Origin of the sequence: Burkholderia sp. BCC0044 (assembly GCF_902832955.1) — a bacterium.
GTDB lineage: Bacteria > Pseudomonadota > Gammaproteobacteria > Burkholderiales > Burkholderiaceae > Burkholderia.
Window position 1 is genome coordinate 626,220 of sequence record NZ_CADFDO010000002.1, and the last position, 56,908, is coordinate 683,127.

At 68.0% G+C, this 56,908-nt stretch carries 48 protein-coding genes and 1 pseudogene (2 of these 49 only partly in view); 15 read left to right on the forward strand and 34 right to left on the reverse strand.

Features of this window, described 5'->3' with window-relative positions:
• From HWX14_RS11410 to HWX14_RS11430, 5 genes are all read right to left on the reverse strand, one after another.
• Positions 1 to 173, reverse strand: the 5' portion of a protein-coding gene (locus tag HWX14_RS11410; protein ID WP_175882810.1) for a DUF4148 domain-containing protein. Its footprint begins 100 nt before the window's first position; only the first 173 of its 273 coding nucleotides appear in the window; it begins with the start codon at positions 171 to 173; its stop codon lies off the left edge, out of view.
• 270 nt (positions 174 to 443) lie between these two features.
• Complete coding sequence (locus tag HWX14_RS11415; RefSeq protein ID WP_175882811.1) at positions 444 to 1,910, reverse strand: efflux transporter outer membrane subunit; 1,467 nt, start codon at positions 1,908 to 1,910, stop codon at positions 444 to 446.
• Complete coding sequence (locus tag HWX14_RS11420; protein WP_175882812.1) at positions 1,903 to 3,108, reverse strand: efflux RND transporter periplasmic adaptor subunit; 1,206 nt, start codon at positions 3,106 to 3,108, stop codon at positions 1,903 to 1,905. The genes HWX14_RS11415 and HWX14_RS11420 overlap by 8 nt, the downstream gene beginning before the upstream one ends.
• Positions 3,098 to 6,352 (reverse strand): efflux RND transporter permease subunit, encoded by a 3,255-nt coding sequence (locus HWX14_RS11425; protein WP_175882813.1) that lies wholly within the window; start codon positions 6,350 to 6,352, stop codon positions 3,098 to 3,100. Before HWX14_RS11425 ends, HWX14_RS11420 begins: the two co-directional genes overlap by 11 nt.
• A 251-nt stretch (positions 6,353 to 6,603) precedes the next feature.
• Entirely contained in the window at positions 6,604 to 7,527 is a 924-nt protein-coding gene (locus HWX14_RS11430; RefSeq protein ID WP_175882814.1) for a LysR family transcriptional regulator, read from the reverse strand.
• Here HWX14_RS11430 and HWX14_RS11435 point away from each other — a divergent pair.
• The gene (locus HWX14_RS11435) at positions 7,526 to 7,753 is read left to right on the forward strand and encodes a hypothetical protein (RefSeq protein ID WP_175882815.1); all 228 of its coding nucleotides are present in this window, start codon (positions 7,526 to 7,528) and stop codon (positions 7,751 to 7,753) included. The two genes, HWX14_RS11430 and HWX14_RS11435, sit on opposite strands and share 2 nt — an antisense overlap.
• A 93-nt stretch (positions 7,754 to 7,846) precedes the next feature.
• The gene (locus HWX14_RS11440) at positions 7,847 to 8,221 is read left to right on the forward strand and encodes a hypothetical protein (protein ID WP_175882816.1); all 375 of its coding nucleotides are present in this window, start codon (positions 7,847 to 7,849) and stop codon (positions 8,219 to 8,221) included.
• An 80-nt stretch (positions 8,222 to 8,301) separates the two neighbouring features.
• On the opposite strand, the gene HWX14_RS11445 is transcribed toward HWX14_RS11440, so the two are convergent.
• The 3 genes from HWX14_RS11445 to HWX14_RS11455 all read right to left on the reverse strand — a co-directional run bounded on the left by HWX14_RS11445 (position 8,302) and on the right by HWX14_RS11455 (position 10,563).
• Positions 8,302 to 9,060 carry an SDR family oxidoreductase gene (locus HWX14_RS11445; RefSeq protein WP_175883560.1) on the reverse strand — a complete coding sequence of 253 codons (759 nt, stop codon included), beginning with the start codon at positions 9,058 to 9,060 and terminating at the stop codon, positions 8,302 to 8,304.
• A 152-nt stretch (positions 9,061 to 9,212) separates the two neighbouring features.
• Positions 9,213 to 9,659, reverse strand: a complete 447-nt coding sequence (locus HWX14_RS11450) for a hypothetical protein (protein ID WP_175882817.1) — start codon at positions 9,657 to 9,659, stop codon at positions 9,213 to 9,215.
• Positions 9,619 to 10,563, reverse strand: coding sequence for a LysR family transcriptional regulator (locus HWX14_RS11455; RefSeq protein ID WP_175882818.1), 945 nt, complete (start codon positions 10,561 to 10,563; stop codon positions 9,619 to 9,621). Before HWX14_RS11455 ends, HWX14_RS11450 begins: the two co-directional genes overlap by 41 nt.
• Before the next feature lie 166 nt (positions 10,564 to 10,729).
• Between HWX14_RS11455 and HWX14_RS11460 the strand changes: the two genes are divergently transcribed.
• The gene (locus HWX14_RS11460; RefSeq protein ID WP_175882819.1) at positions 10,730 to 11,944 is read left to right on the forward strand and encodes an FAD-dependent monooxygenase; all 1,215 of its coding nucleotides are present in this window, start codon (positions 10,730 to 10,732) and stop codon (positions 11,942 to 11,944) included.
• Positions 11,945 to 12,055: 111 nt separating this feature from the next.
• Here the strand turns inward: HWX14_RS11460 and HWX14_RS11465 are convergent, their stop codons facing one another.
• Positions 12,056 to 13,003 carry an alpha/beta hydrolase-fold protein gene (locus tag HWX14_RS11465; protein ID WP_175882820.1) on the reverse strand — a complete coding sequence of 316 codons (948 nt, stop codon included), beginning with the start codon at positions 13,001 to 13,003 and terminating at the stop codon, positions 12,056 to 12,058.
• A 61-nt stretch (positions 13,004 to 13,064) separates the two neighbouring features.
• On the reverse strand, positions 13,065 to 14,162 hold the full coding sequence (locus HWX14_RS11470) for an OpgC domain-containing protein (RefSeq protein ID WP_175882821.1): 1,098 nt from the start codon (positions 14,160 to 14,162) through the stop codon (positions 13,065 to 13,067).
• A gap of 382 nt (positions 14,163 to 14,544) precedes the next feature.
• On the opposite strand from HWX14_RS11470, the gene HWX14_RS11475 reads away from it, so the two are divergent.
• Positions 14,545 to 15,699 carry a porin gene (locus tag HWX14_RS11475; RefSeq protein WP_175882822.1) on the forward strand — a complete coding sequence of 385 codons (1,155 nt, stop codon included), beginning with the start codon at positions 14,545 to 14,547 and terminating at the stop codon, positions 15,697 to 15,699.
• A 64-nt stretch (positions 15,700 to 15,763) separates the two neighbouring features.
• Here HWX14_RS11475 and HWX14_RS11480 read toward each other — a convergent pair whose 3' ends face one another.
• A complete protein-coding gene (locus HWX14_RS11480) occupies positions 15,764 to 16,678 on the reverse strand; it encodes a LysR family transcriptional regulator (RefSeq protein ID WP_175882823.1) in 915 nt (304 codons plus the stop codon).
• 141 nt (positions 16,679 to 16,819) lie between these two features.
• Between HWX14_RS11480 and HWX14_RS11485 the strand changes: the two genes are divergently transcribed.
• Positions 16,820 to 17,821, forward strand: a complete 1,002-nt coding sequence (locus HWX14_RS11485) for an aldo/keto reductase (RefSeq protein WP_175882824.1) — start codon at positions 16,820 to 16,822, stop codon at positions 17,819 to 17,821.
• Between the two features lie 132 nt (positions 17,822 to 17,953).
• Complete coding sequence (locus HWX14_RS11490; protein ID WP_175882825.1) at positions 17,954 to 18,694, forward strand: sulfite exporter TauE/SafE family protein; 741 nt, start codon at positions 17,954 to 17,956, stop codon at positions 18,692 to 18,694.
• 83 nt (positions 18,695 to 18,777) lie between these two features.
• Here the strand turns inward: HWX14_RS11490 and HWX14_RS11495 are convergent, their stop codons facing one another.
• The 3 genes from HWX14_RS11495 to HWX14_RS11505 all read right to left on the reverse strand — a co-directional run bounded on the left by HWX14_RS11495 (position 18,778) and on the right by HWX14_RS11505 (position 22,782).
• Entirely contained in the window at positions 18,778 to 20,949 is a 2,172-nt protein-coding gene (locus HWX14_RS11495) for a hypothetical protein (protein ID WP_175882826.1), read from the reverse strand.
• Between the two features lie 503 nt (positions 20,950 to 21,452).
• Positions 21,453 to 21,839, reverse strand: a complete 387-nt coding sequence (locus HWX14_RS11500) for an ester cyclase (protein WP_011547519.1) — start codon at positions 21,837 to 21,839, stop codon at positions 21,453 to 21,455.
• A 46-nt stretch (positions 21,840 to 21,885) separates the two neighbouring features.
• Positions 21,886 to 22,782 carry a LysR family transcriptional regulator gene (locus tag HWX14_RS11505; protein WP_175882827.1) on the reverse strand — a complete coding sequence of 299 codons (897 nt, stop codon included), beginning with the start codon at positions 22,780 to 22,782 and terminating at the stop codon, positions 21,886 to 21,888.
• A gap of 502 nt (positions 22,783 to 23,284) precedes the next feature.
• Between HWX14_RS11505 and HWX14_RS11510 the strand changes: the two genes are divergently transcribed.
• The 3 genes from HWX14_RS11510 to HWX14_RS11520 all read left to right on the forward strand — a co-directional run bounded on the left by HWX14_RS11510 (position 23,285) and on the right by HWX14_RS11520 (position 26,253).
• Positions 23,285 to 24,157: a peptidoglycan DD-metalloendopeptidase family protein gene (locus tag HWX14_RS11510; protein WP_175882828.1), complete on the forward strand. Its 873-nt coding sequence runs from the start codon at positions 23,285 to 23,287 to the stop codon at positions 24,155 to 24,157.
• A 211-nt stretch (positions 24,158 to 24,368) separates the two neighbouring features.
• A complete protein-coding gene (bla, locus tag HWX14_RS11515; protein ID WP_175882829.1) occupies positions 24,369 to 25,268 on the forward strand; it encodes a class A beta-lactamase in 900 nt (299 codons plus the stop codon).
• Positions 25,269 to 25,380: 112 nt separating this feature from the next.
• Positions 25,381 to 26,253: a LysR substrate-binding domain-containing protein gene (locus tag HWX14_RS11520; protein WP_175882830.1), complete on the forward strand. Its 873-nt coding sequence runs from the start codon at positions 25,381 to 25,383 to the stop codon at positions 26,251 to 26,253.
• Between the two features lie 35 nt (positions 26,254 to 26,288).
• Here the strand turns inward: HWX14_RS11520 and HWX14_RS11525 are convergent, their stop codons facing one another.
• The 9 genes from HWX14_RS11525 to HWX14_RS11565 form a co-directional block, all read right to left on the reverse strand.
• On the reverse strand, positions 26,289 to 26,624 hold the full coding sequence (locus tag HWX14_RS11525; RefSeq protein WP_175882831.1) for a type 1 fimbrial protein: 336 nt from the start codon (positions 26,622 to 26,624) through the stop codon (positions 26,289 to 26,291).
• 364 nt (positions 26,625 to 26,988) lie between these two features.
• Positions 26,989 to 27,243, reverse strand: a complete 255-nt coding sequence (locus tag HWX14_RS11530) for a GlsB/YeaQ/YmgE family stress response membrane protein (RefSeq protein ID WP_175875304.1) — start codon at positions 27,241 to 27,243, stop codon at positions 26,989 to 26,991.
• Positions 27,244 to 27,369: 126 nt separating this feature from the next.
• Positions 27,370 to 28,146: an ABC transporter ATP-binding protein gene (locus HWX14_RS11535; RefSeq protein ID WP_175882832.1), complete on the reverse strand. Its 777-nt coding sequence runs from the start codon at positions 28,144 to 28,146 to the stop codon at positions 27,370 to 27,372.
• Positions 28,143 to 29,060 (reverse strand): ABC transporter ATP-binding protein, encoded by a 918-nt coding sequence (locus HWX14_RS11540; protein ID WP_175882833.1) that lies wholly within the window; start codon positions 29,058 to 29,060, stop codon positions 28,143 to 28,145. Before HWX14_RS11540 ends, HWX14_RS11535 begins: the two co-directional genes overlap by 4 nt.
• Position 29,061: 1 nt before the next feature.
• The gene (nikC, locus tag HWX14_RS11545) at positions 29,062 to 29,976 is read right to left on the reverse strand and encodes a nickel transporter permease (RefSeq protein WP_175882834.1); all 915 of its coding nucleotides are present in this window, start codon (positions 29,974 to 29,976) and stop codon (positions 29,062 to 29,064) included.
• Between the two features lie 66 nt (positions 29,977 to 30,042).
• Positions 30,043 to 31,113, reverse strand: coding sequence for an ABC transporter permease (locus HWX14_RS11550; RefSeq protein ID WP_175882835.1), 1,071 nt, complete (start codon positions 31,111 to 31,113; stop codon positions 30,043 to 30,045).
• Positions 31,114 to 31,123: 10 nt separating this feature from the next.
• The gene (locus HWX14_RS11555) at positions 31,124 to 32,725 is read right to left on the reverse strand and encodes an ABC transporter substrate-binding protein (RefSeq protein ID WP_175882836.1); all 1,602 of its coding nucleotides are present in this window, start codon (positions 32,723 to 32,725) and stop codon (positions 31,124 to 31,126) included.
• 70 nt (positions 32,726 to 32,795) lie between these two features.
• Positions 32,796 to 33,359 (reverse strand): D-alanyl-D-alanine dipeptidase, encoded by a 564-nt coding sequence (gene ddpX / locus HWX14_RS11560; protein WP_175883561.1) that lies wholly within the window; start codon positions 33,357 to 33,359, stop codon positions 32,796 to 32,798.
• A gap of 17 nt (positions 33,360 to 33,376) precedes the next feature.
• Entirely contained in the window at positions 33,377 to 34,252 is an 876-nt protein-coding gene (locus tag HWX14_RS11565) for a MurR/RpiR family transcriptional regulator (RefSeq protein WP_175882837.1), read from the reverse strand.
• A gap of 657 nt (positions 34,253 to 34,909) precedes the next feature.
• Here HWX14_RS11565 and HWX14_RS11570 point away from each other — a divergent pair.
• Both HWX14_RS11570 and HWX14_RS11575 read left to right on the forward strand, forming a co-directional pair.
• Positions 34,910 to 36,166 carry an oxalate decarboxylase family bicupin gene (locus HWX14_RS11570; protein WP_175882838.1) on the forward strand — a complete coding sequence of 419 codons (1,257 nt, stop codon included), beginning with the start codon at positions 34,910 to 34,912 and terminating at the stop codon, positions 36,164 to 36,166.
• 107 nt (positions 36,167 to 36,273) lie between these two features.
• Positions 36,274 to 37,581 carry an Nramp family divalent metal transporter gene (locus HWX14_RS11575; protein ID WP_175882839.1) on the forward strand — a complete coding sequence of 436 codons (1,308 nt, stop codon included), beginning with the start codon at positions 36,274 to 36,276 and terminating at the stop codon, positions 37,579 to 37,581.
• An 18-nt stretch (positions 37,582 to 37,599) separates the two neighbouring features.
• Here the strand turns inward: HWX14_RS11575 and HWX14_RS11580 are convergent, their stop codons facing one another.
• From HWX14_RS11580 to HWX14_RS11600, 5 genes are all read right to left on the reverse strand, one after another.
• Positions 37,600 to 38,853 (reverse strand): hypothetical protein, encoded by a 1,254-nt coding sequence (locus tag HWX14_RS11580; RefSeq protein ID WP_175882840.1) that lies wholly within the window; start codon positions 38,851 to 38,853, stop codon positions 37,600 to 37,602.
• Positions 38,854 to 39,010: 157 nt separating this feature from the next.
• A complete protein-coding gene (locus HWX14_RS11585) occupies positions 39,011 to 40,600 on the reverse strand; it encodes an ABC transporter substrate-binding protein (protein WP_175882841.1) in 1,590 nt (529 codons plus the stop codon).
• A 135-nt stretch (positions 40,601 to 40,735) separates the two neighbouring features.
• On the reverse strand, positions 40,736 to 41,077 hold the full coding sequence (locus HWX14_RS11590; protein ID WP_175882842.1) for a sugar ABC transporter ATPase: 342 nt from the start codon (positions 41,075 to 41,077) through the stop codon (positions 40,736 to 40,738).
• Positions 41,078 to 41,361: 284 nt separating this feature from the next.
• Positions 41,362 to 42,921: a DHA2 family efflux MFS transporter permease subunit gene (locus HWX14_RS11595; RefSeq protein WP_175882843.1), complete on the reverse strand. Its 1,560-nt coding sequence runs from the start codon at positions 42,919 to 42,921 to the stop codon at positions 41,362 to 41,364.
• A 399-nt stretch (positions 42,922 to 43,320) separates the two neighbouring features.
• Entirely contained in the window at positions 43,321 to 44,223 is a 903-nt protein-coding gene (locus HWX14_RS11600) for a LysR family transcriptional regulator (protein WP_175882844.1), read from the reverse strand.
• Positions 44,224 to 44,369: 146 nt separating this feature from the next.
• Here HWX14_RS11600 and HWX14_RS11605 point away from each other — a divergent pair, with 146 nt between their 5' ends.
• The gene (locus HWX14_RS11605) at positions 44,370 to 46,400 is read left to right on the forward strand and encodes an FUSC family protein (RefSeq protein ID WP_175882845.1); all 2,031 of its coding nucleotides are present in this window, start codon (positions 44,370 to 44,372) and stop codon (positions 46,398 to 46,400) included.
• Positions 46,401 to 46,424: 24 nt separating this feature from the next.
• On the opposite strand, the gene HWX14_RS11610 is transcribed toward HWX14_RS11605, so the two are convergent.
• A complete protein-coding gene (locus tag HWX14_RS11610) occupies positions 46,425 to 47,345 on the reverse strand; it encodes a bestrophin family ion channel (protein ID WP_175882846.1) in 921 nt (306 codons plus the stop codon).
• 12 nt (positions 47,346 to 47,357) lie between these two features.
• Positions 47,358 to 49,682 carry an FdhF/YdeP family oxidoreductase gene (locus HWX14_RS11615; RefSeq protein ID WP_175882847.1) on the reverse strand — a complete coding sequence of 775 codons (2,325 nt, stop codon included), beginning with the start codon at positions 49,680 to 49,682 and terminating at the stop codon, positions 47,358 to 47,360.
• 152 nt (positions 49,683 to 49,834) lie between these two features.
• On the opposite strand from HWX14_RS11615, the gene HWX14_RS11620 reads away from it, so the two are divergent.
• Positions 49,835 to 51,256 (forward strand): PLP-dependent aminotransferase family protein, encoded by a 1,422-nt coding sequence (locus tag HWX14_RS11620; RefSeq protein ID WP_175882848.1) that lies wholly within the window; start codon positions 49,835 to 49,837, stop codon positions 51,254 to 51,256.
• Here HWX14_RS11620 and HWX14_RS36875 read toward each other — a convergent pair.
• Positions 51,171 to 51,451, reverse strand: a pseudogene (locus HWX14_RS36875) (hypothetical protein); the annotation flags it as partial. The gene HWX14_RS11620 and the pseudogene HWX14_RS36875 overlap by 86 nt on opposite strands.
• A gap of 359 nt (positions 51,452 to 51,810) precedes the next feature.
• On the opposite strand from HWX14_RS36875, the gene HWX14_RS11625 reads away from it, so the two are divergent.
• The gene (locus tag HWX14_RS11625; protein WP_175882849.1) at positions 51,811 to 53,529 is read left to right on the forward strand and encodes a SulP family inorganic anion transporter; all 1,719 of its coding nucleotides are present in this window, start codon (positions 51,811 to 51,813) and stop codon (positions 53,527 to 53,529) included.
• Between the two features lie 49 nt (positions 53,530 to 53,578).
• On the opposite strand, the gene HWX14_RS11630 is transcribed toward HWX14_RS11625, so the two are convergent.
• Positions 53,579 to 54,454 carry a LysR substrate-binding domain-containing protein gene (locus tag HWX14_RS11630; protein ID WP_175882850.1) on the reverse strand — a complete coding sequence of 292 codons (876 nt, stop codon included), beginning with the start codon at positions 54,452 to 54,454 and terminating at the stop codon, positions 53,579 to 53,581.
• A gap of 101 nt (positions 54,455 to 54,555) precedes the next feature.
• Between HWX14_RS11630 and HWX14_RS11635 the strand changes: the two genes are divergently transcribed.
• A complete protein-coding gene (locus tag HWX14_RS11635) occupies positions 54,556 to 55,155 on the forward strand; it encodes a LysE family transporter (RefSeq protein ID WP_175883562.1) in 600 nt (199 codons plus the stop codon).
• A gap of 35 nt (positions 55,156 to 55,190) precedes the next feature.
• On the opposite strand, the gene HWX14_RS11640 is transcribed toward HWX14_RS11635, so the two are convergent.
• Complete coding sequence (locus HWX14_RS11640; protein ID WP_175882851.1) at positions 55,191 to 56,651, reverse strand: DHA2 family efflux MFS transporter permease subunit; 1,461 nt, start codon at positions 56,649 to 56,651, stop codon at positions 55,191 to 55,193.
• Positions 56,648 to 56,908, reverse strand: the 3' portion of a protein-coding gene (locus HWX14_RS11645) for an isochorismatase family protein (RefSeq protein ID WP_175882852.1). The gene runs 303 nt beyond the window's last position; only the last 261 of its 564 coding nucleotides appear in the window; the start codon falls outside the window, past its right edge; it ends in the stop codon at positions 56,648 to 56,650. The genes HWX14_RS11640 and HWX14_RS11645 overlap by 4 nt, the downstream gene beginning before the upstream one ends.

Consider the following 56,908-nt stretch of genomic DNA (forward strand, 5'->3'; position numbering starts at 1 on the left):
GGCTGGCCGTAAGGCGGCACCCACTGGCCGGCAGCCTGGGTGCCGGGCGCGCCGTCCTTGGTGGCGGCCGGTGAGATCTGCATCGGCCGGCTGCCGGTCAGTGCAAACGCGGGAACGGACAGCGTGCCGATTGCGGCGAGCAGGGCAGTGGCGACGATGTTGGCAGTTTTCATGTCGGGAGTCCTCATGATGATTGAACGGGTTCATCCCCTGGCGCGGCGTGTCGGTGTCGCGCACGGGTTGAGGACAAGCATAGGGGGCGGACATTAGCGGATCGGCGTACGCAGCGTGAAAAGAAATTCATGCGCCGGCGTGCATTTGCGGCGACATGAAACCGGCATGTCGTGAAGCATTCCGAGCGGCCGGGCCGACGTAAAAAACGGCACCCGTCATCGCGACGGGTGCCTTGAAATGCGACACGCCTCGTCCATGTCGCAAGGGATTCAGTCCGTTGAACGGACCGGCGTCGCGGCCGGGGCTTGTGCACCGGATGCGGCTTCATCGGTCGACCATCCGCCGCCCAGCGCGGCGATCAACCCCACCGCCGCCAGTTGCCGGCGCGTGTCCAATTCCAGCATCGCGACTTTCGTATTGAGTTCGGTGGTCTGCGCCGTTACCACGTCGAGATAGCTGACGACGCCATCCCGGTAGCGCGACATCGACAGCTGCAACGTGCGTTCGGCCGCGTCGAGCGCTTCCTGTTCGCGATCGGCTTCGTCGCCGAGGTCGTGCGTGAGCGCGAGGTTGTCTTCTACCTGCTGGCACGCATTGAGCACCACCGCGCGGTATTTCGCGCCGTTCTCGGCGAGCTGCGCGCGTGCCTGGTCGGTGAGCGCCTGGCGCCGGCCGCCGTCGAACAGCGTCAGCGCGAGGCTGGGCCCGATCGACCAGATCTCGTTCGGTGCGCGGAGCCAGTGGCCGAGGCCCGAGCTTTGGTAGCCGCCGACCAGCCCGAGCGTGATGTCGGGGAAGAACGCCGCGCGCACCACGCCGATCTTCGCGTTGGCGGCGGCCATGCGCCGCTCGGCGGCCGCGACGTCGGGGCGCCGCTGCAGTAGCGTCGCGGGAAGGCCGGCCGGGATCGTCGGCAGATACGCGGCGCTCAGGTCCGGCGTCAGCGCGAACGACGATGCCGGTACGCCCGTGAGCGTCGCGATCGAATGCTCGTAGAGCGCGCGCCTCGCCCGTATATCCTCGGCCGACGCGCGGGCCGAATCGAGCTGGGTCTGCGCGCGCGACACGTCGAGATCGGACGCGATGCCGCCCGCGTGCCGGCTCATCGTCAGCCGCAGCGCGCGCTGATACGTGTCGATCGTGTCGGCGAGCAACTGTTGCTGCTGGTCGAGCCCGCGCAGGCTGAAGTACGCGTTGGCGAGGCTGGCCTGCAGGCTCAGCCGCACCGACGCGAGATCGTCGGCGCTGGCCTGTGCGTCGGCGCGCCCGGCCGCGACTTCGTTGCGGACTTTCCCCCACAGGTCGAGGTCGTAGTCGAAGCCGGCGTCGAGCGTGTTGGCGCCATAGACGTTCGGCTGATTCGAGCCGCGCAGCGGCCGCGCGGCCGATTGACGGTTGCTCGAAATCTGCGCGCCGAGGCCGATGGTCGGGAACAGCCCCGAGCGCGCCTGATCGAACAGCGCGGCGGCTTCGTCGTGGCGGGCCACGGCCGCGGCCACGTCGGGGTTGGCCGCGGCCACCCGTGCTTCGAGCCGGTCGAGCACGGGATCGCGGAACGCCTTCCACCAGCCGTCGCGCGCGATGCGGTCGGCCGGCTTCGCGGCCTGCCAGCCGCCCGCTTCCTTGAAGCTGGCCGGCAGCGCCGTCTGCGGCACGTGATAGGCGGGGGCGAACGAGCACGCGCTGAGGAACGCGACGCCGGCGAGCAGCGCGCAGAGCCGAAGCCGGTTAGCCATGCGCATGCTCCGTGGCGCGCGCGGCCGATGCGACGGTGCGGGCCGGCGCCGCGAGCCTGACCGGGTCGCCGTCGGCGAGCGAGTCGGGCGGGTTGTCGATCACGCGATCGTCCGGCGCGAGGCCGGTCGCGATCTGCACGTGCGTACCGAGGTCGGTCGCGATCGTCACGGGCTTGAATACCGCGCGATCGTCCTTGCCGACCACGGCGACCTGCAGGCCGGCTTGCCGGAAAATCAGCGAGCTGGCCGGAATCGTCAGCACGTGGGTGCTGCCGGCCGGCAGCGCGAAATGCACTTCGGTGTATTCGCCGGGAATCAGCTTGCCGTCGCGGTTGTCGACCATCAACTGCACGAGCAGCGTGCCGGTCGAATCGGCGATCGAGTCGTCGGTGTCCGTGAGCGTCGCCCGGAAGGTCTCGCCCGGATGCTCGGGCACGGTCAGCGTGGCCGTCATGCCGGGCCGGATCGCGGCGGCCTCGTTCTGCGGCACGCTCACGTAGACGCGCATCCGGTGGACGTCGGACACCGCAAACAGCTCGGGGCCTGCGCCGCCGCCGGCCGAGATCAACTGGCCGATGTCGGTCTTGCGCGCGGTGACGACGCCGTCGAACGGCGCGACGATGCGCTTGAACGCCTCCAGCGCGTCGAGGCGCCGCACGTTGGCTTCGTTGGCCGCGACGATCGCCTGCTTGGCCGCGAGGTCGCTGGTTTTCTCGTCGGTTTCCTGCTGCGACACCGAATCCTGCGCGAGCATCCGGGTCCAGCGCGCGGCCGTGGACGCGGCCAGCTTCTCGTTGGCGAGCGAGCTCTGCAGGTCGGCGCGCGCCTGCTGCAGTTGCTGGTCGAGCTCGGGCGTATCGATCAGCCCGAGCAGTTGCCCCGACTTCACGTGCGCGCCGATATCGGTGTACCACGCATGCAGGTAGCCCGACACCTGCGCATGGATCGGCGCGCTCTCGAATGCCGACAGATGGCCGGGCAGTACGAGCGTCGCGCCGTCGCCGCCGGTCGACGGCGTATATGCGACCACGGTCGGCACCGCTTGTTCGGCGGACCAGGCCGTCATCTCCTGTTTCGCGTGCGCGCGGCCGACGATGCCGGTCGCCACGATGCCGACCGCGATCAGCGCGGTGAGCGTGGCGACGAGCTTGAGGTTGGGCAGCCGTTTCGGCGACTTGATATCGATCTCAGTGGACATGGGAAGCTCCGGACGCGGAAGGGGAGGAAGCGCGGGACGCGTCGTGTTTGAGCGCGTCGCGCCGATGCACGAGGCTGAACACGACGGGAACGAAGAACAGCGTCGCGATCGTCGCGCACGCGAGGCCGCCGATCACGGCGCGGCCGAGCGGCGCGTTCTGCTCGCCGCCGTCGCCGAGGCCGAGCGCCATCGGCGCCATGCCGATGATCATCGCGAGCGCGGTCATCAGCACCGGGCGGAACCGCGTGAAACCGGCTTCGAGCGCGGAGGCCAGCGCGTTGCCGGTTTCGGCCAGGCGCTCGCGCGCGAAACTGACGACGAGGATCGCGTTCGCGGTGGCCACGCCCATGCACAGGATCGCGCCGGTCAGCGCCGGCACCGACAGCGGCGTATGCGTGGTGAACAGCATCCAGACGATGCCGGCCAGCGCGGCCGGCAGCGCCGAGACGATCACGAAAGCGTCGGCCCACGAGTGGAAGTTCACGACGATCAGCAGGTAGATCAGCACGATCGCGCCGACGAGGCCGAGCAGCAGGCCGGCGAACGCGCCGTTCATGGTCTGCACCTGGCCGCGCAGCGTGACGGTCGAGCCCTTGGGCAGATCCTTCGCGGTGGCCTTGACGATATCGTCGATGTCGGCCGCGACCGCGCCGAGGTCGCGGCCCTGGGTGGTCGCGTAGAGGTCGAACAGCGGTTCGATGTTGTAGTGCGACACCACTGCATTGCCGACGCCTCGCGTGATCGTGGCCAGGCCGCCGAGCAGCTGGGACTGGCCGTTCGCGCCGGTAACCGGCAGGTTCCGCAGCGCCGTCAGCGTGGTCATCCTGTACTGCGGCGTTTGCGCGACGATCGGATAGGACACGCCGTTGCGCGGGTTGAGCCAGTAGGTCGGGTCGACCTGGCTGGTGCCGGCCAGCGTCGCGACCACGGAGTTCGTCACGTCCTGCTCGGTGATGCCGAGCTGGTCGGCGCGCGTGCGGTCGACCGTCACCGTGAACTGCGGATAGGTGCTGGCCTGCTGGATGCGCGGATCGGCAACCCCGGCGATCAGGCGCAGCTTGCGGTACAGCTCGTGCGCATAAGCGAGATTGGCCTGCTGGTTCGGGCCGGCCACCTGCAGGTCGACCGGGGCCGGTGCGCCGAAGTTGAGGATCTGACTGACGATGTCGGCGGGCAGGAACGAGAACGTGGTGCCCGGATAGTCGCGCGGCAGGCGTTCGCGCAGCGTGTGCACGTAGCCGGCGGTCGGCGCGTGATCGCGCGACAGCGAGATCAGGATGTCGCCGTCCTGCGGCCCGAGCGTGCCGCTGTTGTTGTAGGTCAGGTTGATCCCGCTGTTCGGCAAGCCGATGTTGTCGATCACTTCGCGCAACTGCGCGGGCGGAATCACGCCGCGAATCGTGTTCTCGATACGGTCGAGTTCCGCGGCGGTTTCCTCGACGCGGGTGCCGACCGGCGCACGCACGTGCAGCGCGATCTCGCCGGAGTCGATGGTCGGGAAGAAATTGCGGCCGAGCGACGGCGCGAGCAGGAAGGACGCGGCCACGACGCAGAGGAAGGCGACGACGAACGGCTTGCGGCGCGTGAGCGCGAGGCCGAGCAGGATCCGGTACGACGCGCGCGCGGCTTCGAAGCGGCGCTCGAATGCACGCTGGAAGCGCACCAGCGGATTGCGCGAAGGCGGGACGTCGTGCGCGCCGGCATGGCCCGCGTGCGGATCCATGACCGCGGCCAGTTCGCCCGACGCGTGACCGGCCGATGCGTGCGGCTTGAGCAGGTATTGCGCGAGCATCGGCACGAAGGTGCGCGACAGCACGAACGACGACACCATCGAGAAGATCACCGCCTTGGCCATCGGCACGAACAGAAAGCGCGAGATGCCGTCGAGCATCAGCATCGGCACGAACACGATGCAGATGCACAGCAGCGACACGAGCGCGGGCATCACGATCTGTTTCGCGCCGTCGACGATCGCGGTGCGCGTGTCCTTGCCCTGTTCGAGGTGCCAGTTCACGTTCTCGATCGTCACCGTCGCATCGTCGACCAGGATCCCGACCGCGAGCGCGAGGCCGCCGAGCGTCATCACGTTCAGCGTTTCGCCGGTGGCCGCGAGCAGCGCGATCGCCGAGAGCACGGCCAGCGGGATCGATGCGGCGATGATCAGCGTCGAGCGCCACGAGCCGAGGAACAGCAGGATCATCAGCGAGGTCAGCGCGGCGGCGATGATGCCTTCGCGCGCCACGCCGCTGACGGCGCCCTTCACGAAGGTCGACTGGTCGCCCATCGTGACGAGTTTCAGACCCGGCGGCAGCGTCTGTTCGACCAGCGGCAGCTTCGCCTTCACGCCCGCGATGATGTCGAGCGTCGACGCCGAGCCGTTCTTCAGGATACTCATCAGCACCGCGCGGTGGCCGTCCACGCGCACGATGTTGCCCTGCGGCGGGTAGCCGTCGCGCACGTGCGCGACGTCGCGGATGGTGATCGTCGTGCCGTCGACCGATTTGATCGGCAGGTCGTTCAACGCGTCGAGCGACAGCGGGCTGTTGTTGAGCTTGATGTTGTATTCGAAGCGGCCGATCTTCTGCGTGCCGGCCGGGATGATCTGGTTCTGCTGCGCGAGCGCGTGCGCGACATCCTGCGCCGACAGCCCTTTCGACTGCAGCGCCTGCGGGTCGAGGTCGATCTGCACCTCACGCGCCTTGCCGCCGTACGGCGTCGGAATCGCGACGCCGGGCACCGACAGCAACTGCGGTCGAATGAAGTTGACCGCGTAATCCTCCAGTTTCTGCTCGTCGAGCGTGTGGCTGGTCAGCGCGATCTGCAGCACGGGCACGGTCGACGCGTTGTAGTTGAGGATCTGCGGCGGCGTGGTGCCGGGCGGCATCTGCTTGAGCACGGTCTGCGAGATCGACGTGACCTGCGCGGTCGCCGTGCGGATATCGACGGTCGGCTGGAAGAAGATCTTCACGATGCCGTAGCCGCGGAACGATTGCGACTCGATATGCTGAACGTCGTTGACCGTCGTGCCGAGCGTGCGCTCGTAGTACGTGATCACGCGTCCGGACATGTCGTCCGGCTGCAGGCCGGCGTAGTTCCAGACGACGCTGATCACCGGAATGCGGATGTCCGGGAAGATGTCGATGGGCGTTCGGACCGCCGCGAGCGGGCCCGCGATCAGGATCAGCAGCGCCAGTACGACGAACGTATAGGGCCGGGCGAGCGCGAGCCGGACAATTTTCAGCATGAGGTGCTGCTCCGTTCAATATCGTCGTGAAGATGAGCCGGACGTGCGCGTCTTCGGAACCTGCCGACGCGCATCCGGTGACCGCATTCTGCGGAGCGGCCCCTAACAGCCGGTCGTAAAAAAGATGAAACAAGTTTTAAGGAGCGGGCGGACTCAGCCGGGTAGGCAGCCCGAGCGGCGGAGCGGGCGGATCAGCGGTGCCGCGCCTGGCTGGTTGACCTTCTTGCGCACGCGGCCGCGATCCGGCGGAATCAGGCAGCGGCAAGCTGCACGGTGGTGCGATCGAGCGCGCGATAGTGGTCGACCACGTAGTCGATGAAGCTGCGCACTTTCGTGGACAGATAGTTGCGGCTAGGGTAGAGGATCGATATGCGGCGCGGGCCGCCGTTCACTTCGTAGCGTTCGAGAATCGGCACCAACGCGCCGCGCGCGAGATCGTCGGCAACGAGCGGATGCGGCAATTGCGCGATGCCCATGTGATCGAGCGCCGCGATCCGCACCGTCATGTTGCTGGTCGACGCCAGCGCATTGCCGGTATAGATGCGGCAGCAACCGTCGGCAGCCGAAAACTCCCAGTTGCGCGCGCCGCCGTTCGACACGGTCAGCAGGCTGTGCGCATTCAGTTCGACCGGCTCGACGGGCGTGCCGTGGCGCGCGAGGTAGTCGGGCGACGCGACGACCACGTCGCGCACGCTCGTCAAGGTCCGCGACACGAAGGTCGAGTTGACGAGGCGGTGATCGTCACAGAAGCACACGTCGTAGCCGCCTTCCACCATGTCGACCTGGGTATCGAAGGTCGTCACGTCGAATCGCACGCGCGGATGCGCGAGGCGATACGTCGACAGCAGCGCGCACAGCCCGGCCGCGACCGAGGTTGCCGACGCGGCGATGCGCAGCGTGCCGTGCGGATCGCGATTGACCTGCGCGAGGTTCGATTCGATCTCGTCGAGCTTGTCGATGATCGTGCGGCAGCCGTCGAGATATTCGCGGCCCGTCTCGGTGAGCGACAGGCTGCGCGTGGTCCGGTTCAGCAGACGCATGTTCAGATGGGCCTCGAGCATGCCGACGCTGCGCGTGACCGCGGCGGCCGACATGCCGAGCTGACGTGCGGCGAGACTGAAGCTCGACAACTCGACCACACGCGTGAAGACACGCATCGCTTGCAGTTGGTTCATGATCGGCGAGGAATGGATTTGCCGGAAATACGGGGCGGCGACGTCCGCTTTCAGCGGGCTACGTCGGCGCATCGCGCTGCACCTGCCGGGGCGGGCAGTGCATCAATTGTGGAATGCGCGCGGGCGGCGGATGCTGAAAAAACAGCGCTGGCTGGATGAAATTTCGTTTAGAAAGCGACGAAGCCCGACAGACGATGGCGCGACGCGCTTTACAAAGACTTTCTAAAAAAAGATTCATGTGCAGATCACGAATCTTCAGGCGGCCGACGTGTACCGAAGTCGACAATAGGATCACGTAACCGCGGCAAGGACGACGAAGATGGCACAACCGTTGAACATCAAGATGATCGAGGAGCGCGGCAAGCTCGTGGTGCTGATGTCGATCGAACGGGGCTCGGCCGTGCTCGATCCGGAAGACGTGGATGCGGTCATCCAGTACTTGAGCTTGCTGCGCGCGTCGATGCAGCCCGCCGTGCCGGAACGTCCTCCGCACGCGCAGCCCTTCGTGACGGAGATGAATCCCGGCTGGTATGTCGAGCGCCATCGGGTGCAGGGCGGGGTGGTGCTGTTACTGCGTCATAGCGGGCTCGGTTGGGCAAGCTTTGCACTCCCGCCGCACAGCGTTGAACGGTTGCACGGTTCGCTGACGCAACTGCTCGAGGACGAGCGGCAGGCGATCAGCCTGCCTCACTGAAGCTGCGTCGTCGCTACGGAGCGGTTCGGTAGCCGCCGGTGCGTGAACGGCTGCCTGTTTGGCGCAGGCTGCACCGCGTGCTATCCGCGCCCGACGAACGGCATCGCGGTCGCCATGATCGTCATGTTGAGGATGTTGGTGTCGAGCGGCAGGTTCGCCATCTGGACGATCGCGTTCGCGACATGCGCGACGTCCATCCGCGGCTCGGGCGCGAGGCTGCCGTCCGCTTGCGGGACGCCTTGCGTCATCCGTTCCGTGAGCGATGTCGCTGCGTTGCCGATGTCGATCTGCCCGCACGCGATATTGTGCCGGCGGCCGTCCAGCGCCAGCGACTTCGTGATCCCGGTCACCGCGTGCTTGGTGGCCGTGTACGCGATCGTATCGGGGCGCGGCGCGTGCGCCGAGATCGAGCCGTTGTTGATGATTCGGCCGCCCTGCGGCGTCTGCGTTTTCATCAGTCGCCACGCGGCGCGCGCACACAGAAAGACGCCGGTCAGGTTCGTCGCGACGACGCTGTTCCACACGTCGAGTTCGTATTCGTCGAGGGACATGACCGGGGCGTTGCGGCCGGCATTGTTGAACAGGACATCGAGCCGGCCGAACCGTTGCGCGATCTGCGCGAACGCGTGGTCGACCGAGGCTTCGTCGGTGACGTCGACGGGAAACACTTCGGCGTCGCTGCCCGCGGCGCGGATGGCATCCTGAGTTTCGCGTAACGACGCCTCCGTGCGCCCGAGCAGCGCGACGGTGAAGCCGGCCTGGGCGAGCGCGAGGGCCGCGGCGCGACCGATGCCGGAGCCGGCGCCCGTGACGGCGGCGAATTTCTTCGAGACAGACATGGCGTGATTTCCTGCGGGTTGAGTGACGGGGGACGCGGGCGATGGTCGATGTCGTCGCCACTTTGGCAATGTAGTCGAAATGCGCGACGTGCCTGTTGATGCGGAGCCGCGAAGCGCGATTGACCGCGCGACACGCTGTCGCGATCGGTCGACTATACCGCCGTGGCGTTTGGCGCGCCCGGCAGTAAATCGATCCGGCTTCGCGTCAGGCATTGCGGCCAGGTCGCCGCCACGCCGTTGTGCGCGACGATGATGAAGTTCGTGAATGCGCGATCGGAGACAAGCATCTGCCCTTTGCCGATGTGTTCGTCGATAAAAGCGATCGCGGGCTCGATCGGCAGAAAATCGCCGATCTTGCGACGAACGTGGATCACGACGTCCGCGGAACCGATCGTCGACAGCATCTTCCAGAGAAGGTCGCGATCGACGCTGCCAGTCGACAGCAGATGGATCCATTCGCATTTGACCAGATCCACGTCGGGACGATGTTTGAGATAGAGCGCATGCACGCGTCTGGGATTCATCGACTCGGTGCTCCGTGACAGGCGATCGCCATGATCATTTCCGCCGGGCGGCTGCGGCCTTTCGCGTTCGCGCACCGGTTTCCGCAAACAACTCGACCACCACATCGCGCAGCCACCGGTTCCCTTCGTCCTGATTGACCCGCGTGTGCCACAGCATATGGATCGGCGCGCCGGGCAGCGGGACGGGCAGCGCACGCCAGCCCAGCGAGAACGGCGCGGCGAGCTGGAGCGCGAGATGCTCGGGCACCGTCGCGATCAGGTCGGTGCGCTGCAGGATGTAGCCCACGCTCATGAAATGCGGCACCGTCAGCCGCACCTGGCGCTTCACGCGGCGCCGCGTCAGCCATTCGTCCACTTGCCCGTGCCCGGTGCCGGCCGACACCACGACCAGATGTTCGGCGTCGCGCCACGCGTCGACCGTCAGCGGCGCCTCCTCCAGCGGGTGCCCGCGCCGGAACAGGCAGACATAGCGCTGATCGAACAGCCGGCGCTGGTAGAACCCGCCCTTCAGTTGCGGCAGCAGGCCGATCGCGAGATCGACGCGACCGTCGGCCATTTCGTCGCCGAGGTTGACGCTCGTATTGCGCACGGTGTTCAGCGCGATGCCCGGCGCCGCGTGCGACAGGTGTTCGAGCAGCGCGGGCAGGAACACGACTTCGCCGATATCGGTCATGCCGATCGTCAGCGTGCGCGTCGCGCGCAGCGGATCGAAGCCGGTGTCGGGGTTCAGCGCGGCGTGCAGCGTCGCGAGCGCATGCGACACGGGTTCCGCGAGACGCAGCGCGAACGGCGTCGGCACGACGCCGCCGGGCCCGCGCACGAACAGCGGATCGCCGAGCCGGCGGCGCAGCTTGGCGAGCGCGTTGCTGACGCCCGGCTGGCTCATGTTCATCTGCTCGGCGACGCTCGACACGCGCCGTTCCTGCATCAGCCGCTGGAAAAGCAGCAGCAGGTTGAGGTCGATATCGCTCAGTTCCATCGGTTTTGCGCGGTCCGGTTCATTGCATTCAGTGATGAAGCAGATTCATTTCATTTTATTGCAGGATAAAAGTCCACTCCTGAAAATACCGATACGGCGCATGCATTCGACATGACCGCCGCGCCAGTCGCACACCTCACATACGCATATCGGAGACACCTTCATCATGCAGACGAACCTGAAAATTGCGATCGTCGGCGCCGGCATCGGCGGCCTGACCCTCGCGCTCGCATTGCGCGAGCACGGCATCGACGCGCAACTCTACGAGCAGACCGCTGAATTGCGCGAAGTGGGCGCGGCGGTCGCGCTGTCGGCCAATGCGACGCGCTTCTACGAACGCATGGGCTTGCGCGCGGCCTTCGATGCGGTGTGCGCGGACATCCCGGGGCTCGTCTATCGCGACGGGCGCAGCGGCGCGGTGATCGGCCATCATCGCGGCGAACCCGACTACCGCCGGCAATTCGGCGGCGCGTACTGGGGCGTGCATCGCGCGGATCTGCAGGCCGTGCTGTCGCGGGCGGTCGGGCTTGACTGCATCCATCTCGGCCATCGTCTGGCCGACCTCGCGCAGCGCCCCGATCGCGTGACGCTGTCGTTCGACAACGGCACGCAGGTCGACGCCGATCTCGTGATCGGCGCGGACGGCGCGCGTTCGATCACGCGACGCTGGATGCTCGGCTACGACGATGCGCTGTATTCGGGCTGTTCGGGCTTTCGCGGCGTGGTGCCGGCCGCGCGCATGGACCTGCTGCCCGATCCCGACACGATCCAGTTCTGGGTCGGGCCGCACGGGCATCTGCTGCACTATCCGATCGGCGACGACGGCGACCAGAATTTCCTGCTGGTCGAGCGGCATCCGTCACCGTGGCCGTCGCGCGACTGGGTCATGCCGGCCGAGGAAGGCGAGCAACTGCGCGCGTTCGGGAACTGGCATCCTGCCGTGGTGCAGATGATCACGGCCGTGCCGATCAGTCAGCGCTGGGGGCTGTTCCACCGTCCGCCGCTCGGCCGCTGGAGCCGCGGGCGCGTGACGTTGATCGGCGATGCCGCGCACGCGCTGGTGCCGCACCATGGGCAGGGCGCGAATCAGTCGATCGAGGATGCGGTGGTATTGGCCGCGCAATTGGCGAAGGCCGGCCCGGGCAATTGGCGCGAAGCGCAGGAAGCCTACGAGCGGCTGCGTCGCGGCCGGACGCGCAAGGTGCAGTACGCGTCGATCTTGGCGGCCGACGTGCTGCATCTTCCCGACGGGCCGGCCGCGCAGGCGCGCAACGCGCGTCTGGCCGAGCGCGACGGCGTGCTGCATCACCTGGACTGGATTCACGATTTCGATGCGCTCAACGAGGAGCCGAGCGAGCGGCAGGGCGGGACGTGGCTTTGAGCGGTGGGTGGCGCGCCGAAGGGCGGCGCACAGGCTAGGGCGGCCATCGACCGCGGCCAGCCGGTTACCGACCCGTCAGCCCGAAGCGGTCGGCGCCACGCCCGCCGGCCGTCACTTCACGCACTCCAGCGCGTACTTCAACCCCTGCCCGAGCAATCCGCGCCACACATCCCACGTATGCCCGCCGTCGACGATGCGCAGTTCGGCCGGGTTCTGCGCGCGGCGCAGGTGCGTATACAGCACGCTCGATTCGGCCTGGATCGTCAGGTCGTCGTCGCCGGCCGCGATGAACATCGGCACGCGCCAGCTACGCGCGAAATAGCCGCGCAGCAGCGCCGGGTAGTTCAGCTCGTGCCACACGCGCGAATCGAACTGCCGATCGCCGAACACGCCGACGTAGCGCGCGGCGGAATTGAGCGGCGGCTCGTTCGCATAGATCGCGGGGCTCAGCAGCATCGCGCCGCAGAACAGCCCGGGTTCGAGCAGCGAGAAGCGCAGCGCGCCGAAGCCGCCCATCGACACGCCGCCGATCGCGCGGCCCGCGCGCTGGTTCGACACCGCGAAGTGCGCCTCGACTTCGGGCAGCAGGTCGTTGAGGAACGCGCTCTGCATCTTCTCTTTGCGGTCGACGTACCAGTCGGTGCCGCCCTGCGGCATCACGATCACGACGGGCGGGATGTCGCGGCGCTCGATCAGCGTGTCGGCGGTGGCCTGCAGCCGGCCCAGCGTGACCCAGTCGTTCGCGTTGCCCGCGTTGCCGTGCAGCAGGTACATCACCGGGTAGCGCGCGCCTTCCGGGTTGTAGCCGGGCGGCAGGTAGACCGTGTACGACCAGTCGCGCTTCAGCGACGCCGACCGGAACGTGCGCAGCACGACGCTGCTGCCCGGATTGACGGACGGCTCCTGCGCGGTGGACGGCGTCGTCGCGGTCTGGACGGCCGGCGGGGCGGGCGATACCGCCGGCGCGGGCGCGGGCGCGGCCGCCGGCGGCGTGGCGTGGGCGGTGGCGATGGCGCCGGCGATCAGGGCGAGGGCGAGCGGAAGGGCGAGTCGGCGCATGGCGAATCGTTTCAGGAGTGGCGCCGGCTATCGTAGCAGCGGCGCGTGACGGCGCGGCGCGTCATGGCCGCGAACGGAACGGCAGCCGCGCGACGAGCGGCCCGTAGAGTTTGGCCACGAGATACAGCAGCCCGATCGCGACGGCGTCGGCGGTCAGGCCGAGCGGCACGTCGAGATAGCCTTCGGTCGCCTGGTAGAGCAGCGAATCGACCGCGAGCGAAATGCCGGTGCCGGCGACGAAGCACAGCAACCCTTGCCGGCCGATCGTGCCGATCCACGGCATCGCGTGCGCGACCTTCTTCATCCAGCCGAGGTGCACGAGCTTCGCGGCGAGCCAAGCGATCGCGAGGAAGTTCACGAGACGCAGCGCGCCGAGGTTCTGCTTGATCGACGGATCGGTCGGGAACGGCTCGATGCGCAGCCGGTAGTACGCGCCGGCCGCGACGATCGCGAGCGACGCGGCCGTCAGCAGCCAGCCCTGCGGCCGGGGCGCGAGCGTCTGGTAGACGGGCTGGCAGCGCGCGATCACGCCGAGCACGAACAGGAACTGCCACGCGAACGGGTTGAAATCCCACGGCGCGCCTTCGACGGTCGGCAAAAAGCGCGCGACGTGCGGCGCCGCGTACCACAGCGATCCGCTGAACGCGAGCATCAGCCACGGCTGCGTGCGCGCGAGCGGCAGCGCGAGCGGGACGAGCAGCGCGAAGAACGCGTACATCGGCAGCACCGACGCGAGGTACGGCTGACGGCGGAACAGCAGGATGTCGCGCAGCGCGGCGAGCGGCTTGTGCAGCAGCCCGTCGAGATCGTTGGTCGGCATGTTCGGGCCGTCGATCGCGAGTGCGTTCAGCGCGGCGGTGATCAGCAGCATCAGGCCGGCCGTCACGAGGAACGCGCGGTAGATCTCGAACGCCCGCCGGATGAAGCGCTGGCGCGCGGCGGCCTCGTCGTGCCGCTCGGCGAGCGAGTTGTACGCGATGGCGGTCGCGAAGCCGCCGAGGAACACGAACACCTCGGCCGCGTCGCACAGCGCGTACGCGTGCAGCGTGACGCGCGACAGGATGCTGCCGCCGATGTGGTCGACGACGATGACGAGCAGCACGAGGCCGCGGAAGAAATCGAGCTCGGCGTAGCGGCCGGCCCGGGCCGGCGCGGTCATCGGAGCGCCTTCCGGCGCGGGCCGCGGGCACGGCCGGCACGCGCCGCGCATGAATCGGGGTGAAGCATGACTTCGTGAAGAAATGGCGAACGGATGCGCATTGTGCCACCGATGCGACGCCTTCCGGGTTTACGCGGATGGCGGGCCGTCCCCCCGCTGCCGATAAGCCCGGTCAGGCGGTCCGCGCAACGGGGCAGTTGGACGAGCGCAACGCTTTGCGCGCGACGACCCGCACCCGATGGACGGACGGTTTGCGTCGTGACACCATTTTGTCCTCACGCGGCCGCACACCGCGTCGTCCGCCCTGCGGGCCACCCATACAACAGATCGAACAATTCGCCGGGCGCAAGGCCTGCCCGGCCCTCGGCTCCGGAGATTCGTCATGAGGAAGCACGCCATTTTTGCCGCCGCGCTCGCCGCCTTCGCCGCGCCGGCCTTTGCCGAGACCAGCGTGACGCTGTACGGCGTGATCGACGAAGGCTTCAATTACACGAACAACGTCAACGTCAATGGGGTCGGAAAGACCAATTACCAGCTTGCGAGCGGCTATGCGCAGGGCAGCCGCTGGGGCCTGAAGGGCAGCGAGGATCTCGGCGGCGGGCTGAAGGCGGTCTTCACGCTGGAAAACGGTTTCGACGTGAACAACGGCCGGCTCGGCCAGGGCGGCCGCATGTTCGGCCGCCAGGCGTTCGTCGGGCTGTCCGAGTCGCGCTTCGGCACGCTGACCCTCGGCCGCCAGTACGACGCCGTCGTCGACTATCTCGCGCCGCTGACCGCGAACGGCAACTGGGGCGGCACGCTGTTCTCGCACCCGTTCGACAACGACAACACGGACAACTCGTTCCGCGTCAACAACACGGTCAAGTACGCGAGCGCCGACTGGAACGGCCTGACGTTCGGCGGTACGTACAGCTTCAGCAACAGCACGGGCTTCTCGAACAACCGCCAGTACAGCATCGGCGCGCAGTATTCGCTGGCGGGGCTGCAGGTCGCGGCCGCGTACCTGCAGGCGAACAACCCGGGCATCGGCAGCGCGGGCGCGATCGCGGCCGACGACGCGAATTTCGTCGCCGACCGGCTGCGCATCTTCGGCGGCGGCGTCAACTACACGTTCGGCCCGGCCACGGTCGGCGTCGTCTATACGAAGACCGACGTGAAGAACCCGGTGTCGACGGTCTACCTGCCGGCATCGACGTTCGCCGGCCTCGGGCTCACCGCGACGAAGTTCCAGAACTTCGAAATCAACGGCAAGTACCAGCTCACACCCGATTTCTATCTCGGCGCGCAGTACGTGTACACGGACGGCAAGTACGATGCCGCGGCCGGCTCGTTCAAGCCGAAGTACCACACGGTCGGCCTGATGGCCGACTACAGCCTGTCGAAGCGCACCGACGTGTACCTGCAGGGCGCGTGGCAGAAGGTGGGCGGCGACAAGACGGGCACGGCGGCCGACGGTGGCTATGTCGTCGGGACGGACGGCCCGTCGGCGTCGTCGAACCAGTTCGCGGTGCGCGCCGCGATCCGCCACAAGTTCTGATGTCCTGACCGCCCGGCGCCGCGCGGTGAATCGCCCGGCGCCGGCAGCCGGCCGCCGGCCGCCGTCAGGCCGCTCGGTGCGGGGTGCCGCCGAGCGTTTGCGCGAGCCAGTCGACGAAGATCCGCACGCGCGGGGCCAGATGCCGGCTGTGCGGAAACACGACCGATACCGGCAGCGGCGGCGCCTGCCATTCCGGCAGCACCTCGACCAGCGAGCCGTCGGCGAGCAGCGGCGCGAGCCCGTCGCGCGGCGCCTGGACCAGCCCGAGGCCCGCGAGACAGCACGCGAGATACGCCTGCGAACTGTTGACCGACACGACGCTGCGCATCTTCACCGTGTGCACCTCGTCCGAATCCATGTCCGCATATTCCCAGTCCAGCTCGCGGCCCGTGCGGCTCGAGAAATAGCCGACCGCGACGTGGTCCGGCAGTTCGTCCGGCGAGCGCGGCGTGCCGTGGCGCGCGAGATAGGCGGGCGACGCGCAGTTGATCTGGGCCATCTCGCCGACGCGCCGCGCGACGAGCGACGTGTCGGACAGCACGCCGACCCGCACCGCGCAGTCGATGCCGTCGGCCACGAGGTCGACGAAGCGGTCGGTCATGCTGATCACGACGCGCAGGTCGGGGTAGCGCGCGTGGAAATCCGGCAGCGCCGGAATCACCTGGGTCAGCGCGAAACGTTCGGGCAGGTCGACGCGGATCAGGCCGCGCGGCGACGCGCCGGCGTCCTCGAACAGCGTCTCCGCATCGTCGAGATCGGCGAGCAACTGCACGCAGCGCTCGTAATAGGTCGCGCCCTCGGCGGTCAGCGCGACGCGCCGCGTCGTGCGTTGCAGCAGGCGGATCTTCAGGTGCTTTTCCAGATACTGGACGGCGTTGCTGACCGTCGGGCGCGGCAGCTGGAGTTGCTCGGCCGCTTTCGTGAAGCTGCCGAGATGGGCGACGCGCGCGAAGACGCGCATTGCTTGCAGATGGTCCATGCGGGGGCGGGAGCGTGGCGGATGGGAACAGGCTCCATTGTTAATCATCGTGGAATGAACTGGTTGGGGGTTTCGCGTTTATCGTGCGCGGCGATGCGCTCAGAATCCGGTTGATTCAGTCACCACCGCAAGGACATGGACATGGACAAGCGTCAACTGGGCCGCACGGGCCCGCAGGTTTCGGCGATCGGGCTCGGCTGCATGGGGATGTCGGATTTTTACGGGCCGGCGGATCGCGACGAAAGCATCGCGACGCTGCACGCGGCGCTCGACCACGGCATCACGCTGCTCGATACGGGCGACTTCTACGGAATGGGCGACAACGAGATGCTGATTCGCGACGCGCTGCGCGGCCGCACGCGCGACCAGGTGCTGATCAGCGTGAAGTTCGGCGCGCTGCGCGATCCGGCCGGCGGGTTCGTCGGCTACGACGCGCGGCCCGCGGCGATCCGCAACTTCGTCGCGTATTCGCTGAAGCGGCTCGGCACCGACTACCTCGATATCTACCGCCCGGCGCGCGTCGATCCGGCGGTGCCGATCGAGGAGACGGTCGGCGCGATCGCCGATCTCGTGAAGGCCGGTTACGTGCGCCATATCGGGCTGTCGGAAGTCGGCGCGGACACGATCCGCCGCGCGGCAGCCGTGGCGCCGATCGCCGATCTGCAGATCGAATACTCGCTGCTGTCGCGCGGGATCGAGGCCGAAATCCTGCCCGCGTGCCGCGAACTCGGGATCGGGGTGACGGCGTACGGCGTGCTGTCGCGCGGGTTGCTCGGCGGCGGCTGGAGCGCGGCGCGGCAGGGCGAGCGCGATTTCCGCGCGGCGAGCCCGCGCTTCCAGGGCGAGAACCTCGAGCACAACCTCGCGCTGGTCGATGCGCTGCGCGCGATCGCGGAGGAGAAGGGCAGCAATCCGGCACAGGTCGCGATCGCGTGGGTGCTGTCGCGCGGCGCCGACATCGTGCCGCTGGTCGGCGCGCGCAAGCGCACACAACTGCAGGACGGCTTGCGTGCGACTGAATTGCAACTAACGGTCGAAGATCTCGCCCGCATCGAAGCGGCGGTTCCCGCCGGGGCGGCTGCCGGCGAGCGCTATCCGGCCGCGCAGATGGTGCACCTCGACAGCGAGCAGGGTCACGGGTGATTCATGGGGCCGGATCGCCGGGCCCGACCGCCCCGGCCGGCGGCCCCGAGCCAGCCTCAGGCAAAGCCAGATGGCGGGCGGCATCGCGGGCAGGCACCATCGGCGCCGTACTCAACGGACGGAATGCCTGCCATGCAAATTCATACGCTGACGATCATCGTGCTGGTTTTCCTGCTGGCCGGCGCGGTGAAGGGGATGATCGGGCTCGGGCTGCCGACGATCGCGATGGGGCTGCTGACGCTCGCGATGCCGCCGTCGGCCGCGGCGAGCCTGCTGCTCGTGCCGTCGTTCATCACCAATGTGTGGCAGTTGTGGCTCGGCCCGTCGTTCGGCGCGCTGCTGCGCCGGCTGTGGCCGCTGCTCGCCGGCGTGACGGTCGGCACGCTGACGGGCGGGTTGCCGGCGCTCGCGGCCGGCAGCACGTGGACGCACGCGGCGCTCGGTGTCGTGCTGGTGCTTTACGGGCTGTGGGGGCTGGCGGCCGCGCGGCTGCCCGCGCCGGGGCGCCATGAGAAATGGCTGTCTGCCGTGGTCGGCTACCTGACGGGCGTCGTGACGGCCGCGACCGGTGTGTTCGTCGTACCGGCCGTGCCGTACCTGCAGGCGCTGCGGCTGTCGAAGGACGATCTGATCCAGGCGCTCGGGCTGTCGTTTACCGCGTCGACGATCGTGCTCGGCTTGCAGTTGCGCGTGACGGGCGCATTGCAGACGGTCGATCTCGGCGTGTCGGCGCTCGCGCTCGTGCCTGCGCTGGCGGGGATGGCCGGCGGTCAATATGCGCGGCGCGTGATGAGCGAGAAGATGTTCAAGCGTTGCTTCTTCGTCGGGCTGATTGCGCTCGGCGCGTATATGGCGGGGGCGGGGTGGTGGTGAGCACGCGCCCGGCCGCTGAATGATCCCGAAGCCGGTTTCGGCAACCGGCTTCGGGAACGGTCACGGGGCTACGGTCGCGCTGCTTACGCCGGATCGGCGTACTTCAGCGTCCACCCGACCGTGCGGGTCGCGCCCGCGCCGAGCGCGAACGGCTTCGTCGTGCACGCGAAGTTCGAATGCAGCTGCCCGATCGGCGTCGTCGACAGCGGATTCGTCGCGCCGTTCGCCGTGTCGAAGGCGGACAGCGCGCAGTTGTCGAATCCGGATGCCGCATAGCCGGTCGCGGCGCTGTTCGCGTACGTCACCGACACGCCGTCGCCATTCGCCTGCGTCGACGCGAAATCCGCGAACGACGTGAAGTCCGTCTCGACCGCGAGGTTGCCGGCGAGCGTGCCCGAACTCAGCGTATCGCTGCGCGAGACCGTGCCGTGCGCGAACGTCAGCACCGTGTGCACCTGCAGATCGAGATCCGTCGTGTACGCGGCGTTCTTCGACGCGAGCCGGAACTTCGTCGTATCGAACGACACGACTACCTGGCCGTTGCTTTGCTGCACGTTCAGGTTCCTGTAGTACGTGACGGGAATGTAGGTCTTCGCGTTGTACGTCACCTGCGGGAGCAGCAGCGCATAGCCGAGGTCGGTCGTGCCGTAGATCAGCTTGTCGGAGAACGGCACCGGGTAATACGGCGTGTACGAGTTGTAGTCGGGCGCCTGGCTGAGGTTCAGGTTGATCACGCGCCGGCCGTCGCGCACGGTGAGCAGCGCGGCGCTGTACGGATGCGCGGCGTCGCCCGGCTGGTTGTACCAGGTGAGCGTGTAGCGCGGCAGCGCGTCGAGCCACGCGCGGTAGTCCGCATCGGCCATCGGCGCCTGGCCGCCGAAGCCGAGCTTGTTCCACCACGCGTTCACGTACAGGTACTGGTGCAGCAGGCTGAAGTTCTCGCCCATCACGCGCGGCTTGCCGCGATACGTGTCGGTGCCGCGGCCCTTGACCCACATGTTCACCGACGGCGTCGGCAGCGACGGGTCGTACCAGTACGTGTCGAAACGACGCGCGGCCTGGTAGATGAATGCATACGCAACCTGTTTCTCGCGATCGGTCAGCACGCCGGCATTGGCCGCGGCCGTCAGCACTTCCATGAACGCGGAATCGCCGTACGGGCCGATCGAGCGGCCGTAGTTGAAGCCCTGGCCGTCGGCGTTCAGCTGCGGCAGGATCAGGTCGACCGACTTGCGCAGATAGCCCTTCAGCTCCGGCGTGAGATTCGCTTCGTTGCCCATCTCGAACGTGCGCTCGACCACTTCGCCGATCAGCAGCGTGCTGTAGCGGTCGAAGCGCGCCTGGTCGTAGTAGGTCGTGTGCGTGTTCGATGCTTCGTCGGAGAACCCGCCCGACGAGTCGTTGCGGATGTGGTTCGTCAGCGTGTACAGCAACGCGTCGCGCGCGCTCATCGCCGCGACGGACGGATCGGTCTTCGATGCGAACGACGGGCTGCTCCAGCCGAGCTTCTGGCGCAGTCCGGCAATGCCGTAGGACACCGCATAGTAGTTCTGCGCGGTGTTGAGCGACGCGATGTCGATCGGCGTGCCGGCGGCCGGGCACGTCGTGGTCTTGCCGCTCGAATCGGGGCCGAACATGTCGCAGAAGGTGAGCCGCTGCTGCAGCGTCGCGAGCATCGCGTCGCTGAAGACTTCGTTGAGCATCCCGTGCGCCTTCAGGTTGTTCAGCGCGACGAGGTAGTAGTACTCGCCCCACGACGTGTTCGCATACGCGTAGTTGCTGCCCGACTGCGCCATCATCGCGGTCGTGATCGTCTGGTACGTCGCGAGGTAGCTCGCGTATTGCGGGTCGTTCTTCGACTTCATGTCGATCAGGATGTACGACAGGCCGAGCGCGAGCTTGCCGGGCAGGAATTTGTCGCCGGTATTCGTGTCGAGCACGTGGACGGGCGTGCCGTCGCCGAGGTCCATCACGACCTGCGTGAAGTCGGGCGATTTCCGGATCAGGTCGAACAGCGCGCGCATCTGGCCCATCATCGTGACCGGAACGTTCGTGCCGGCCGGCACGCTGGTGTCGGGCGCGCCATACACGAGCGCCTGCAGCGAATTCGCGGCGAGCGCGGGCGGGGTGGGCGTGGTGGACGAAGGGGGCGACGACGGCGTGTCGGTCACGTCGTTGCCGCCGCATGCGCTGACGAACAGGACGGAAAGGGCGCTGAGCGCGGCGCCGAGCGCGAATCTGCTGCGCGGATGCATGGTGTCTCCAGTTTTGAATAGTGATGAAGCACGGCACGTGTGGCCGATGCCGCGCTCGATGCCCGTACCCGGCTTCCGTCTGCAACCCTGATTCCCTGAAGACGGACGCGCTGAATCACAGTCGAGCGGGCAAGCGTTCTCCCTGCACGGGCCATGACCGGCGTCGCGCGCGAGCATTGGAAAACGTTTTCCAAATTTAGGCATCGAACGGCGTGATGTCAATGAACTTTCACATCGGATTCGCCGGTAGAAACCCGAATGGCGGCGAGCAGAGGGTGCGGGAAAGGGAATTGGAATTACGCGAAAATCGCCGGTATTTTTCCCGATGATTGAGCGCTCATTGCACGAGAGCGATCGCGCTTTGAAGCGGCAGGCCGGAGCATGGCATGGAAACGGGTTCTCGATACGCAATGAGAGAAAACGTTATCCATAAGAATCGAAGCGCATTCATCCACTCGTGACTACCGGCCGCCGCGCGCGGCGCCAAGCTATTTCGACGACGTTCAAAGCTGTTTCTCGATCGCCGCCTTGTCGATCACCGACCACACCTGCCGGATCTTGCCTTCGTGAAACTCGTAGAACACGTTTTCGGCGAACGTGACCTTGCGGCCGTCGACGGCGAGCCCCATGAACGTCCCCTTCGGCGAACACGCGAAGCGAAGGCGGCACGCGACACGCGGCGGCTCGCACACGAGCAGCCGGATGTCGAAGCGCAGATCGGGAATGTCGCGGAAGTCCTGTTCCAGCATCGCGCGGTAACCGGCGAGGCCGAGCGGCCGGTCGTTGTGGATCACGTCGTCGGACACGTATTCGCCGAGCGCCGTCCAGTCCTGCCGGTTCAGGCAGTCGATATACGCGCGATAGCGGGTGGCGAGATCGGTATCGGTCATGGCGATGTCTCCGTATGTCGATGGGGCGAGTCGGGTGCGGCGCGCGTTACGGCGGCGGCGCGTCGCCCGACAGGAACGCGACGAACTCGCGCGTGTACTTCGGCAGCGCGTCGAACGACCGCGCGCAGAGCGTCAGTTTCCGATGGCTCCACGGATCGGACAACTCGACGAGCCGCACGTCCATCGTCTGCATCGCGCGCTCGGCCGCATGCCGCGACACGATGCCGATGCCCACGCCGCTCGCGATCACGCGGCAGATCGCGTCGAAGCTCTTCAACTGCACGCGATACCGGATCCGCTTGCCGAGCGCGCGCGCCTGGTCGGCAAGATGCACCTGCAGCGCGCTGCCGTCGGTGAGGCCGATGAAGTCTTCGCCGGCGATGTCGTCGAACGCGACCTTGTCGTGCGACGCGAGCGGATGCGCGGCCGGCACGACGACGATCAGCCAGTCTTCGCGGAACGGCTTCTGTTCGAGCCCGCCGAGCCCGACCGAATCGGCGACGATGCCGACCTCGGCCGTCTTGTTGCGGATCGCATGCACGATCTCCTGGCTCGAGCGTTCCTCGACGCTGATCGACAGCTTCGGATGGTGCGGCAGGTAATCGGCCAGTGCGTCGGGCAGGTACTCGCTCAGCGACGCGGTGTTGCACAGCAGCCGGATATGGCCGCGCAGCCCCTGGCCGAATTGCTGCAGTTCGCCGCGCATGTGATCGATCTGCTGCAGCACGGTGCGCGCGTGGTGTTCGAGCGCGCGGCCCGCGTCGGTCGGCTGCGCGCCCGTCTTGGTCCGGTGCAGCAGCGGCACGCCGAGTTCGTCTTCCATCCCGCGAATGCGTTCGCTCGCCGCCTGCAGCGTGATGTGCGTGCGTTCGGCGCCGTTCGTGATCGTGCCGGCCTCGCAGATGTTCAGGAAGAGCCGCAGGTCGGTCAGGTCGAAGCGCATGATGGGCGGAACGATGGGTGGGGGAATGGCCGATAAGTTAGCAGGAACCGCCGCGCCGGTCTCAGGGGCAGCCTGAGACGCGGTTCGCCGCTTCCGCATTTTCGGGGCGTGATCGGCGGACGATGATGGACGCACATCAACCGGGGGAGCTCGTCATGCAGATCGATTCGTCGTGGGGCGTGTCGTTCAAGATCGCGCTGCATCTGTTGTTCCTGTGCATCGGCGTCGCGTGGGCCGGAGCCGAACTCGTCGCATGGTTGCGGTGAACGCTGTCGATCGTGCCTATTGAAACAAGTCCGCCATAGTTTTTTACGACGAAAATTCTTCCGTTTTTCTGCGCAAAGACCATCAAGTTTTTCCGGATCGGACCGTATTACCGGTAGCGAATGCCGGCCGGCATCCGGTCCGTGATCGTTTGTCATCATTGTTTGCATCCGGTTACACGTCGGCCGTTCCGTTTTTGAGATGCTTGAAAGATTGTCAAACCGGAGTCGGATCGTCCATGAAAACGCGCGAGATTCACCGCAAGGCGGCGGGGCTGTTGTCGAGCCTGGCCGCCGTGCTCGTCATGGCCGGTTGTGCAAATACGCAGTCCGTTCCGCCGAGCGACACGCTGGCGGCGCAGCCTTCCGCTGCAAGCCAGCCTGCCGCGATGCCGGCCGCGCCGATGCCGGCCGCGCCGATTCTCGTCGCGCGCAAGTACGTCGTGAAACGCGGCGACACGCTGACGGGCATCGCATCCGCGAACGATTGCAGCGTGGCCGACTTGCGCACCTGGAACAAGCTGGCAGCGAACGGCAGGTTGCGCCGGGGGCAGGTGCTGCGCATCGTCAAGCAGCAGCCGCTGCCGCCCGCGGGCGCGGCCGGCACGCAGGCCGTCGCGAGCAATGGTGCGGCGGGGAATCAGGCAACCGCGCAGGCCACTGCGCAGACAACTTCGCAGGCCGGCGCATCGAGCGCGAGCGATCGCCAGGTCGTCAAGGAAACGAAGCGCCGGGCGGGCGGCGTCGCGCTCAAGTGGCCGGCGACCGGCAAGATCGTCGACGGGTTCCGGCCCGGGCAGACCCGCGGCATCCAGATCGCCGGCCGGCCGGGCGACCCGGTCCGCGCCGCGGCCGACGGCCGCGTGATGTATGCGGGCACCGGCCTGAACGATTACGGCAGCCTGATCATCGTCCAGCACAACGCGGATTTCCTGACCGCCTATGCGCACAACCGCAAGCTGCTCGTGAAGACGGGCGACATCGTGCATCAGGGCGATGCGATCGCCGAGATGGGCGACCTCGACAACTCGCGCGTCGCGCTGCTGTTCGAGGTGCGACGCGACGGCAAGCCGGTGAATCCGATGCCGTACCTGCCTTCGTCGCAAGGGTGAAGCGCGGCCGTTTCGCTGGAACGCGACGGCGGTCGCTGCTACGCTAGGGTCTGTTCATGCGAATCCCGCCACCGCGCGGGGCCGACGGGCGTCTTTCGGGGAAGCGCGGCGAATGCCGTCGCGGGCCGGCCGTCGGCGTGAACGGTCGCGCGTCGACGATGCGCGGCCGCGTCGCTTCGCGCCACCGTTTCCGACAGAACAGATCTCATTCATGGAACACTCTCCGACACGCCGCTCGCTGTTGCTTGCCGCCGTTGCCGCGCCATTCGTTGCCGCGTGCACGTCCGCGCCGGTCGCCGACCAGGGGCGCGCCCACACCGCACAAGCCGAACTCGCCGCGCTCGAAAAAGCGTCGAACGGGCGGCTCGGCGTCGCCGCGCTCGATACGTCGAACGGCGTGCGCATCGCGCACCATGCGCGCGAGCGCTTCCCGCTGTGCGGCACGTATGCGGTCATGGCGGCCGCCGCGATGCTCGCGCGCGGCTCGCTCGACGCGTCGCTACTGCCGCGCCGCATCCTGTATCGCCGCTATGAAATCGTGTCCGGCTCGCCGGTGACGGAAAGCCACGTCGACACCGGCATGACGATCGCGCAGCTGTGCGCGGCGATGCTGCAGTCGGGCGACAAGGGTGCGGGCAACCTGCTGATGGGCGTGCTCGGCGGCCCGCAGGCCGTCACGGCGTTCGCGCGCGAAAGCGGCGACACCAGCTTCCGCCTCGATCACTGGGAACCCGAGCTGAACAACGCCGCGCCCGGCGACGAGCGCGACACGTCGACGCCGGTCGCGATGGTCGATACGCTGCAGCGGCTGCTGCTCGGCGATACGCTGCGCGAGCCGCAGCGCGCGCAACTGACGGAATGGATGGTCGGCGGCGCACGCGGCGCGACCGGCATCGCGGCGGGCGTGCCGCCCGGCTGGCGCGTCGCGGACAAGGCCGGCACCGGCGGCTACGGCACGACGACCGACCTCGCGGTGCTGTGGCCGCCGTCGCGCGCGCCGATCGTGATGGCGGTGTCGTTCACGCAGCCGGACGCCGCTGCCGCGGCGCGCGCGGACGTCGTCGCATCGGCGGCGCGCATCGCGGCGGGCGCGCTCACCGCGACGGCCTGAATTTTCGGCGCCTCGCACAAAGCCGGCGTTTGGCTTATCGTGTCGGTCAGCGCGCGCCGGCGTCGGCGCGCGGTCCTTCCGCGCCGTTTCCTGTTTCGGTTTCCCGTTCGCCATGCGCCGACTTCCGCCCCTGCACGCGCTGCAGATCTTCTCGACGGTGGCTCGCCACCGCAGCTTCACGCGTGCCGCCGAGCAGCTGTGCATCACGCAGGGCGCGGTGAGCCGGCAGATCCAGACGCTCGAGGCGCACTACGGTTTTCCGCTGTTCAGGCGGCATGCGAAGGGCCTCACGCTGACGGCCGAGGGCGAGCAATTGTTGCCGGTGGTCGACGAGAGCTTCGCGCGGATCGAGGACATCTCGATGAAGCTCACGCGGCAGCGCACCGATCTCGCGCTGAAGGTGCCGACCTGCGTGATGCGCTGGATGCTGCCGCGCATCATGCGCTTCCAGGGCGAACATCCCGATCTCCACGTGCAGATCACGACCGCGTGGCAGCACGTCGTCGATTTCTCGAGCGAACCGTTCGATGCGGCGATCGTCTACGGGACGTCGCCGGGCCCCGGCGTCGTCGCGCTGCCGTTGTTCGACGAGCGGCTCACACCCGTGTGCGCGCCCGAGTTGCGGCAGGCGTCGCCGCTCGGCGCGGTCGGCGATCTCGCGCGCCACACGCTGCTGCATCCGACGCGCGACCATCGCGACTGGCGCGCATGGCTCGACCATGCGGGCGAGCGCGGCGTCGATCCCGCGCGCGGGCCGACGTTCGACACGCTCGATCTCGCGACGAACGCGGCGATGCAGGGCTTCGGCGTCGCGATCGGTGACGTGACGCTCGTCGACGACGACGTCAGCGCGCGCCGGCTCGAACGGCCGTTCGACATCGTGCTCGAAACGGGCGCACGCTACTTCTTCGTCTATCCCGAGAACCTCGGCAGCCAGCAGAAGATCCGCGCGTTCAGCGACTGGATCGCGCGCCATCGCGACTGACGCGACCGACGCGCGGCGGCTGCGGCAGCGGGTTGCTACTGGTAGGTGACGACGGCGATCATCGGCGCGTGCGCGTTGCCCGGACGGTCGGGTAAAACGATTGCGCGGGAGGCCTGCGTAAAGGTCGTGGTCTTGATCGTGTGCAGGCTGGCCGCATCGACGAACGCGACTTGCCCGCTCGCCGGGCGCGGGCAGTCGGGGCGCACGTGCGCATGCGCGGCGTCGGCCGTGTCGAGCGCGAACGAGCAGGGCGGTTCGACGATCATGCCGGTGAAGTGGATGATGCCGGACGCGCCGGCGGCAAAGGACGAGGATGAGGCCAGAAGCGAGGCAGCCAGGGCAAACGAGGCGGCAAACGAACGATGCTTCATGACAGGCTCCAGAGAGGAAGCGCGTCGCAGCGAGGCCGCTCGAATGGCAGTCCGTCAACGCTGCGGTGCTGTATGCGTAAACGGCAAGTTCATCGAACCTCTTGAGTGAGAAACCGGAAATATCGGCGATGAGCAAACGACGCCGTATTCCTTCAATCAATTTATCTCAAATTTGTGCGGCCGCAAGTCAGGGTATTGCCGGTCACGTAAACTCGGGGAGCGCGCGCCGATGGATGCGGGATTCGTCGGTAAATCGTTGAGGACTCAACGAATCGGCGATGCTGAGCATGACGATGCGCGAAAAGAAAACGGCCGCTCGTGTATGACGAGCGGCCGTTTTGCGCTGGAGCGCGGGGTGCGGTGTTCAGCTCGCGCGCTTGCGGATCGCGCCCACGACGACGAGCAGCACGATCGCGCCGATGATCGACGCGATCCAGCCCGCGCCCTGGCCCGGCGCATACCAGCCGGCCGCGCGGCCGATGTAGCCGGCGACCAGCGAGCCGACCACGCCGAGCACGATGGTCATCAGGATGCCCATCTTGTCGTCGCCCGGCTTGAGTGCGCGGGCGAGGAGGCCGACGATGAGCCCGACCACCAGGGTTTCGATGAATTGCAGCATGAATGCCTCCCTATTGCTGTGCTGTTGACGAAAGGAAGTTGACCCGTGCGGTGTACAAGGGTTCCATGCGGCGGCAAGCCGGCGCGTGGCGTGCGAAGTATCGCATGCGTTCGCGTCCGGCGGATGTCACGTGGCAGGCGCGTCGATTGCCGGGTCGAGACGGCGGTAGCCTTCGGTCGCATTCAGCAGCGTGCGCGTGTAGTCGCGTGCGACCTGTCCGGCCCGTACGTCCTCGACCCGCAACTGTTCGACGATCTCGCCGTGCTGCATCACCGCGACGCGCTGGCACAGGAAGCCGATCACCGCGAGGTTGTGGCTGACGAGGATCATCGTCAGGTTGCGTTCGCGATGCAGGCGGCGCAGCAGGTTCAGGATCTCGGCCTGCACCGACACGTCGAGCGCGGACGTCGGCTCGTCGAGCAGCAGCACGCGCGGCTCGACGATCAGCGCGCGCGCGATCGCCACGCGCTGCCGCTGGCCGCCCGACAACTGGTGCGGATAGCGGAAACGGAACGCGGGGCCGAGGCCGACCTCGGCGAGCGCGCGGGCGATCCGCGCGTCGGCGTCGCCGATCGCATGGATCGACAACGGCTCGCGCAGCGTCTGGTCGACGGTGAAGCGCGGATGCAGCGACGCGTACGGATCCTGAAACACCATCTGCACGTGGCGGCGGAATGCGCGATCGGGCGTGCCGCCCACCGGGCGGCCGTCGATCGACAGGCTGCCGGACGCGAGCGGCACGAGGCCCGTCAGCGCACGCAGCAGCGTCGACTTGCCGGAGCCCGATTCGCCGACGAGCCCGAACACTTCGCCGTCGCGCACCGCGAAGCTCGCGTCGCGCACGGCGTCGACGTGACCCGTGCGGGTCGGGAAACGAATCGATGCGTGATCGACGTCGATCATCGTGCGGTCTCCTGTCGATCGGCGCGCGCGGCGGCCGGCGGCGCGGCGTCGAGCCATGCCGGGTCGCGCCGCAGCACCGGCAGTTCGTCGGGCGGGTTCGCGAGCGGCGGGTTCGCCGCGAGCAGCCCGCGCGTATAGGGATGAGACGCGTCGCGCAGGTCGCGCGCGGCGCAGGTTTCGACCACGCGGCCGGCATACATCACCGCGACGCGGTCGCAGAACGACATCACGAGCGGCAGGTCGTGGCTGATGAACATCAGGCCCGTGTCGTGCCGCGCGATCATCGCGTCGAGCACCGCGAGCACCTGCATCGACACCGCGACGTCGAGCGCGGAGGTCGGCTCGTCGGCGATCAGGAGGCGCGGGCCGGTCGACACCATCATCGCGATCATCACGCGCTGGCCCATGCCGCCCGACAGCTCGTGCGGATACGCATCGGCGACGCGCGCCGGATCGCGGATCTGCACGGCCGCGAGCGCGTCGACGATCCGCTCGCGCAGCGCGCGGCCGCGCAAGCCCGGCTCGTGCCGCCGGAACGCTTCGCCCATCTGCTTCGCGACCGTCATCACCGGGTTCAGCGAATATTTCGGGTCCTGCAGGATCATCCCCATCTGGCTGCCGCACAGGCGCCGGCGCTCGCGCGGCGACATCGCGAGCAGATCGTGCCCGGCGAAGCGCATCGTGCGTGCCGACCAGCGCGCGGCGTCGGGCAGCAGGCCGAGTAGCGCGCGGCCGGTCAGCGACTTGCCGGAGCCCGATTCGCCGACGATGCCGAGCCGCTCGCCCGGCGCGAGCGTCAGCGACAGGTCGCGCACCGCGTCGGTGACGACGCCGTCGTGGCCGCGAAAGCCGATCTTCAGGCCGTCGATCTCGCAGAGCGGTGCTGCCGGCGCGGCGGTGGAATTGATTGACATGTCACGCTCCATGACGCGGATCGAAGACGTCGCGCAGCCCGTCGCCGAGCAGGTTGAACGCGAGGCTCACGAGCAGGATCGCGATGCCGGGCAGCGTCGCGACCCACCACGCGTCGAGCAGCACGTTGCGGCCCGACGCGACCATGAAGCCCCATTCCGGGCTCGGCGGCTGCGCACCCAGGCCGAGAAAGCCGAGGCCCGCGACGGTCAGGATGATGCCGGCCATGTCGAGCGTCGCGCGCACGATCACCGACGACATGCACAGCGGCATGATGTAGCGCAGCAGGATGCGCGGGCCCGACGCGCCTTGCAGCCGCGCCGCGTGGATGTAGTCGGCCTGCGCGATGCGGATCGTTTCGGCGCGCGCGAGCCGTGCATACGCGGGCCACGCGGTGATCGAGATCGCGACCACCGCGTTGATCACGCCGGGCCCGAGCGCGGCCGCGAACGCGAGTGCGAGCACGATCTTCGGGAACGCGAGCGCGATGTCGGTGATGCGCATCAGCACGCTGTCGACGAAGCCGCCGCAATAGCCGGCCGTCGTGCCGATCAGCAGGCCGATCGGCACGACGATCACGACGACGAGCAGCGCGATGCCGAGCGTGAGTCGCGACCCGGCGATCAGCCGCGAGAGGATGTCGCGGCCGAGCTGGTCGGTGCCGAACCAGTGCGACGGCGAGCCGGGCGGCAGCAGCCGGTCGGCCAGCACCTGGCGCAGCGGATCGTGCGGCATGATCAGCGGGCCGACGATCGCGACCGCGATCAGCGCGAGCAGGATCGCGAGCCCGAACAGGTTCAGCGGATTCGTGGCGAACCGGCGCCAGCGTCGGTACGCGAGGCCGAACGCGGCCTGCGAGCGCGACGCGGGCGCATCGGACAGCAGCCACGCGCGCAGCGTGAGACGCTCGGCATTCATGATCGGGTGGCCTTCGGCATGGGTGGAGCAAGAAGCAGGATGGAAACGGTCATATCGAAGCGGCCCTCAGCGCGCACGCGGATCGAACACGCGGTACAGCGCGTCGGTCAGCAGGTTGACGGTGATGAACATCACGCCGATCACGAGCGTCGCGCCGAGCACCGCGCTCATGTCGGCGTTCAGCAGCGCGCCGGTCAGGTACGAGCCGAGCCCCGGCCACGCGAACACGATCTCGGTCAGCACCGAGCCTTCGAGCAGGTTGCTGTACGTGAGCGCGATCACGGTGAGCAGCGGCACCGCGATGTTGCCGAACGCGTGCCGCCAGATCACGCGCCGCTCGGACAAGCCCTTCGCACGCGCGGTGACGATGTATTCCTGGCTCAGCTGGTCGAGCATGAACGAGCGCGTCATGCGGCTGAGATACGCGACCGAGTAGTAGCCGAGGATCGCCGCCGGCAGCGCGATATGCGACACCGCGTTGCGGAACACGTCCCACTCGCCCGCGAGCGCCGCGTCGAGCAGCAGGCTTCCCGTGCGCGGGTCGACCATGCCGTCGTACACGGGATCGAGCCGGCCCGGGCCGCCGACCCAGTGCAGCCGCGCATAGAACAGCAGCAGCCCCATCAGCCCGAGCCAGAACACCGGCACCGAATTGCCGATCAGCCCGACGAAGCGCGCGATGTGGTCGATCGGCCGGTTGTGCTTCACCGCGGCCGCGACGCCGAGCGGCACGCCGATCGCGATGCCGATCAGCGTCGCGATCGTCGCGAGTTCGAGCGTGGCCGGAAACACGCGCTTGATGTCGTCGAGCACCGGGTTCGCGGTCAGCAGCGACACGCCGAGATTGCCGTGCAGCACGTCGCGCACGTAGATCAGGAATTGCGTGACGAGCGGCTTGTCGAGCCCGAGCGCGATGCGCTCGGCCGCATACGCTTCGGCCGACGCGCGATCGCCGAGGATCGCGAGCACGGGATCGATCGGCACCTTGCGGCCGATCACGAACGTCAGCGCGAGCAGCCCCGCGAACGTGACGGCGAGCGTGAGCGCCCAGCGCAGCACGCGTAGCGCCCAGCGCACGGCCGGGCGCCGCGCGGGCAGCGTGCGCAGTGCTTCGAGGGAGGAGGCGGGAGTCGACATGCGGCGAATCTTATTGCTTCTTCAGGTTGCGGTACGACACGAGATCGTTGATCGGCCCGACGTCGAGCCCGCTCACGCCGGGCCGCGTCGCGACCTGCGCGACTTTCTCGAACATGATCACGAACGGCGAGCGCGCGAGCACTTCCTTCTGCATCGCCTGATACAGCTGCGCGCGTTTCGCGGCGGTCGGTTCGGCGAGCGCGGTGTCGGTTTCCTTGGTCAGTTGCGGGATGTCCCAGCTATTGCGCCAGGCCAGCATTTTATAGCTCGACTTGTCGGCGTTATCGGGATTCCACGTAAAACCCTGCGCGTTGCTGTGCGGGTCGATGTAGTCGGCCGACCATTCGCCGATGTAGATGTCGTGCTGGCGCGCGCGGTATTTCGCGAGCGTCTGCTTGTTGTCGCCCGGAATCAGCTGCACCTTGATGCCGGCTTGCGCGAAGTTCGCCTGCACGGCCTGCGCGATCTCCGTGTACGGATAGTCGTTGCGCACGTCCATCGTCACCGAGAAGCCGTTCGACACGCCGGCCTTCGCGAGCAGCGCCTTCGCCTTCGCGACGTCGAGCTTGTACGGGTTCGAATTCAGCGTGCCGAGGAAGCCTTCGGGCAGGAAGGTCTGGTGCACCTTGTAGGTCGTCTTCACCACGTTGGCCTGGATGCCCGCATAGTCGACGAGCCACTTCAGCGCTTCCTGCACGTCGGGCTTCGCGAGCGTCGGGTTCTTCGTGTTCAGGCCGAGATACAGCAGCGTCGCTTGCGGCGAGGCCGACACCTTCGCCTTGCCCGATTTCACGACCGACGCGAGATCGTCGGGGCTCAGGTCGCGCGCCGCGTCGACGTCGCCGTTTTCCAGCAGCAGGCGCTGGCTGGCCGCTTCGGGCACGTGGCGCAGCACGATGCGCTTCATCGCGAGCGGCAGCCGGTAGCCGTCGAAGCGTTGCAGCACGATGCTGTCGCCGGCCGCCCACTTGACCAGCTTGTAGGCGCCGGAGCCGGCTTCGTTGGTCTTCAGCCACGCGTTGCCGAAGTCGTTGCCCTGCTGGTGCGACAGCAGCAGCTTCTTGTCGAGCACCGACGCGGGCCACGAGCCGAGCACGTTCAGCACGAAGGTCGGCGCGTACTTGCGGTCGGTCGTGACCGACACCGTCTGGTCGTCGAGCTTCTTCACGTTCGCCGCGACGTTCGCCTTCGTGAGGCCGATGCCGGTCAGCACCGCGGCCGGCCCCTTGTCGAGCAGCACCGCGCGCTGGATCGACCATGCGACGTCGTCGGCCGTCAGCGGATTGCCCGAGTGGAACTTGAGGCCGGCGCGCAGCTTGAACGTATAGGTCAGGCCGTCGGCGCTCACCGTCCACGATTGCGCGACGTCGCCGTTGAATTTCGACGGATCGCGCAGGTCGACGCGCACGAGCCGGTCGTACGTGTTCGCGACGTATTCTTCCGGCACCAGCTCGTAGATCTCGCCCGGGTCGAGCGTCGTGAATTCGTCGAGCAGCGTCGCCATCACGAACATGTCCTTCGGCGTTTCCGCATGGGCGGCGGAAAGCGGGGCGACGGCGAGAACGGACGCCGCGGCCAGTGCCGCGACGAGCCGGGAGGTCGGGAGTTTCATGGGCGCTTCTCCATCTGTCGTTTGAGTCGTTGAACGTGAACGTGCATGAAAAAGGAGGCGTGCAGCGTCGTCACATCAGCCGCCACGGGCCGCTTGCCGCATTGTCGATCTGCGGCAGCGCGTGCGAGCCGGGCAGTTCGTAGTGCCACCATTCGCTGTCGATGTGCGCGAAGCCGGCCGCATGCATCACGCCGAGCAGCAGCAGGCGGTTGCGTTGCACGGGCTCGGGCAGCCCCGCGTGGAAGTGGCCGGACGCGGCCACCATCTCGTCGAAGCCGGTGCCCATGTCGAGCGGCTCGCCGTTCGCGCCGACGAGCGTCAGGTCGAGCGCGGTGCCGCGGCTGTGATTCGAGCCGCGGCCGAGATCGGCGATGAAGTTCGGGTCGGGCAGGAAATCCCACAGCACCTGTTGCGCCTGCGGCGGCCGGTATGCGTCGTAGATGCGCAGCGTGAAGCCGGCCTGCGCGGCGACGTCGACCGCGCGGCGCAGCGCGGCTTCGGCCGGCGCCAGCAGCAGACAGTGCGCGTTACGGTAGATCGGCTTGCCGGTCAGGTTGCGGTCGGTCGCGTAGACGAGATCGATGTCGACGCGATGCGTGGCGGGCGTGATTTCGACGAGGCGGTGATCGTTCATCGGCAGGGCGGGCTCGCTCATGATTCGAATTGGTCGAACGTGCGCTGCAGTTCGCGGTTGCGCGCGACGCGCTGATCGACCGCGGGGCCGAGGCGGTCGACCACGGCCGTGATCAGCAGGTTGAACAGGCAGGTGAGCGGCGCGAGCGAATCCCAGAACTGGCCGACGTCGGTTTTCACCTGCAGCAGGTCGGCCGGCCATTCGCGCGCCCACGGGCAGGACAGATCGGTGACCAGCGCGAACGGCTGCCCGCGCTCGGCCGCCGCCTGGCAATAGCGGCGCGCGCTGCGCGAATACGCGCGCGTATCGGTGACGACGCAGTACGGCCGCTCGAATTCGGAGTTCAGCGAATCGACGTACGAGCCCGACTGGCCGTCGGAATAGAACACGCGCGGGCGCAGGTATTCGAGGTAGCTGCTGAATGCGTTGCTGATGCCGCGGGTCGACTGGATGCCGAGGATGAACACGGCGTCGGCATGCGCAATCCGGTCGGCCACCTGCGCGAACGCGGGGCCTTCGGCGAGGCGGTACACGTGGCGGATCGCGTCGAGTTCGCGCTCGAGCGACGACGCGAGCGTGCCGTCGCTGCCGTTGCGTTCGGCGGGCGGCGCGCCGGCGACGCGGCGGTATTCGTCGAGCCGGTCGGTGATCATCCACGGGCGATCGTCGCCGCCGCGCAGTTCGCGCTTCAGGTCGTCGAGATTGCGGTAGCCGACGCTGCGCAGGAAGCGCCCGACCGAGATGCCGCTGGTGCCGGCCTGCTGCGCGATCTGGTCGGCCGTCTCGAGCCCGAGCCGGTCGAGGTTCGCGAGCATGTAGCTCGCGATGCGCTTGGCCGTCGGCGTGAGCTCGGCATAGCGGGATTCGACGGTACGGGCGAACGCGCAGGTCATCGGCTGTTAGATCGTTGTCGTTTGTTGATCGAATGTCATCCATCTAACAAAACCAAAATCAATCGCGCCAGCGGATAAAAACTATGGAGTGATGGGAGGTGATAGGGCCGAAGGAGCGATCCTGCGGCAGGTGAAAAAGGCGTCTTTATCTCTGTCAGGCATATTTTGCGTTTATGCCTGACAGAGATAATTCATTCGATCTGCCGGTCGCCCATGCGGAAATCGCGCGTTTCGGTATGCACAAGGTGCCGTCGGTCGCGCGCTACGATCGTGCGCTGCGTCGTGACGAACGGTTCATTGCAATGACGCCGCACGTGACGCGGTTCCGGTCCCGGGCCGGGCGGGTGAAAGCCGGCGCATCCGCATTTTTCCCGTTCCGGTTCGCGCGATCAGGAAACCCGAATCGATGGCATTGGGCCGCCATCGCGCGGTGCGCATATCGACGTCATCTCGTCACCATCCGCCCCTGCTGCATCGCAATAATTACAAAGTTAAAGCCGATCGGATTAAGTCATTAATTCAGGTTAATAATTCATTTAATTTTTAGATGAATATGGATTTAACTTGCGTCACGGGATGTTCGATTTTCGGTAATTCGAAAAACGGCAAGTATTCCGTAATGGAAATTCTCTCTATTGATGGAATGAAGAGGAAATCATGACGAATCTTTCTCGACGCAAGATGTTGACGAGTACGGCCGGCGCCATTGCCGCCGCGGGCATTGCGGTAACGGCGAAGGCGGCTTCGTTCGGTAATCCGGACAGCCCGCCGGAAGGCGCGGTGAATGCGCGCAACCGCCAGAGCCTGACCGACCCGGGGCCTAAAAACCCGGCCATCGCGAATCAATTCCCGTCTTTTCAGGATCCGCCGGCCACCGATATCAACGGGATGCCGTTATTCTGGGCGTCTTTCAATAATGCGCATAAACGCATTCAGAATGGCGGGTGGGCGCGCGAAGTCACGCAGGACGATTTCGCGATTTCCGAAACCATTTCCGGCGTCAACATGCGGCTGACGCGCGGCGGCATTCGCGAGATGCACTGGCACCAGCAGGCCGAGTGGGCGATCATGCTCGACGGCCGCTGCCGGATCACGGTGCTCGACGAACTCGGGCGGCCGTCGGTGCAGGACGTCAAGACCGGCGATCTCTGGTATTTCCCGCCCGGCCTGCCGCATTCGCTGCAGGGCCTCGGCAGCGACGGCGCAGAATTCCTGCTCGCGTTCGATAACGGTCGCGCATCGGAATTCAACACGCTGTTGCTGACCGACTGGATCGCGCATACGCCGCCCGACGTGCTCGCGCTCAACTTCGGCGTGCCGGCCGACGCGTTCAGGAACGTGCCGCTCGACAACCTGTGGATCTTCCAGGGCGACGAACCGGGCCCGCTCGCGGACGCGCAGCGCGCGTCGGCCGCATCGGCCGGTGCGCCGCCGCATCCGTTCATCTTTTCGCTCGGCGACATGAAGCCGGTCAGGAAGACGCGCGGCGGCGAGGTGCGGATCGCGGACAGCACCAACTTCAACGTGTCGACGACCGTCGCGGCGGCGCTCGTCACCGTGCATCCGGGCGGCATGCGCGAGCTGCACTGGCACCCGAACGCCGACGAATGGCAGTACTACCTGCAAGGCGAGGCGCGGATGACCGTGTTCGACACGGGGCCGAAGGCGCAGACGGCCGACTTTCGCGCGGGCGACGTCGGCTATGTGAAGAAGAGCCTCGGGCACTACGTGCAGAACACCGGGCAGACCGATCTCGTGTTCCTCGAAATATTCAAGACCGACCGCTATGCGGAGGTGTCGCTGTCCGACTGGCTCGCGCACACGCCGCCGAAGCTCGTCGAAGCGCACCTGAACGTCGCGCCGGACGTGATCGCGCAGTTTCCGCGCAATCGTCCGGACGTCGTGCCGCTGTAACGTCGGCATCGTCCTGTCATGGCAGGCATGCGGCGTGCGACAGGCCGGCAGGCCGGTCGCAGCACATGCGCCCGAATCGGCCCTCTCATTCGAACGGAATACCCTCCATGATTCCCGTCCCGAGCAAACCCGCCGGCGGCCTCGCGCTGCCGGGCCTGCCCGCCGAACCCACCGACGGCGCGGCGCGCGCCGCGCTGGAAGGGCGCCGCACCGGCGTTACCGCGCTGCTGCCGTTCGTCGGCCCGGCCGTGATCGCGTCGATCGGCTACATGGACCCCGGCAACTTCGCGACCAACATCCAGGCCGGCGCCGCGTACGGTTACCGGCTGCTGTGGGTCGTGCTGGCCGCGAACGCGATCGCGATGCTGTTCCAGGCGATGTCGGCGAAGCTCGGCATCGTGACCGGCCGCAACCTCGCCGAGCTGTGTCGCGACCGCTTCCCCGCGCCGGTCGTGTGGGGCATGTGGGTTGCGTCGGAGATTGCCGCGATGGCGACCGACCTCGCCGAATTCCTCGGCGGCGCGCTCGCGTTCGGGTTGTTGTGCCACCTGCCGCTGTTCGCGGGGATGATCGCGACCGCGTTCGCGACCTGCGCGATCCTCGCGCTCGAAAAACGCGGCTTCCGGCCGCTGGAAGCGGCGATCGCGGCGCTGGTCGGCGTGATCGGCGCGTGCTATCTCGGCGAACTGCTGATCGCGCCGCAGGACTGGCAGGCAGCCGCGTTCCATCTGGTGGTCCCGCAGATTCCGGATCACACGGCGCTGACGATCGCGGTCGGCATCATCGGCGCGACGATCATGCCGCACACGCTGTATCTGCATTCGGGCCTCACGCAGGCTCGCACCGCGCCGCGCGACGACGGAGAGCGGCGGCGGCTCGTGCGTTTCTCGAACCGCGAGGTCGTGATCGCGCTGGGGCTCGCCGGGTTCGTGAATCTCGCGATGGTGATGATGGCGTCGTCGGCGTTTCATGCGGCCGCGCCGGGCATGACCGACATCGGCGACGCCTATCACACGCTGATCCCGGTGCTCGGGCCGGCGGCCGGCGCGCTGTTTCTCGTCGCGCTGCTGACCTCCGGCGTGTCGAGCTCGGTGGTCGGCACGATGGCGGGGCAGGTCGTGATGCAGGGCTTCATCCGCCGCCGCGTGTCGATCTGGGTGCGGCGCGCGGCGACGATCGCGCCCGCGTTCGTGGTGGTCGCGCTCGGCTGCGACGTCACGCGGGCGATGGTGGCCAGCCAGGTCGTGCTGAGTTTCGTGCTGCCGATGCCGATGATCGCGCTGCTGATGCTGTCGGCGCGCGAGGACGTGATGGGCGCTTACGCGATGCGGATGCCGCTGCGGATCGTCGCCGGCGCGGCGACGGTCGTGATCGTCGGGCTGAATGCGTACCTGGTATGGGCGGCGTTCAGTTGAACGAATGCGGTCCGGCGCCTACTGCTGCATGTCCGGCGCTTCGCGCAGCCGCCAGATCGCGTTGCACTGCTGGCCGCCGAGGCTCGTCGCGCGCAGCGTGATGACGGCGCCGGCGACCACCTGGTACCAGAAATGCGCCATCAGTTCGGTGCCCTTGCGCTGCGCGTGACCGTCGACCAGCACCTCGCACAGCAGCGGCGACGGCGAGCCCGACGGATGCGTGACGTAGACGTTCAGCCGGGCGATGTCGCGGGTCGCGGTGAACACGATTTCGTGATTCCCGCTGCCGACGAGCATCGTGCCGCCCGGTTCGTCGATCGCCTGCAGGTAGGCGCCCGCGCTTGCCTCGAGCGCGGCGGACGCAACGGTCAGCCCGGCCGATTGCACGTACTCCGTCGCCGCGATGCGTGCGGCGACTGCCGCGGACGGCGCCGGCGTGCCGTCCGACAGCGCGAACGGCCTGCCGTCGCGCAGCGCGGCGTCGGTGTGATTCGCGTAGTAGCGCCACCGGTCGAGGAAGCGGATGTCGCCGGTCATGTGCAGCGCGCGGATCGGCTCGCCGTGATACCGGAGCGTCGTCGTGCCGCTGCCCGCGTCGAACGATTCGTGAATGCCGTACTTGCTGACGAAGTTCTGGACCGGGTCGAGCAGCGCCGTTTCGCCTTGCGCGCTCCACAGGTGCAGGAACGTCGTGTCGATGCCGAAGCATTCCTGGAAATCGGTGCCGATGTGGGCGATGCAGTCGCGCAGGTGGTCGGCATAACGCGCCCATGCATCGGCGGTTCCTGCGACGAGCCCCGCCTGCAGCGCACCGCCGTGGCGCGCGTTGACTTCGTCGACGACGAGGCGCCAGTGCTCGTCGCGCCGCTCGCCGATCAGCGGCGTGACGACGAACGTGCAGAACAGCGGGTCGGGGCACACGTGGAGCCGGTCGTCGCCGATCTGCGAGAACAGGTCGAACTGCGGCGCGCAGAACCAGATGTCGGCGTCGTACAGCGCGAGCTTGCGGATCTGCGGGTGGCGCGCGCAATACCCGGCGGCCTCGATGAAGCGGCCGACCGGCAGCGCGTAGGCGCCCGATGCGTCGATCACGTCGACCGACTCGCTCGCGAGAATCTGCCGCTTGTGCTCGGACAGCCCGTAGCCGATCACGGCGATCCGCCCGTCGTAGCCGGCGTGGCGCAGCGACAGCAGGAACGGCACGAGCATTTCGTACCACGCGCGGTTGTTGTCGTTGATCGCCACGCACACTGCGTGCTCGCTCGAATGCATGTTCTCGTCCCGTTACGTGTGCCCGGCGCGGTAGCCGCGCGGTGCCGGTCATTGTAGATCGCCGCGGGCCGCACGGCCGGCGCAAGCCCGGCGCCGGCACGGCGGGCCGCGGCGATTACCCGCGCGGCGGCGTGGCCACGCGGGCAGGCAGCCGCGATTATTTCGCGAGCGTCCGGTATGACACGAGGTCGTTGATCGGCCCGATTTCCGGCCCGGTCGCGCCGGGGCGCGTGGCGACCTGCACGACCTTCTCGAACATGATGATGAACGGCGAGTTCGCGAGCACGGCCTTCTGCAGCGCTTCGTAACGCTGCGCGCGCTTCGCGGGCGACGGCTCGACGAGCGCGGCCTCGGTGTCCTTCGTCAGTTGCGGAATGTCCCAGCTGTTGCGCCACGCGAGCATCTTCGTCGGCGACTGGTCCGAGTTATCCGGATTCCACGCGAAACCGCGCGCGTTGCTGTTCGGGTCCATGTAGTCGGGCGACCATTCGCCGACGAAGATGTCGTGCTGGCGCGCGCGGTACTTGCCGATCGCCTGCTTCGCGTCGCCCGGGATCAGCTTCACGCGGATGCCGCCCTGCGCGAAGTTCGCCTGCAGCGCCTGCGCGATCTCGAGGTACGGATAGTCGTTCGGCATGTCCATCGTCACGTCGAAACCGTTCGGCAAGCCGGCCTTCGCGAGCAGCGCCTTCGCCTTCGCGACGTCCTGCTTGTACGGCCGCGCGTTCGACGTGCCGAGGAAGCCTTCGGGCAGGAAGGTCTGATGCACCTTGTAGGTCGTGCTGACGATGTTGCGCTGGATGCCGTCGTAATCGACGAGCCACTTCATCGCCTGCTGCACCTCGGGCTTCGCGAGGTTCGGGTTCTTCGTGTTCAGGCTCAGGTACAGCAGCGCCGACACCGGCCACGACGCGATCTTGATCTTGCCGGCCTTCGACAGCGCGGCGAGGCTGTCGGGGCTCAGGTTGCGCGCGGCGTCGGCGTCGCCGTTCTCCAGCAGCAGCCGTTGCGCGGATGCTTCCGGCACGTGGCGCAGCACCACGCGCTTCATCGGGTACGGCGTGCGGTATTTGTCGAAACGCTGCAGCACGATGCTCTCGTTCGGCGTCCACTTGACGAGCTGGTACGGGCCCGAGCCCGCGTCGTTGGTGCGCAGCCAGCCGCTGCCGAAATCGTTGCCCTGCTGGTGCGACAGCAGCAGCTTCTTGTCGAAGACCGAGGCCGGGCACGCGCTCAGCACGTTGAGCACGAAGCTCGGTGCGTACTTGCGGTCGGTTTCGAGCACGACGGTTTGCGGATCGACCACACGCACCTTCTGCGTGACGTTCGCCTTCGTGAGGCCGAGATCGGCGAGCACGCCGGCCGGCCCCTTGTCGAGCAGGATGGTGCGCTGCAGCGACCACGCGACGTCGTCGGCGGTGACCGGGTTGCCGGAGTGGAACGTGAGGCCCGGGCGCAGCTTGAACGTGTAGGTCACGCCGTCGGCGCCGACCGTCCACGATTGCGCGATCTGTCCGTCGAAGCGCGTCGGGTCCTTCAGGTCGACGCGCACCAGCCGTTCGTAGGTGTTCGCGACGTATTCGGACGGCACCAGCTCGTAGATCCCGCTCGGGTCGAGGGTCGTGAATTCGCCGAGTTGCGTGGCGACGACGAAGATGCCGGGCGGCGTGGCGGCCTGCGCCGGCAGCGCCGGAACAAGCGCGACGAGCGCGGCGCTGACGAACAGCCGGGACAGCAGGTGCTTCATGCGGGCTCCATCGAAAGGGAATCGTGGTGCGATTCTCTCATCGACGGGCAGCCGGATGAAAATATTCGGCAGGCGCGCCGTGTGGCGCGCAGTGGCAGGCAGGCGGGCCGGGCGGGCGCCCGGCGCCGGAGGACGTCAGATCGCGCAGCGCGCGACCGCGAAGCGCATCGCTTCCTCGGCCGGTTCGTTGCCCGAGCCGCGCACGACCTTGATCACCGAGCCGTTGCCCGACGGCGTCAGCGTGACGAAGTACGAATTCGAGCCGACGGAGATATCGGTCACGCCGTTGTGCTGCGATTGTTCGGTGCCCGACAGGCGGCTGTCGAGGCAGTTCGCGACCGCGTAGGCCGGACGTTGCGACGACACGTAGATCATCGGCGCGGCGCCCGAACTGGCCGAGCCGGCCGAATCGGACGAGGGCGCGGAACCGCAGGCGGCGAGCAGGGCGGCGGGAAGAAGCAGCAGGAATCGTTTCATGGTGGTCGTCGGGTGTCTCGTATCGAGGCTGGGGCGCGGGGTGGCGAAACGCGAAGCTTCGCGACGAAACCGCCCGGAATCGGGCCGTTTTTGACGGACGGCGATGCAACAGGCGGCTGACGACGGAGTATACCGGCAGCATTTGACGCCGTTGGCGCGTTGAAACGATTCGATACAACAAGCGCCCGCTGCCGGACGAGCGCTTGCTTCGGTTGTCGTCGTGACCGCCGGATCGCCCGGTCGTCGTGCTGCCGGCGCGGGCCAGCCGCCGCCGCGCCTGCGGATCAATGCGCGCCGGCCGCCGCCGCATCGGCATCGCCGCCGCCCGAGCGCGCCGGTTTCGTGATCCAGATCAGCGGGATGATCGCGATGAAGATGATCGCCGACACGTAGAAGATGTCGTTCAGTCCCATCACGGCCGCCTGCGAATCGACCGATGCATTGAAGAACGCGAGCGCCGAATCGGGGCTCAGGTGCAGCAGCGAACGGGACGTGTCGAGCTGCTGCGTGAAGACCGGATTGGTGACGCTCGCCTGTTCGGTGAGCCGCACGTGATGCAGGATCGTGCGGTCGTTCCACGCATTGCTGATCAGCGACGTGCCCACCGCGCCGCAGAACGTGCGGCCGAAATTCGACAGGCCGGCCGCGGCCGGAATCTTGTCCGGCGGCAGCCCGGACAGGATGATCGACGTCAGCGGCACGAAGAACATCGCCATCGGAATGCCCTGCAGCAACGTTGGCAGCACGAGATCCCAGCGCGACACGTCGGTGTAGAACGTCGTGCGCATCATGAACACGACGGCGAAGCCGACGAACGCCGTCGTCGCGAGATAGCGCGGATCGGTGCGCGGCAGCAGGCGCCCCATGACCGGCGTGAGCAGGATCGCGAACACGCCAAGCGGTGCGGTGGCGAGCCCCGAATCGACCGCGCGGTAGCCGAGATAGCCCTGCATCCATTGCGGCAGCAGCACGAGCGTGCCGAAGAACATCCCGTATGCGACAGAGATCGCGATCGTGCCGCCCGCGAAGTTGCGCTGCGTGAAGAGGCGCAGGTCGACGATCGGGTTGGCCTCGTTCAGCTCCCATACGAGGAAGAATGCGAAGCCGATCAGCGCGACGATGCCCAGCGCGACGACGACGGGCGAGTTGAACCAGTCGAGATCCTTGCCCTTGTCGAGCATGATCTGCAGCGACGCGACCCACAGCACGAGCAGCAGCAGGCCGACCGTATCGATCGGCAGGCGGCGCGTGGCCGATTCGCGCTCGCGGAACACGAACCACGTGACGGCCGCCGCGAAGAAGCCAACTGGGATGTTGATGTAGAAGATCCACGACCAGTTGTAGTCGTATGTGATCCAGCCGCCGAGCGACGGCCCCGCGATCGGGCCGACGAGCGCGGTCATCGACCACAGCGCGAGCGCCGTCGACGACTTCTGCCGCGGCCACGCGCCGAGCAGCAGCGCCTGCGACAGCGGCGCGAGCGGCCCCGCGACCGCTCCTTGCAGGATCCGCGCGGCGAGCAGCGTCGGCAGGTTCGGCGCGATCCCGCACAGCCACGACGCGAACACGAACAGCGGGATCGACGTGACGAACAGGCGTACCTGGCCGAAGCGCTGGGTGAGCCAGCCGGTCAGCGGAATCGACACCGCGTTCGCGGCCGCGAAGATCGTGATCACCCACGTGCCTTCGTCGACCGACACGCCGAGATCGCCCGAGATCGTCGGGATCGCGACGTTCGCGATCGACGAATCGAGCACGTTCATGAACATGGCGAGCGAGACCGCGATCGTGCCGATGACGAGCTTGCCGCCCGACAGCGGCGCCTGGGGTGACGGAGATGACATGGTGTTCCTGCGTGATGAAAGGCGGGCCGCGGGGCGTACGCGCCGGCAGCCGCCGCGCCCGCGCGTGCGACGCCTGCGCGGACGAGCCGCGATGCGGGCGGATACGCACGGCGTGCGAGCGGCCGGCCAAGCGGAGCGCCGCTCGCGCGCCGCGTGCGGTTCAGGCGTTCAATCGGATCGGCGAAGCCGTGACGGGCTTCGGGACGCGGGCAGGCCGGTCAGGAAGGCGCGACGCGCGTGATGCGTCGGCGGGCAGCGCTCAGGTGGCTGCCGTAGCGTGTGTGGTGGTTTTTCATCGCCACAGGCTAACGATGCGGCGAGCGGCGATCAACGCTCGCATGCTCATTAATTCCTTTCCTGCACTGCAATAATGCAGCGGACGTGCATCGATTACGGGCCTTACGGCGCAGTCCGCCACGCGGTAAAGACTTCCGTCAGGAATTCGACGAACGCGCGCACCTTGCTGTCGAGCGTCGCGCGCTTCGGGTAGAGCGCGTGCAGCTCGACGTCGTCGGTGCGATGCCAGTCGGGCAGCACGATTTCGAGTTCGTTGTTTTCGATCCGCCGCGTGGTGAAGTGGGTCGAAATCAGCGCGATGCCGCCGCCGCTCGCGGCCTGGCGCAGCACCGTGACCGATTCGTTCGAGATCAGCACGGGCCGCACCGGCACGTCGGCGACGTCGCCGGCTGCGTTGGTGAGGCGCAGCGTCAGGCCGGGCGTGTCGCGGCCGACGAACAGGATGTCGTGATCGGCGAGATCCTGCGGCGTGTGCGGGCGGCCCGCGCGGTCGAGATAGTGCGGGCTCGCCGCGAACTTCGCGTGCGACCAGCCGAGCGAGCGCGCGACATAGCCGGAATCGGTCAGCACCCCGGTGCGCAGCGCGACGTCGAAGCCGTGTTCGACGAGGTCGAGCGCGCTGTTGTCGTAGATCAGCACGAGCTGGACCAGCGGGTAGCGCCGGCGAAACTCGGCGAGCGCCGGTTCCAGTTCGAACAGGCCGATCGCGTAGGGCACCAGCACGCGCAGCGTGCCTTCGGGCTCCGTGCGCAGCGCGCGCACCTGGCGGTCGGCGTCGAGCAGGAGCTCCTCCGCGCGCAGGCAGCGTTCGTAATAGTCGCGCCCGGCTTCGGTGACGGACACGCGGCGCGTCGTGCGGTAGAGCAGCTGGACGCCGAGGTCGTCCTCGAGCTGCCTGACCTTGCGGCTCACGCGGCTGAGCGGCATGTCGAGTTGCGTGGCGACGGCGGTGAAGCTGCCGCGCTCCACCACGCGCAGGAATATCCGGATGCTCTCGAGGTCCATGCGATTCGTTTCAGTGTTCGGCCTGCGCGCATCTTACCGTCGCGGGCCGGATCGCTGCAGGTCGAGCCGATTATCCCGCCCGGCGCAATAACGCATCCCGCCGCCGCCCCGTAGTGGCGGCCGGCGCGCGACCGTATGCTCGCCGCATGAAATTCGCCTTCCCCAGCATGCCGCCGCTCGCGGCCGTCCGGGCCGCGCTGCGCGACGCGCGCCCGACGCTGCCGCCCGGCGCGCTTGCCTTCGCGCTCCGCAATACGGCCGCGTCGCTGCTCGCGCTCTATATCGCGTTCCGGATGAATCTCGACGATCCGAAATGGGCCGCGTCGACCGTGTGGATCGTCGCGCAGGGCAGCCGCGGGATGGGGCTGTCGAAGAGCCAGTACCGGATTCTCGGCACCGCGATCGGCGCGGCCGTCGCGCTCGCGCTGACCGGCGCGTTCGCGCAGACGCCCGAGCTGTTCCTGCCGGCGCTGGCCGCGTGGATCGGCCTGTGCGCGGGCATCGCGACGTTCCAGCGGAATTTCCGCGCATATGCGGCGGTGCTCGCCGGTTATACGGCCGCGATCGTCGCGATGGACGCGGTATCGGCGCCGCTGCACGCATTCGATATCGCGGTCGCGCGGTTTCTTTACGTGGTGGTCGGCATCCTGTGCGCTGCGCTGTTCGACACGGTGTTCGCGCCGGGCGCGCCGCTGCAGGATGTCCGGACGCGGCTCGCGCGCTATCTCGAGCGCGCGGTGGCGGTCGGCGCGGGCGCGCTGCGCCGCGAGCCGAACGGCGCGGCCGCGCACCGGCTGTTCGCGGACGCGCTCGAACTCGACACCGCGGCGGAATATGCGGCGGCCGGCGCACCGCCGGTGCGCGGCGCGATCGGCCATTTGCGCGCGGCGGCGCTCGGCGTGCTGACGGCGCAGGCGGCCGCGCAGGCGATCCGCGAGCACGCGGCGCGCGCGCACGATGCGCCGGACCCGCTGGTCGACGAGGCCGCGCGCGTGCTCGACGGTATTGCCGCATCGGGCGACGCGGCGCCGCGGATGGCCGCACTGCGCGCACGTGTGGGCGATGCGCTGCGTGCCGAGGCCGCCGCGCCGGCTGCGCCGGACACGTCGCGCCTGCTCACGCTCGACCGGCTGGCGGCGCTGCTCGGCGGGTTCGAGCGCGCCTTCGCGAGCCAGGCGTTGCTCGACCGGCCCGAGCTGCCGCCTTCGCGGGTGCGCTACGCGTTCCACCGCGATCCGGTGCTCGCGTGGCACAACGGCCTGCGTGCGTTCATCGCGGTGCTGGCCGCGTCGACGATCTGGATCGTCACCGCATGGCCGGCGGGCGGCGGGTTCGTCGCGATCACGGCCGTGGTCGGCTCGCTGTTCTCGACGCGACCGAACTCGGTGCGCGCGGCCGTCGGCTTCCTGAAAGGCACGGTCGGGGCGGCGGTCGCGGGTGTCGTCTGCAACTTCATCCTGCTGCCGGCGGTGTCGGGCTTCGAGATGCTCGCCTACATCCTCGGTGTGTTCCTGATCGGCACCGGGCTTGCGATGCGTCATCCGCGCACGGCCGCGATGGGCAGCGCGTTCTCGATCTTCTTCTGGAATTTCACGTCGCCGGACAATACGACGCGTATCGGCGACGCCGCATTCCTGAACAGCGTGCTCGCGACGCTGCTCGGCATCGCGTTCGGCGCGCTGATCTTCGCGCTGGTGTTTCCCGGCGATCCAGGCACGAGCCGGCGGCGTCTGCACCGCGCGATGCGTCGCGATCTGGCGGAGATCGCGCGCGATCCGGGGGCATGGCACGCAAGCGCGTGGCTGAGCCGCACGGCCGACCGTCTCGCGCGCGAGCTCGGTTTCGCGGGCAGCCTGCCGCAGACGCTGATCGAGCGCGACATGCGCGACCTGCTCGCGATCTGGGGAATCGGCGACAGCCTGCTGTCGCTCGCCGAACTGGCCACGCGCGAGCCGGCCGCGCGCCGCGCGGCAGCCGTGGTGCGCGCCCGCGTCGCACGGGCGGATTTCACGCGGCTCGAACAGACTTGCGCCGCGGCGGCCCGCCTGTTGCGCGCTCGCATGGCCGCGCGCGACGGCGACGCCGCGCAGGCGTTGCTGAACGGTATCGTCCTGCTGCGGCGGATCGCGGACGCAACCGCCGAGCACGACGGCTTCCTGCGCGGCCGCCGCGATTGAGCGGCGCGAGCCGGGTGAAGCGCGTCAGGTGAGGCGGTACGACGGGCCGGGCGTCACTTCGGCCGGCAGCGGCTCGCGGTTCAGTTCGAGCAGCGTGCGCTCGATCTGTCGTGTCATCGCATCGAGCGCGAGATGGTTCGGCCCGTCGCCGAACGGCTCGGCGATCGCATGCGCGATCGCGTCGAGCGCGATCAGCGTATAGGCGACGAAAACCGTGACGAAGGGTGTCGCCGCACCGATCGAATCGACGAGGCCGAACGGCAGCAGCACGCAATATGCGTAGATGGTCCGGTGCAGCAGCACGTCGTATGAGAACGGAATCGGCGTCGATGCGATGCGCTCGCAGCCGCTCACCATCGCGACGAGCTCGTCGAGGCGCGCATCGAGCATCCACAGCCGCGTGTCGGCGAGCTGGCCCGCATCGGCGCGCGCGGCGAACGCTTCGCGCAGCGCGTGCACGATGACGACCGGGCGAAACCGGGAAGCGGCGACGCGCTCATAGGTGACGCCGTCGAGCAGCCCGCGCAGGTCCGCGGCCGGATCGGTGCCGCGCAGTTGATGCTTGAGCGCGTAGACGAACGCGACGACCGTGCGCACGAACGCGCGGCGCGACGCGTCGTCACGGTCGACCGCGCCGTAGCAGAGCGCCTGCGACACCAGCGTGCGCGTGGCGGTCAGCACGCCGCCCCACAGCTGCCGGCCCTCGCGATAGCGTTCGTAGCTCGCGTTGTTGCGAAACCCCGCGAAGATCGCGAGCGTCAGGCCGATCAGCGTGAACGGCGTCGGGTTCAGCGGCACCTTCTCGCCGAGCACGCGGCCGCCGCCCCACACGGCGACGAGGCTGATCGCGAGCGTCAGCACGAGCTGCGGCAGGATGGTCGGCAGCACCGAGCCGTTCCAGACGAGCAGCATCCGCAGCCAGTGCTCGCGCGGACGAACGATCATCGTCGTGCTCCGTCAGGCGGCGATCGACGCCGGCGCGGCCGCGCGATGCAGCAGCACGGGCACCGACTTCGACGTCGGCGTGTTGCACACGTCGCCGACGCTGTCGAGCGGCACGAGCGGGTTGGTTTCCGGGTAGTACGCGCCGATGCAGCCGCGCGGGATGTCGTATTCGACGAGCAGGAAGCCGTTCGCGCGCCGCTCGATGCCGTCGTGCCACACGGTTTCCATGTCGACCCAGTCGCCGGCCGCGAGGCCCAGCATCGCGAGATCGTCGCGGTTGACGAACACCACGCGGCGCTGGCCGAACACGCCGCGATAGCGGTCGTCGAGCCCGTACACGGTCGTGTTGTACTGGTCGTGCGAGCGCGTCGTCATCAGCGTCATCAGCCGCTCGCCGTGCAGCGCGCGGGCGCGCTGGATCGGCGTGTCGGTCGGCAGCGCGTGCGCGATGAAGTTCGCCTTGCCCGTCGGCGTCAGCCATTCGCGGTCGCGCGACGCGACGCGCAGGTGAAAGCCGCCGGGCCGCGCGATGCGCGTGTTGTAGTCGTAGAAGCCGTCGAGCGTCGCCTCGATCGCATCGCGGATCTTCGCGTAGTCGTCCTTGTAGGCGAGCCAGTCGATCTTGCCGCTGCCGAACAGCGCGTGCGCCATATGCGCGACGATCGCGGGCTCCGACATCAGGTTCGGCGACGCCGGCTTGTTCATCCCGTACGACACGTGCACCATGCTCATCGAATCCTCGACCGTCACGCCCTGCGCGACGTTGTCCTGCAGGTCGATCTCGGTGCGGCCGAGCGTCGGCAGGATCAGCGCGTCGCGGCCGTGGATCAGGTGGCTGCGGTTCAGCTTCGTCGTGATGTGCACGGACAGCTCGCAGCGGCGCATGCCTTCCCACGTGCGCGGCGTGTCGGGCGTCGCCATCGCGAAGTTGCCGCCGAGGCCGATCAGCACCTTCACGTGGCCTTCGAGCATCCCTTCGATCGTCTCGACGACGTCGTAGCCGTGATGCCGCGGCGGTTCGAACTCGAACACGTGGCCGAGCCGGTCGAGGAACGCCTGCGACGGCTTTTCCTCGATACCGACCGTGCGGTTGCCCTGCACGTTCGAGTGGCCGCGCACCGGGCAGAGGCCCGCGCCGGGACGGCCGATGTTGCCGCGCATCAGCATCAGGTTGGTCAGCATCTGCACCGTGGCGACCGAATGCTTGTGCTGCGTGATGCCCATTCCCCACGTCGCGATCACGCGTTCGCTGCGCGCATAGAGCTGCGCGAGCGCGTCGATCTGCTCGTACGGCACGCCGCTTTCGGCGATCAGCGCGGACCAGCTTTCGGCGCGCAGATCGTTGGCGAACGCGTCGAAGCCGGCCGTGTGCGCGTCGATGAACGCGGTGTCGAGCACACGCGGCGCACCGGCGGCGCGGGCGGCGTCGTCGAGTTCGAGCACGCGCTTGGCCATTCCCTTGATCAGCGCGAAATCGCCGCCGATGGTCGGCTGGATGAACGTCGATGCGATCTTCGTGCCCGACATCGTCAGCATCTCGAGCGGGCTTTGCGGATCGGCGAAGCGTTCGAGGCCGCGCTCCTTCAGCGGGTTGATCGACACGATCGTCGCGCCGCGCTTCGCGCACTCGCGCAGCTCGCCCATCATCCGCGGGTGGTTGGTCGCGGGGTTCTGGCCGAAGATCAGCAGCGTGTCCGCATGCTCGAAATCGTCGAGCGTGACCGTGCCCTTGCCGACGCCGACCGACGCCGGCAGCCCGCGGCTCGTCGCTTCGTGACACATGTTCGAGCAGTCGGGGAAGTTGTTGGTGCCGTACAGCCGCACGAACAACTGGTACAGGAACGCCGCTTCGTTGCTCGCGCGGCCGGACGTGTAGAACGCGGCCTGGTTCGGGTCGGGCAGCGCGCGCAGGTGGCGCGCGATCAGCGCGAACGCGTCGTCCCACGCGATCGGCACGTAGCGGTCGGTCTGCGCGTCGTACACCATCGGGTCGGTGAGCCGGCCGTGCTGTTCGAGTTCGAAATCCGACTGTTCGAGCAGTTCGGTCACCGTGTGCGCGGCGAAGAATTCGGGCGTCACGCGCTTGCTCGTCGCTTCCGCGGCCACGGCCTTCACGCCGTTCTCGCAGAATTCGAACGTCGACGCGTGCTGGCGGTCCGGCCACGCACAGCCCGGGCAGTCGAAGCCGTCCGGCTGGTTCTGGCGCAACAGCGTCCGGTAGTTGCCGCCGGCGACCTTTTCCTTGATCAGGTTGATCGTGACGGCTTTCAGCGCGCCCCAGCCGGCGGCCGGGTGGGTGTACGGTTCGATGCGCGCGGTGGCGGATTTCTTTTTCATGATGCAGGTGTCGGGGGCGATGCGTGCACAGTACGCGCGGCACCCGTGCGGCTGTGTGTACACCTGTTCACTTCAAAAAAGAGTACAGTTGCGGCCATTCAGACAGTGCGGATCGCAACTGTGTTGCTGAAGGGAAGTTGAAAGGGAGGCGCGTGAAGCGTTACGAACAACTGGCCGACGAACTGCAGGCGCAGATCGAGCGGGGCGTGTACCGGCCCGGCGAGCGGATTCCGTCGGTACGGCACGCGAGCCGGCAGCAGCAGCTCAGCGTCACGACCGTGCTGCGCGCGTACCTCGTGCTGGAAAGCCGCGGCCTGATCGAAAGCCGGCCGCAGTCGGGCTACTTCGTGCGGGCGCGCGCGGCGGCGCCGGCCGAGGCCGAGCTGCATATCTCGGCGCCCGCCGCCGAGCCGTCGGCCGTGGACGTGAGCCGGCTCGTGCTGTCGACGCTGCGCTCGATCGCGCGCGACGACGCGGTGCCGCTCGGCTCGCCGTATCCCGATGCGTCGCAGTTTCCGGTGCAACGCCTCGCGCGCTATGCGCAGGCGATCGGGCGGCGGCGCACGCGCTGGGGCGTGATCGACGACCTGCCGCCCGGCAACCAGGAGCTGATCCGCCAGATCGCGCGGCGCTATGCGGAGCGCGGGGTCGCGGTCGAGCCGGGCGAGATCGTGATGACGATCGGCGCGACCGAGGCGATCAACCTGTGCCTGCAGGCCGTCGCGAAGCCGGGCGACACGATCGCGGTGGAGTCGCCCACCTTCTACGCGATGCTGCACGCGATCGAGCGGATGGGCATGCGCGCACTCGAAGTCGCGACGCACCCGGGCGACGGCATCGATCTCGACGCGCTCGAACGGGTTCTCGCGCGCGAGCGCATCGCCGCATGCATGGTGATGCCGAATTTCCAGAATCCGCTGGGCTTCCAGATGCCCGATGCGCGCAAGCGCGCGCTGGTCGAACTGCTCGCGAAGCACGGCGTGCCGGCGATCGAGAGCGACGTCTATCACGAGCTGCACTTCGGCGACACGGCGCCGAGCGCGCTGAAGTCGTTCGATCGCGACGGGCTGGTGCTGCATTGCGCGTCGTTCACGAAGAGCCTGTCGCCGCGCTACCGGATCGGCTGGGCGATGCCGGGCCGTTATCGCGACCAGGTCGAGAAGCTGAAATTCCTGAACACGCTCGCGACGCCCGCGATCGAGCAACTCGCGATCGCCGAATACCTGAAACACGACGGCTACGATTTTCACCTGCGGCGCATGCGCAAGCTGTATGCGCAGCAGGCGAGCCTGATGAGCGCGATGGTGCGGCGTTTCTTCCCGGAAGGCACGCGGCTGTCGCAGCCGCAGGGCGGGTACGTGCTGTGGGTCGAACTGCCGCCGCAGGTCGATGCGATGAAGCTGTATACGCTGGCGCTCGCGCAGCGGATCACGGTCGGGCCCGGGCACATGTTCTCGGCCGGCACCGATTACCGGCATTTCATCCGGCTCAATTACAGCTACCCGTGGTCGCGGCAGATCGAGGACGCGCTGAAGGTGCTGGGGCGGCTCGCGTCGGAATGCGCGGTGCGGTGAGTGCTGGGGGCAGGCGGGGGGCAGGCGCGTGCAGCCCGGCTTGCGCGGCCGCATGTCGAAGCCCGACGGATGCGGGTACACGCGCAGCCCGAATGCCGGCAGCACCGCGATCAGATGGTCGAACAGGTCGGCCTGAATCGTCTCGTAGTCGCCCCACGTCGTCGTATCCGCGAAGCAGTACAGTTCGCGCGGAATGCGTGCTGTAAAGACGGGTCGACCGGCTCCCGAATCGGCTCACCTTTGTGCAGGTATCCTCTGCATCGAGGTGATGGGTGGGCGGCGAATCCACATCACCGCAAGCCCGCGTGCGAGCCGCTTACCGGATGCGGCATACACCGGGACGCGATCGGCCCGAAGCCATGACGGCAGGCCTTCGCGTTTCGATGCGCGCGATCCGCGATCCATGCAATCATGCGGACGTCGCACGCGCCGTCGGTGTGCCGCGCGCGTTGGCGTGCGGCCCGTCCGGCGACGGTGAGCGACACGCGACACCGTTGCGCACCCGTTCGTGGCCCCGTCACTTCGATTTCACGCCGACCTCACGCATTTCACGCATGCAAGATTCCAACGAAAGCCGTCCGTCACGTGTGCGGCTGCTGAAAGGCATCCTGCCGATCCGCCGCGCGGGCGCCATCCGCGACGTGTTCGCGGGCATCTCGCTCGCATCGATGGACATCCCGCAGGTGCTCGGCTACGCACGCATCGCCGGCATGCCGGCCGTCACGGGCCTCTACACGGTGTTCCTGCCGCTCGTTGCGTTCGCGTGCTTCGGCGCGTCGCGCCATCTCGTGGTCGCCGCCGATTCCGCGACCGCGACGATTTTCGCGAGCCGGCTGTCGTCGATGGCGCCGGCCGGTAGCGCCGACTATGCGGCGCTCGCCGGCATGGTCGCGTTGCTGACCGCCGCGATGCTGCTGCTCGCGCGCATCTTCAAGCTCGGCTTTCTCGCCGATTTCCTGTCGCGCACGGTGCTGGTCGGCTTTCTCGCCGGCGTCGGCGTGCAGGTGTCGATCGCGATGCTCGGCGACATGCTCGGCCTGTCCGTGCCGCACCCGGCGTCGCGCAGCCTCGCGCAACTCGACTACGTCGTCACGCATCTCGTTCACGCGCACCGGCCGACGCTCGCGCTCGCGGCGCTCGTCGTCGTCGCGATTCTCGCGTGCAAGCGGTTCCTGCCGCGCGTGCCGATGCCGATGATCGCGGTCGCGGGCAGCATCGCCGCGAGCAGTGCGTTCGGCTTCGCCGCGCACGGCATCGCGGTGCTCGGGCCCGTGGCGGGCGGGCTGCCGCCGTTGCGCTGGCCGTCGGTCACGTGGCAGCAGTTCCTCGATCTCGTGCCGGTCGCCGCTTCGTGCTTCGTGATGATCATCGCGCAGAGCGCGGCCGCCGCGCGCGTGTTCGCGCAGCAGTACGGCGAGGACGTCGACACCAATGCCGACATCCTCGGCCTTGCGGCCGCGAACGCGGCGGCGGCGCTCGGCGGTGCGTTCGTCGTCAACGGCAGCCCGACGCAGACGGCGATGGCCGACGGCGCGGGCGTGCGCAGCCAGATCGGGCATCTCGCGTTCGCCGCCGTCGTGGGCATCGTGCTGCTGTTCTTCAGCCCGTATCTGCAGTATCTGCCGCATGCGGTGCTGGCCGGCATCGTGTTCACGATCGCGCTCGGGCTGATCAACGTGCGCAGCCTCGCGGCGATCCGCCAGGAAAGCCCCGGCGAATTCACGCTCGCGTTGATCACGGCCGCGGCCGTCGTGACGATCGGCGTCGAGCAGGGGATCCTGCTGGCCGTCGCACTGTCGTTGATGCGGCACGTGCGCCACAGCTACCAGCCGCACACGATGGTGCTCGAACCCGTCGCCGGCAACGGGCGGTGGCAGCCGGTGCCCACCCGGCGCGGCGCGATGACGGCGCCCGGATTGATCGTCTACCGGTTCGGCTCCGACCTGTTTTTCGCGAACGATCACCTGTTCGCCGCCGAAGTGACCGAACTCGTCGATGCGGCGCCGGTGCCGCCGCGCTGGTTCGTCGTCGATGCGGGTGCGATCACCGACGTCGACTATTCGGCCGCGCGGACCTTGGCCGATCTCGTCCGGGCGCTGCATGCGCGCGGCATCGGCGTGCTGTTCGGGCGCGTGAACCGCTACCTGCGCGCGGACATGGATCGTCACGGGATCACCGAGGTGGTCGGCGCGTCGTGCGTCTTCGCCACGCTGCATCAGGCACTGGAGGCGGCCGGCACGACGCCCGCGCCGCAGGAGCCGGGCACGGTGTAGGGCCAGCGCAAGCCTGTCATTAGCGTGAACCGGCCTTGGCGCGGCGGCGCTACGCGACCGCGCGCAGGCGGGCGAAACCGTTACGCAGGCAGCGGGCCAGTTCCGTCGCGGCCGGCGTGTGCTGGCCGCGCGGCACATGCAGGTTGATCGAGAAATTCGGCAGCGCGGGCAGGCCGCTGCCGGCCGGCAGGATGTCGAGGTCGGCCGGCACGGTGGACGCGAGCCAGACGGTCACGGCGAGATCGGCGCGCACGGTCGCGGCCGTGGCATCGAAGCTGCCGTTCTCGAACACGGTGCGCCACGGGCGATCGCAGCCGCGCAGTGCGTCGAGCACCGTCGGGCGGAAGGCGCAGGTCTGCGCGACCATCGATACCGGCAGCGGCGAGTGCCGATGCGCGGTGCCGCCTTTCGCACCGACCCACACCAGCCGGTCGACGGCGATGCATTCGCCGCGCGGCGATCCGACCGGCGCCTCGATCAGCGCGACGTCGAGGTCGCCGTGCGTGAGGCCGCGCCGCAGCTCGGGCGATGCCGCGCACACGAGCGTGAGCGCGACTTGCGGATGCGCGTGCGCATAGCTTTTCAGGATCGGCGCGAGACAGGTGCCGACCAGATCCTGCGGCGCGCCGAGACGCACCGCGCCTTCCACCGCCCCGGCGCTCAGATCGGCGAGCAGCGCATCGTGAACGGCGAGCAGCCGGCGCGCCTGTTCGAGCAGCCGTTCGCCGGCCGCCGTCAGCAGCAGGTTGCGATGCTCGCGGACGAACAGCGGACCCGACAGCATTTCGAGCCGCGCGACCTGCTGGCTGATCGCGCCTTGCGTCAGGTGCAGCGCGCGGCCGGCCGCCGTCATGCTGCGATGATCGGCGACCGAGACGAATGCGCGCAGCAGCGCGAGGTCGAGATTGCGTACCATGCATCGCATTATGAATGCTAATGGCAGGCATAAAAAGCTTTCGCTGTCGTAATGACGGAATCGCGGGTAAAAACGGGGCTTCAATGACGACAAGACAACCGGGAGCCCTCGTGCCGCTTCACGACTATCTGCCGCTGGTGCTGTTCGTGATCGTGTCCACCGTGACGCCCGGTGGCGCGACGACGCTCGCGACCGCATCGGGTGCGCATTTCGGCTATCGGCGTTCGCTGCCGCTGATGGCGGGCATTGCGGCGGGCCTCGCGTCGATGGCGGCGGCGGCCGCAGCCGGGCTCGGCAGTGTGCTGCTCGCGCTGCCCGCGTTGCAGCTCGGGATGAAGGCGGTCGGCTCGGCGTACCTGTTGTGGCTGGCCGTGCGCATCGGACGTGGCGGCAAGCCGCGGCTCGATGTCGACGTGCACCGGCCGCAAGGGTTCGTCAGCGGCGTGTGGATGCTGTGGCACAACCCGAAAGGCTGGGCGATGACGCTCGGCGCGGCCGCGTCGTTCGCGGCGCTCGCGTCGGGGCCGGCGCGGCTCGGCGTGCTGCTCGGCTTTGCATTCGGCGTGGCCGCGATGGCGTCGTTGTCGCTGTGGTGTTTCGCCGGGTTGCTGTTCGCCCGCGTGTTGCGCACGGAGCGGCAGTGGCGTTGCCTGAATGCGGGGCTCGGCGTGCTGCTCGCGGCGTCGATCGTGCCGATGTGGCTGCCGTAGCGGAAGGTCGCGCCGCGGTGCGGTGCGGCCCGTGTTCAGCGCGAACCGGCCGGGGCGTTGCCGGCCCGTCGCTCGCCGGCGCCGGCACCGGCCGAGCGCAGCGGCAGCCGCAGCGTCGTCACGAAGCTCGCCGCATGCAGCGCGCACAGCAGGCCGAACGCCCACGCGTACGCGACGGCCTGCGTGCCGCCGGCCATGACCGATTCGGCCTGCAGCCGCCACGCGAGAAACAGTGTGCAGATCGTCGTGAACGTCGGGCCGCCGAGCCGCTGCACGATATTGAGCGACGTGGTCGCCATCGGCAGGTCGTGTCGCTCGACCGATGCATACGCGGCGGCGATCGACGGCGCGCCGATCGCACTCTGGCCCATGCCGCGCAGAAACAGCGCCGGTACCAGCACGAGTGGATCGTAGCCGGTCAGCGCGAGCAACACGAACGGCAGCGTGGCGACGAGTGCGAGCAAGGCGCCGCCGGCGGCCAGCCGGCGCACGCCGAACCGGCTCGTCAGCGCGCCCATCGACGGATAGGTGACGAGCATGCCGAGCCCGAGCGGCGCGAGCAGCCAGCCCATCTCGCCCGGCGAGCGCCCGCACGCCTGGATCAGGAACACGGGAATCAGCATCTGGCCGGCATATATCGCACCGTTCGACAGGAACTGTGTGCCGGCTGCCGCGCCGAACACGCGCGAGCGAAACAGCGCGAGATCGATCAGCGCATGTTCGCCCTGGCGGCGCTCGAAGCGCAGGAACGCGACGAGCAGCAGCGCCGAACCCGCGAGCGCCGCGATGCCGGGCGCCGAGCCGATCCGCTCGACGCCGTACAGGAACAGCACGAGGCCCGGCGACAGCAACGCGAGGCCGATCCAGTCGAGTGCGCGCCGCGGCGCAGCGTCCCGGTCGGCGGGCAGGAACCGCACGGCCAGTGCGAGTGCGAGCGCGCCGACGGGCAGGTTCACCAGAAACAGCCAGCGCCACGACGCGTGCTGCAGGATCGCGCCGGCCACGACCGGGCCGAGGATCGGTGCGAGCAGCGCGGGGACAGCCGCGTAGCCGATCACACGTGCCATCTGCTGGCCGGCGACGCGCGCGATCATCATCTGCGCCATCGGCGCGAGCAAGCCGCCGCTGACGCCTTGCAGCACGCGGAACACGATCAGCGACGGCGCGGACCATGCGAGCCCGCACAGCGCCGACGTGAGCGTGAACGCCGAGAAGCACCACAGGTACAGCGCCTTCGCGCCGATGCGGTCGACGAGCCAGCCGCTCAGCGGCAGCACCAGCGTCAGCGCGAGCAGGTAGCCGCTCGTCACCCACTGGATCGTCGACAGGCTGGCATGCAGATCGGTCGCGAGGCTCGACAGCGATACGTTGACGATCGTCGCATCGAGTTGCGACAGCAGCGAGCCGAGCGTCGCGACCGCGCTGACTTTCCAGATCGACGGATCGAGCCGGCCGGCCGCGTGGCCCGGCGCCGGCTGGATGCGTTCGTCCCTCACGCGCCGCGCCGGTCGAGCAGTGCGACGATGTCCTGCGTCGTGCCCGTTTCGCCGAGGCGCGGGAACAGCCGCTCGATGCTGTTCGCGTGTGCGTCCGCGTTCAGGTCGGTCATCGCGTCGACGGCGAGCGTCACGTTGTAGCCGAGTTCGTGCGCCTGCCGCGCGGTCGATTCGACGCCGATGCTCGTCGCGACGCCGGTCAGCACGATCTGGGTGACGCCGGCTGCTTTCAGGTGCGCGTCGAGACCGGTGCCGGT

Bases quoted from the DNA above. Each gene is read 5' to 3' on its own strand.
- HWX14_RS11625 (WP_175882849.1), top strand. From the start codon at position 51,811: ATGCAAGATTCCAACGAAAGCCGTCCGTCACGTGTGCGGCTGCTGAAA.
- HWX14_RS11595 (WP_175882843.1), bottom strand. From the start codon at position 42,921: ATGTCATCTCCGTCACCCCAGGCGCCGCTGTCGGGCGGCAAGCTCGTC.
- HWX14_RS11435 (WP_175882815.1), top strand. From the start codon at position 7,526: ATGATCGGCGAGGAATGGATTTGCCGGAAATACGGGGCGGCGACGTCC.
- HWX14_RS11630 (WP_175882850.1), bottom strand. From the start codon at position 54,454: ATGCGATGCATGGTACGCAATCTCGACCTCGCGCTGCTGCGCGCATTC.
- HWX14_RS11490 (WP_175882825.1), top strand. From the start codon at position 17,954: ATGCAAATTCATACGCTGACGATCATCGTGCTGGTTTTCCTGCTGGCC.
- HWX14_RS11605 (WP_175882845.1), top strand. From the start codon at position 44,370: ATGAAATTCGCCTTCCCCAGCATGCCGCCGCTCGCGGCCGTCCGGGCC.
- HWX14_RS11495 (WP_175882826.1), bottom strand. From the start codon at position 20,949: ATGCATCCGCGCAGCAGATTCGCGCTCGGCGCCGCGCTCAGCGCCCTT.
- HWX14_RS11585 (WP_175882841.1), bottom strand. From the start codon at position 40,600: ATGAAGCACCTGCTGTCCCGGCTGTTCGTCAGCGCCGCGCTCGTCGCG.
- HWX14_RS11415 (WP_175882811.1), bottom strand. From the start codon at position 1,910: ATGGCTAACCGGCTTCGGCTCTGCGCGCTGCTCGCCGGCGTCGCGTTC.
- HWX14_RS11550 (WP_175882835.1), bottom strand. From the start codon at position 31,113: ATGTCGACTCCCGCCTCCTCCCTCGAAGCACTGCGCACGCTGCCCGCG.
- HWX14_RS11540 (WP_175882833.1), bottom strand. From the start codon at position 29,060: ATGTCAATCAATTCCACCGCCGCGCCGGCAGCACCGCTCTGCGAGATC.
- bla (WP_175882829.1), top strand. From the start codon at position 24,369: ATGGAACACTCTCCGACACGCCGCTCGCTGTTGCTTGCCGCCGTTGCC.
- HWX14_RS11480 (WP_175882823.1), bottom strand. From the start codon at position 16,678: ATGGACCATCTGCAAGCAATGCGCGTCTTCGCGCGCGTCGCCCATCTC.
- HWX14_RS11465 (WP_175882820.1), bottom strand. From the start codon at position 13,003: ATGCGCCGACTCGCCCTTCCGCTCGCCCTCGCCCTGATCGCCGGCGCC.
- HWX14_RS11425 (WP_175882813.1), bottom strand. From the start codon at position 6,352: ATGCTGAAAATTGTCCGGCTCGCGCTCGCCCGGCCCTATACGTTCGTC.
- HWX14_RS11525 (WP_175882831.1), bottom strand. From the start codon at position 26,624: ATGAAGCATCGTTCGTTTGCCGCCTCGTTTGCCCTGGCTGCCTCGCTT.
- HWX14_RS11600 (WP_175882844.1), bottom strand. From the start codon at position 44,223: ATGGACCTCGAGAGCATCCGGATATTCCTGCGCGTGGTGGAGCGCGGC.
- HWX14_RS11420 (WP_175882812.1), bottom strand. From the start codon at position 3,108: ATGTCCACTGAGATCGATATCAAGTCGCCGAAACGGCTGCCCAACCTC.
- HWX14_RS11440 (WP_175882816.1), top strand. From the start codon at position 7,847: ATGGCACAACCGTTGAACATCAAGATGATCGAGGAGCGCGGCAAGCTC.
- HWX14_RS11530 (WP_175875304.1), bottom strand. From the start codon at position 27,243: ATGCTGCAATTCATCGAAACCCTGGTGGTCGGGCTCATCGTCGGCCTC.
- HWX14_RS11555 (WP_175882836.1), bottom strand. From the start codon at position 32,725: ATGAAACTCCCGACCTCCCGGCTCGTCGCGGCACTGGCCGCGGCGTCC.
- HWX14_RS11460 (WP_175882819.1), top strand. From the start codon at position 10,730: ATGCAGACGAACCTGAAAATTGCGATCGTCGGCGCCGGCATCGGCGGC.
- HWX14_RS11485 (WP_175882824.1), top strand. From the start codon at position 16,820: ATGGACAAGCGTCAACTGGGCCGCACGGGCCCGCAGGTTTCGGCGATC.
- HWX14_RS11580 (WP_175882840.1), bottom strand. From the start codon at position 38,853: ATGCATTCGAGCGAGCACGCAGTGTGCGTGGCGATCAACGACAACAAC.
- HWX14_RS11575 (WP_175882839.1), top strand. From the start codon at position 36,274: ATGATTCCCGTCCCGAGCAAACCCGCCGGCGGCCTCGCGCTGCCGGGC.
- HWX14_RS11475 (WP_175882822.1), top strand. From the start codon at position 14,545: ATGAGGAAGCACGCCATTTTTGCCGCCGCGCTCGCCGCCTTCGCCGCG.
- HWX14_RS11500 (WP_011547519.1), bottom strand. From the start codon at position 21,839: ATGACCGATACCGATCTCGCCACCCGCTATCGCGCGTATATCGACTGC.
- HWX14_RS11570 (WP_175882838.1), top strand. From the start codon at position 34,910: ATGACGAATCTTTCTCGACGCAAGATGTTGACGAGTACGGCCGGCGCC.
- HWX14_RS11615 (WP_175882847.1), bottom strand. From the start codon at position 49,682: ATGAAAAAGAAATCCGCCACCGCGCGCATCGAACCGTACACCCACCCG.
- HWX14_RS11430 (WP_175882814.1), bottom strand. From the start codon at position 7,527: ATGAACCAACTGCAAGCGATGCGTGTCTTCACGCGTGTGGTCGAGTTG.
- HWX14_RS11510 (WP_175882828.1), top strand. From the start codon at position 23,285: ATGAAAACGCGCGAGATTCACCGCAAGGCGGCGGGGCTGTTGTCGAGC.
- HWX14_RS11455 (WP_175882818.1), bottom strand. From the start codon at position 10,563: ATGGAACTGAGCGATATCGACCTCAACCTGCTGCTGCTTTTCCAGCGG.
- nikC (WP_175882834.1), bottom strand. From the start codon at position 29,976: ATGAATGCCGAGCGTCTCACGCTGCGCGCGTGGCTGCTGTCCGATGCG.
- HWX14_RS11505 (WP_175882827.1), bottom strand. From the start codon at position 22,782: ATGCGCTTCGACCTGACCGACCTGCGGCTCTTCCTGAACATCTGCGAG.
- HWX14_RS11590 (WP_175882842.1), bottom strand. From the start codon at position 41,077: ATGAAACGATTCCTGCTGCTTCTTCCCGCCGCCCTGCTCGCCGCCTGC.
- HWX14_RS11445 (WP_175883560.1), bottom strand. From the start codon at position 9,060: ATGTCTGTCTCGAAGAAATTCGCCGCCGTCACGGGCGCCGGCTCCGGC.
- ddpX (WP_175883561.1), bottom strand. From the start codon at position 33,359: ATGAACGATCACCGCCTCGTCGAAATCACGCCCGCCACGCATCGCGTC.
- HWX14_RS11520 (WP_175882830.1), top strand. From the start codon at position 25,381: ATGCGCCGACTTCCGCCCCTGCACGCGCTGCAGATCTTCTCGACGGTG.
- HWX14_RS11610 (WP_175882846.1), bottom strand. From the start codon at position 47,345: ATGATCGTTCGTCCGCGCGAGCACTGGCTGCGGATGCTGCTCGTCTGG.
- HWX14_RS11535 (WP_175882832.1), bottom strand. From the start codon at position 28,146: ATGATCGACGTCGATCACGCATCGATTCGTTTCCCGACCCGCACGGGT.
- HWX14_RS11470 (WP_175882821.1), bottom strand. From the start codon at position 14,162: ATGACCGCGCCGGCCCGGGCCGGCCGCTACGCCGAGCTCGATTTCTTC.
- HWX14_RS11565 (WP_175882837.1), bottom strand. From the start codon at position 34,252: ATGACCTGCGCGTTCGCCCGTACCGTCGAATCCCGCTATGCCGAGCTC.